At 56.3% G+C, this 57,228-nt stretch carries 54 protein-coding genes (2 of these 54 cut by a window edge); 33 read left to right on the top strand and 21 right to left on the bottom strand.

Features of this window, described 5'->3' with window-relative positions:
* The 11 genes from ELY25_RS17245 to ELY25_RS17195 form a co-directional block, all read left to right on the top strand.
* Positions 1-2,958 carry the 3' portion of an EAL domain-containing protein gene (locus ELY25_RS17245; RefSeq protein WP_126952491.1) on the top strand. Its footprint begins 663 nt before the window's first position, so the window shows 2,958 of its 3,621 coding nt (coding positions 664-3,621); its start codon lies off the left edge, out of view; it ends in the stop codon at positions 2,956-2,958.
* A 327-nt stretch (positions 2,959-3,285) separates the two neighbouring features.
* The gene (locus ELY25_RS17240) at positions 3,286-5,196 is read left to right on the top strand and encodes a methyl-accepting chemotaxis protein (protein WP_126952490.1); all 1,911 of its coding nucleotides are present in this window, start codon (positions 3,286-3,288) and stop codon (positions 5,194-5,196) included.
* 24 nt (positions 5,197-5,220) lie between these two features.
* Positions 5,221-6,762, top strand: a complete 1,542-nt coding sequence (locus ELY25_RS17235; RefSeq protein WP_126952489.1) for a chemotaxis protein CheW — start codon at positions 5,221-5,223, stop codon at positions 6,760-6,762.
* A gap of 13 nt (positions 6,763-6,775) precedes the next feature.
* On the top strand, positions 6,776-7,876 hold the full coding sequence (gene cheB / locus ELY25_RS17230) for a chemotaxis-specific protein-glutamate methyltransferase CheB (protein ID WP_126952488.1): 1,101 nt from the start codon (positions 6,776-6,778) through the stop codon (positions 7,874-7,876).
* Between the two features lie 56 nt (positions 7,877-7,932).
* Complete coding sequence (locus tag ELY25_RS17225) at positions 7,933-8,490, top strand: HEAT repeat domain-containing protein (RefSeq protein WP_126952487.1); 558 nt, start codon at positions 7,933-7,935, stop codon at positions 8,488-8,490.
* The gene (locus tag ELY25_RS17220; RefSeq protein ID WP_126952486.1) at positions 8,487-9,335 is read left to right on the top strand and encodes a CheR family methyltransferase; all 849 of its coding nucleotides are present in this window, start codon (positions 8,487-8,489) and stop codon (positions 9,333-9,335) included. Before ELY25_RS17225 ends, ELY25_RS17220 begins: the two co-directional genes overlap by 4 nt.
* Entirely contained in the window at positions 9,332-9,700 is a 369-nt protein-coding gene (locus tag ELY25_RS17215; protein ID WP_126952485.1) for a response regulator transcription factor, read from the top strand. The genes ELY25_RS17220 and ELY25_RS17215 overlap by 4 nt, the downstream gene beginning before the upstream one ends.
* Positions 9,697-12,090, top strand: coding sequence for a chemotaxis protein CheA (locus ELY25_RS17210; RefSeq protein ID WP_126952484.1), 2,394 nt, complete (start codon positions 9,697-9,699; stop codon positions 12,088-12,090). The genes ELY25_RS17215 and ELY25_RS17210 overlap by 4 nt, the downstream gene beginning before the upstream one ends.
* Positions 12,087-12,326 (top strand): hypothetical protein, encoded by a 240-nt coding sequence (locus tag ELY25_RS17205; protein ID WP_126952483.1) that lies wholly within the window; start codon positions 12,087-12,089, stop codon positions 12,324-12,326. Before ELY25_RS17210 ends, ELY25_RS17205 begins: the two co-directional genes overlap by 4 nt.
* A gap of 11 nt (positions 12,327-12,337) precedes the next feature.
* Positions 12,338-12,712, top strand: coding sequence for a response regulator (locus ELY25_RS17200; RefSeq protein WP_126952482.1), 375 nt, complete (start codon positions 12,338-12,340; stop codon positions 12,710-12,712).
* 8 nt (positions 12,713-12,720) lie between these two features.
* Positions 12,721-13,938: a methyl-accepting chemotaxis protein gene (locus ELY25_RS17195; protein ID WP_126952481.1), complete on the top strand. Its 1,218-nt coding sequence runs from the start codon at positions 12,721-12,723 to the stop codon at positions 13,936-13,938.
* 144 nt (positions 13,939-14,082) lie between these two features.
* Here the strand turns inward: ELY25_RS17195 and ELY25_RS17190 are convergent, their stop codons facing one another.
* A complete protein-coding gene (locus tag ELY25_RS17190; protein WP_126952480.1) occupies positions 14,083-15,108 on the bottom strand; it encodes a PDDEXK nuclease domain-containing protein in 1,026 nt (341 codons plus the stop codon).
* 248 nt (positions 15,109-15,356) lie between these two features.
* Here ELY25_RS17190 and ELY25_RS17185 point away from each other — a divergent pair, with 248 nt between their 5' ends.
* Entirely contained in the window at positions 15,357-16,235 is an 879-nt protein-coding gene (locus ELY25_RS17185) for a pirin family protein (protein ID WP_126952479.1), read from the top strand.
* Here ELY25_RS17185 and ELY25_RS17180 read toward each other — a convergent pair.
* Positions 16,232-16,843, bottom strand: coding sequence for a DNA-3-methyladenine glycosylase family protein (locus ELY25_RS17180; protein ID WP_126952478.1), 612 nt, complete (start codon positions 16,841-16,843; stop codon positions 16,232-16,234). The genes ELY25_RS17185 and ELY25_RS17180 overlap by 4 nt on opposite strands.
* Before the next feature lie 207 nt (positions 16,844-17,050).
* Here ELY25_RS17180 and ELY25_RS17175 point away from each other — a divergent pair, with 207 nt between their 5' ends.
* Both ELY25_RS17175 and ELY25_RS17170 read left to right on the top strand, forming a co-directional pair.
* Positions 17,051-18,253, top strand: a complete 1,203-nt coding sequence (locus ELY25_RS17175) for an MFS transporter (protein ID WP_126952477.1) — start codon at positions 17,051-17,053, stop codon at positions 18,251-18,253.
* A 68-nt stretch (positions 18,254-18,321) separates the two neighbouring features.
* Entirely contained in the window at positions 18,322-18,573 is a 252-nt protein-coding gene (locus tag ELY25_RS17170; protein WP_126952476.1) for a hypothetical protein, read from the top strand.
* A 31-nt stretch (positions 18,574-18,604) separates the two neighbouring features.
* On the opposite strand, the gene ELY25_RS17165 is transcribed toward ELY25_RS17170, so the two are convergent.
* Complete coding sequence (locus tag ELY25_RS17165) at positions 18,605-19,300, bottom strand: extensin-like domain-containing protein (RefSeq protein ID WP_126952475.1); 696 nt, start codon at positions 19,298-19,300, stop codon at positions 18,605-18,607.
* 159 nt (positions 19,301-19,459) lie between these two features.
* On the opposite strand from ELY25_RS17165, the gene gmk reads away from it, so the two are divergent.
* From gmk to ELY25_RS17145, 4 genes are all read left to right on the top strand, one after another.
* Positions 19,460-20,092, top strand: coding sequence for a guanylate kinase (gene gmk / locus ELY25_RS17160; protein WP_126952474.1), 633 nt, complete (start codon positions 19,460-19,462; stop codon positions 20,090-20,092).
* A 90-nt stretch (positions 20,093-20,182) separates the two neighbouring features.
* Positions 20,183-20,443, top strand: a complete 261-nt coding sequence (gene rpoZ, locus ELY25_RS17155; protein WP_087110274.1) for a DNA-directed RNA polymerase subunit omega — start codon at positions 20,183-20,185, stop codon at positions 20,441-20,443.
* A 26-nt stretch (positions 20,444-20,469) separates the two neighbouring features.
* A complete protein-coding gene (locus ELY25_RS17150; protein WP_126952473.1) occupies positions 20,470-22,602 on the top strand; it encodes a RelA/SpoT family protein in 2,133 nt (710 codons plus the stop codon).
* Positions 22,603-22,762: 160 nt separating this feature from the next.
* Entirely contained in the window at positions 22,763-23,152 is a 390-nt protein-coding gene (locus ELY25_RS17145) for a RidA family protein (protein ID WP_126952472.1), read from the top strand.
* Positions 23,153-23,270: 118 nt separating this feature from the next.
* On the opposite strand, the gene ELY25_RS17140 is transcribed toward ELY25_RS17145, so the two are convergent.
* A complete protein-coding gene (locus ELY25_RS17140; protein ID WP_126952471.1) occupies positions 23,271-24,152 on the bottom strand; it encodes an SDR family oxidoreductase in 882 nt (293 codons plus the stop codon).
* Between the two features lie 154 nt (positions 24,153-24,306).
* Between ELY25_RS17140 and ELY25_RS17135 the strand changes: the two genes are divergently transcribed.
* On the top strand, positions 24,307-25,236 hold the full coding sequence (locus ELY25_RS17135) for a hydrogen peroxide-inducible genes activator (RefSeq protein ID WP_126952470.1): 930 nt from the start codon (positions 24,307-24,309) through the stop codon (positions 25,234-25,236).
* Positions 25,233-27,311, top strand: coding sequence for an ATP-dependent DNA helicase RecG (recG, locus tag ELY25_RS17130; protein ID WP_126952469.1), 2,079 nt, complete (start codon positions 25,233-25,235; stop codon positions 27,309-27,311). The genes ELY25_RS17135 and recG overlap by 4 nt, the downstream gene beginning before the upstream one ends.
* Positions 27,312-27,329: 18 nt before the next feature.
* On the opposite strand, the gene yccS is transcribed toward recG, so the two are convergent.
* Positions 27,330-29,516: a YccS family putative transporter gene (gene yccS, locus ELY25_RS17125; protein WP_126952468.1), complete on the bottom strand. Its 2,187-nt coding sequence runs from the start codon at positions 29,514-29,516 to the stop codon at positions 27,330-27,332.
* Between the two features lie 91 nt (positions 29,517-29,607).
* Positions 29,608-30,600 carry an MDR family NADP-dependent oxidoreductase gene (locus tag ELY25_RS17120; RefSeq protein ID WP_126952467.1) on the bottom strand — a complete coding sequence of 331 codons (993 nt, stop codon included), beginning with the start codon at positions 30,598-30,600 and terminating at the stop codon, positions 29,608-29,610.
* Positions 30,601-30,758: 158 nt separating this feature from the next.
* Here ELY25_RS17120 and ELY25_RS17115 point away from each other — a divergent pair, with 158 nt between their 5' ends.
* The 5 genes from ELY25_RS17115 to ELY25_RS17095 all read left to right on the top strand — a co-directional run bounded on the left by ELY25_RS17115 (position 30,759) and on the right by ELY25_RS17095 (position 35,780).
* A complete protein-coding gene (locus tag ELY25_RS17115) occupies positions 30,759-31,577 on the top strand; it encodes a DUF3100 domain-containing protein (protein WP_126952466.1) in 819 nt (272 codons plus the stop codon).
* Positions 31,567-32,061, top strand: coding sequence for a hypothetical protein (locus tag ELY25_RS17110; protein ID WP_126952465.1), 495 nt, complete (start codon positions 31,567-31,569; stop codon positions 32,059-32,061). Before ELY25_RS17115 ends, ELY25_RS17110 begins: the two co-directional genes overlap by 11 nt.
* Before the next feature lie 10 nt (positions 32,062-32,071).
* Positions 32,072-33,232 carry a M20 aminoacylase family protein gene (locus ELY25_RS17105; RefSeq protein ID WP_126952464.1) on the top strand — a complete coding sequence of 387 codons (1,161 nt, stop codon included), beginning with the start codon at positions 32,072-32,074 and terminating at the stop codon, positions 33,230-33,232.
* Between the two features lie 110 nt (positions 33,233-33,342).
* Positions 33,343-34,230 carry an NAD(P)-dependent oxidoreductase gene (locus ELY25_RS17100; protein WP_236995759.1) on the top strand — a complete coding sequence of 296 codons (888 nt, stop codon included), beginning with the start codon at positions 33,343-33,345 and terminating at the stop codon, positions 34,228-34,230.
* On the top strand, positions 34,230-35,780 hold the full coding sequence (locus tag ELY25_RS17095; protein WP_126952463.1) for an aldehyde dehydrogenase family protein: 1,551 nt from the start codon (positions 34,230-34,232) through the stop codon (positions 35,778-35,780). The genes ELY25_RS17100 and ELY25_RS17095 overlap by 1 nt, the downstream gene beginning before the upstream one ends.
* Here the strand turns inward: ELY25_RS17095 and ELY25_RS17090 are convergent.
* From ELY25_RS17090 to ELY25_RS17075, 4 genes are all read right to left on the bottom strand, one after another.
* Entirely contained in the window at positions 35,759-36,697 is a 939-nt protein-coding gene (locus tag ELY25_RS17090) for a LysR family transcriptional regulator (protein WP_126952462.1), read from the bottom strand. The genes ELY25_RS17095 and ELY25_RS17090 overlap by 22 nt on opposite strands.
* 50 nt (positions 36,698-36,747) lie before the next feature.
* Positions 36,748-37,104: a hypothetical protein gene (locus ELY25_RS17085; RefSeq protein WP_126952461.1), complete on the bottom strand. Its 357-nt coding sequence runs from the start codon at positions 37,102-37,104 to the stop codon at positions 36,748-36,750.
* Complete coding sequence (locus tag ELY25_RS17080) at positions 37,104-37,376, bottom strand: HU family DNA-binding protein (protein WP_018918476.1); 273 nt, start codon at positions 37,374-37,376, stop codon at positions 37,104-37,106. The genes ELY25_RS17085 and ELY25_RS17080 overlap by 1 nt, the downstream gene beginning before the upstream one ends.
* Before the next feature lie 106 nt (positions 37,377-37,482).
* The gene (locus ELY25_RS17075; RefSeq protein ID WP_126952460.1) at positions 37,483-38,673 is read right to left on the bottom strand and encodes an NAD(P)/FAD-dependent oxidoreductase; all 1,191 of its coding nucleotides are present in this window, start codon (positions 38,671-38,673) and stop codon (positions 37,483-37,485) included.
* Here ELY25_RS17075 and ELY25_RS17070 point away from each other — a divergent pair.
* From ELY25_RS17070 to ELY25_RS17045, 6 genes are all read left to right on the top strand, one after another.
* Positions 38,672-39,322 (top strand): chorismate--pyruvate lyase family protein, encoded by a 651-nt coding sequence (locus ELY25_RS17070; RefSeq protein WP_126952459.1) that lies wholly within the window; start codon positions 38,672-38,674, stop codon positions 39,320-39,322. The genes ELY25_RS17075 and ELY25_RS17070 overlap by 2 nt on opposite strands.
* A 35-nt stretch (positions 39,323-39,357) precedes the next feature.
* Entirely contained in the window at positions 39,358-40,248 is an 891-nt protein-coding gene (gene ubiA / locus ELY25_RS17065; protein WP_126952458.1) for a 4-hydroxybenzoate octaprenyltransferase, read from the top strand.
* Positions 40,249-40,390: 142 nt separating this feature from the next.
* Complete coding sequence (gene phoB / locus ELY25_RS17060) at positions 40,391-41,080, top strand: phosphate regulon transcriptional regulator PhoB (RefSeq protein ID WP_126952457.1); 690 nt, start codon at positions 40,391-40,393, stop codon at positions 41,078-41,080.
* Positions 41,081-41,082: 2 nt separating this feature from the next.
* Complete coding sequence (phoR, locus tag ELY25_RS17055; protein WP_126952456.1) at positions 41,083-42,375, top strand: phosphate regulon sensor histidine kinase PhoR; 1,293 nt, start codon at positions 41,083-41,085, stop codon at positions 42,373-42,375.
* A 301-nt stretch (positions 42,376-42,676) separates the two neighbouring features.
* On the top strand, positions 42,677-43,045 hold the full coding sequence (locus ELY25_RS17050) for a hypothetical protein (RefSeq protein ID WP_126952455.1): 369 nt from the start codon (positions 42,677-42,679) through the stop codon (positions 43,043-43,045).
* A gap of 536 nt (positions 43,046-43,581) precedes the next feature.
* The gene (locus tag ELY25_RS17045) at positions 43,582-43,908 is read left to right on the top strand and encodes a hypothetical protein (protein WP_126952454.1); all 327 of its coding nucleotides are present in this window, start codon (positions 43,582-43,584) and stop codon (positions 43,906-43,908) included.
* A gap of 95 nt (positions 43,909-44,003) precedes the next feature.
* On the opposite strand, the gene cysZ is transcribed toward ELY25_RS17045, so the two are convergent.
* The 6 genes from cysZ to ELY25_RS17015 form a co-directional block, all read right to left on the bottom strand.
* Positions 44,004-44,744, bottom strand: a complete 741-nt coding sequence (gene cysZ, locus ELY25_RS17040; RefSeq protein ID WP_126952453.1) for a sulfate transporter CysZ — start codon at positions 44,742-44,744, stop codon at positions 44,004-44,006.
* Between the two features lie 75 nt (positions 44,745-44,819).
* Positions 44,820-45,545 (bottom strand): phosphate signaling complex protein PhoU, encoded by a 726-nt coding sequence (gene phoU / locus ELY25_RS17035; RefSeq protein WP_126952452.1) that lies wholly within the window; start codon positions 45,543-45,545, stop codon positions 44,820-44,822.
* Between the two features lie 60 nt (positions 45,546-45,605).
* Complete coding sequence (gene pstB, locus ELY25_RS17030; protein ID WP_126952451.1) at positions 45,606-46,421, bottom strand: phosphate ABC transporter ATP-binding protein PstB; 816 nt, start codon at positions 46,419-46,421, stop codon at positions 45,606-45,608.
* Complete coding sequence (gene pstA, locus ELY25_RS17025; RefSeq protein ID WP_126952450.1) at positions 46,415-47,824, bottom strand: phosphate ABC transporter permease PstA; 1,410 nt, start codon at positions 47,822-47,824, stop codon at positions 46,415-46,417. The genes pstB and pstA overlap by 7 nt, the downstream gene beginning before the upstream one ends.
* Positions 47,824-48,936, bottom strand: a complete 1,113-nt coding sequence (locus ELY25_RS17020; RefSeq protein ID WP_126952449.1) for an ABC transporter permease subunit — start codon at positions 48,934-48,936, stop codon at positions 47,824-47,826. The genes pstA and ELY25_RS17020 overlap by 1 nt, the downstream gene beginning before the upstream one ends.
* Positions 48,937-49,033: 97 nt before the next feature.
* Positions 49,034-49,927 carry a PstS family phosphate ABC transporter substrate-binding protein gene (locus tag ELY25_RS17015; RefSeq protein ID WP_185856182.1) on the bottom strand — a complete coding sequence of 298 codons (894 nt, stop codon included), beginning with the start codon at positions 49,925-49,927 and terminating at the stop codon, positions 49,034-49,036.
* A gap of 141 nt (positions 49,928-50,068) precedes the next feature.
* On the opposite strand from ELY25_RS17015, the gene ELY25_RS17010 reads away from it, so the two are divergent.
* Complete coding sequence (locus tag ELY25_RS17010) at positions 50,069-50,482, top strand: acyl-CoA thioesterase (protein WP_126952447.1); 414 nt, start codon at positions 50,069-50,071, stop codon at positions 50,480-50,482.
* A gap of 84 nt (positions 50,483-50,566) precedes the next feature.
* Here the strand turns inward: ELY25_RS17010 and ELY25_RS17005 are convergent, their stop codons facing one another.
* The 3 genes from ELY25_RS17005 to hexR all read right to left on the bottom strand — a co-directional run bounded on the left by ELY25_RS17005 (position 50,567) and on the right by hexR (position 54,933).
* Positions 50,567-51,655: a TRAP transporter substrate-binding protein gene (locus ELY25_RS17005; protein WP_126952446.1), complete on the bottom strand. Its 1,089-nt coding sequence runs from the start codon at positions 51,653-51,655 to the stop codon at positions 50,567-50,569.
* A 124-nt stretch (positions 51,656-51,779) separates the two neighbouring features.
* Positions 51,780-53,978, bottom strand: a complete 2,199-nt coding sequence (uvrD, locus tag ELY25_RS17000) for a DNA helicase II (RefSeq protein ID WP_126952445.1) — start codon at positions 53,976-53,978, stop codon at positions 51,780-51,782.
* 100 nt (positions 53,979-54,078) lie between these two features.
* Entirely contained in the window at positions 54,079-54,933 is an 855-nt protein-coding gene (hexR, locus tag ELY25_RS16995) for a transcriptional regulator HexR (RefSeq protein ID WP_126952444.1), read from the bottom strand.
* Positions 54,934-55,205: 272 nt separating this feature from the next.
* On the opposite strand from hexR, the gene ELY25_RS16990 reads away from it, so the two are divergent.
* Entirely contained in the window at positions 55,206-55,424 is a 219-nt protein-coding gene (locus ELY25_RS16990) for a PA3496 family putative envelope integrity protein (RefSeq protein WP_126952443.1), read from the top strand.
* A 63-nt stretch (positions 55,425-55,487) separates the two neighbouring features.
* Here ELY25_RS16990 and ELY25_RS16985 read toward each other — a convergent pair whose 3' ends face one another.
* Positions 55,488-56,831, bottom strand: coding sequence for a sodium-dependent transporter (locus ELY25_RS16985; protein ID WP_126952442.1), 1,344 nt, complete (start codon positions 56,829-56,831; stop codon positions 55,488-55,490).
* Between the two features lie 149 nt (positions 56,832-56,980).
* Positions 56,981-57,228, bottom strand: partial view of a DUF72 domain-containing protein gene (locus tag ELY25_RS16980; RefSeq protein ID WP_126952441.1) — the 3' portion only. Its footprint extends 607 nt past the window's final position; only the last 248 of its 855 coding nucleotides appear in the window; its start codon lies beyond the right edge, outside the window; it ends in the stop codon at positions 56,981-56,983.

The following is a 57,228-nucleotide window of genomic DNA, read 5'->3' as shown; positions in this document are numbered from 1 at the left end:
GGCACGCCAAAATGGTGGGATGTCTTGGTCGTCCCCATATTCGGCCTGAAAGGGAATGTTGAATCAATCCTGGCCTTGTCTTGGGATGTAACAGACCTTCAAAGCAGTGCCCAACAGCTTCAGGCGGCTAATCATAACTTTCAGGACCTGCTTGAAAGCCTCAACGACGGCTTTTTTTGTGTCGACAGGGAAGGTCGTTTCCTTCAGTTGAACAACAAGGCCGAGAAACTGCTTGGTTATGAAGCGGATAAGTTGTTGGGGATGGCTTTTGGCGAAGCGTTTCCAGACGCTTTGGCCGGTGATTTCGCGCTAGCCTCCTGCGATGTACTGGAATCTGGCATACCACGACACTTTGAAGCCTACTTTGAGCCCTTGAAGATATGGTGCCGTGTCGATGCCTATCCCAAACCGGAAGGCATCTACGTTTTCTTCAGCGATATTACTGCTCAGGTTGAGACGCTTCAGCAAAGCCAGGCGGCTGAAACGCGGCTGCGGCTGACCCAGAAGGTCGCACGCTTTGCCGATTGGCAGTTTGATTTGGCAACCAATGAGTTGATTCTCTCAGAACAGGCAGCCTCGTTACTTGGCATAGACAGATTGACGGCTAAATCTTCGAAGGATAATTGGCTGCGCCAATTGCATCCTGAAGACCGTCTGGCCCTTGTTGCTGCACTACTGGACCTAAACGAAGGCGAGAAGTTTCTTAACGTGCAAGCACGCGTTCGCGATACCGTTTGCGCCAATACATGGCGTGACTTTCAGTTTCTCGGCGAATTGTTGACATTCCAAGCTTATCCACAGGGCCTGCTGGTAGGATGCATGCAGGATGTGAGCGTACAAAAGCAGCATGAGCGCCGCCTTATCGATGCAGAAACCTACGCAAAGAGCATCATCGACGCAGTGCCGCATCCGTTTTGTGTACTTGATGAGGCTGGCTGCATTCTTTCGGTGAACCAGGCATGGATAAACCACTTTCAGCGTAGTGCTGACTTGCAGTCCTGGACAGGCATTGGCTGTAGTTATTTTGAACTGTGTAACATGGCATCTCAGCGTGGTGATTCCTCAAGCCCTGAGTTCATCGACAGAACTCGGGCATTGCTGAATGGCACCGGCGACCCTTTTACTCTGGAGTACGTGGCCAATCTGGCTGAAGGAAGAAAGATATTTCAGGTCAACGCACTGCCCATGGCGACTGAGCGCAGACAATTCCTTGTCATGCATGAGGACATCAGTCTGCAGCATGAACTGATTGCGAATCTGCAGGCTAGCGAAACCCGCTTTCGAGAAATGGTGGAATACCTGCCATATGTCTATTGGGTTTATGATATCGCCAAGGGTGGGCTCAGTTATGTGAGTCCCGCGCTTGAAAAAATTTGGGACATGGCACCGCAGTGTCTGTATGACGATCTTGAAACCTGGCTTTATCTGGTCCACCCAGACGATAAGGCGCGGGCCTTTCAGTTCCAAGAAAACCTGCTACAGAATTTGGAACCCGCCGAGGTGGAATACCGGGCGATCGACGCCTGTGGTCGAGTTTTCTGGATACGCAACCGGGCATTCCCTTTTTACGATGCTGACGGCAAACCCGAGCGTATCGTTGGAATTGCCGAAGACATTACGGAAGCACGGACATACCAGGATCGGTTGGTCTCATTGGAACAACTTGATACCGCGAGCGGCTTGCCTAATCAGGCCCTGTTTTGCAATCGGTTGAAAGCACAGTGTACCCAGGCGAGCCAGCTGAACCAGGAGTTTCTGCTGTTATTGATCAGCCTGGATCGTCTCAAGTGGGTCCGGCAGTGTCTTGGTCAACAAGCAAAACAGGACCTGATTAAGCAGGTCACTTTGCGACTTCAATCTGCCCTGGATAGCCGCGGGTATTTGGCATGCATTGCCAGTGATGAATTTGCCATTTTACTCAGCCGGGAAGAGGACATTGCGTATTACTCAAGGCTTGTCCAAACGCTGCTGGACGAGTTCAGACAACCTTTCGCTCTGAGCGAAGAGCTGGTCACAATGACAGCCGGAATCGGTGTGGCACGCTTTCCGGTTGACGGGGACAACGAAGAGGCTTTGCTCAGAAGTGCCACGGCAGCAGCCTATGCTGTGCAAAAAGCGGGGTTAACAGGCTATCAATGCTTCATTCCCGGATTGCTGCAGGATGATACCGATGCGTTGCGTTTGGAGACCGAGCTCAGTCGCGCTCTAGAGAAGCAGGAATTCGTTCTTTACTATCAACCGAAGCTTGACCTGAATTCACAACAAATCTGTGGGGCCGAGGCCCTGATTCGTTGGAATCATCCGGTTCATGGGCTCGTCAGCCCGCTGCGCTTTGTGCCTCTACTTGAGCGGTCGGGGCTGATCGTACAGGTCGGGTTATGGTGCATTCATCAGGCGCTGGCTCAGCTTGCCCAGTGGCAGGTGCAGCAATTGGATGGTTTTGTCATGGCCGTCAACCTGTCGCTCAGACAGCTTCAGCCGGGCCTGGTGGGCCAGGTGGAAAGTGCGCTACAGCGCTATGGTGTTGCTGCAGGGTGCCTGGAGCTGGAGCTGACCGAGTCGATCATGCATGAGGCTGACAGGTGTACAGAAATTATTAAGGGGCTCAAGGCGTTGGGGGTGCGAGTTGCCGTGGACGATTTTGGCACAGGCTACTCCACGCTGAGTTCTATCAGGTCATTCGTACCGGATACAGTAAAGATTGATCGTTGTTTCTTACGTGATATGGAAAGTAGTCCATCGGATCTGACCATTGTGCGCAGTGTTATCGAAATGGCGCATTCACTGGACATGACCGTTGTGGCAGAAGGTGTCGAAACGCATGAACAGAAGCAGCTACTTGAACGGCTCCAGTGCGATCAGATTCAGGGATATCTGCTTGGTCCACCTATAGTCTCTGATGCTTTCTATGAAGCCTTTTTACCTCCAGCAATACCCGCGTTTCATACGTTGGAATAGCTCGTACCCGCGGCTCCTTTTCTGGCCGGATAGAAAAAGATCTGACCAATTGTTATGTCTCCTTAACAGCCAGACTTCTTGTCTGGCTGTTTTCTTTTGAGGGGCTTCAGTTTTCCTTGGAGGGGCCCCCTAGGGGGCTTCCTGAGTCGTTATCAGGGTTTGCCTGATGGTTCCTGTTTTCTCTCTTCGCTTAAATAGCCCTGTCGCGGAAGACAGGCGACCTGAAGCGTTTCTGCCTACTAGCTAGTCAAGTCGCTTTGGTGTGAGCACACAGCTCTCAGCTGCATTCCCTTTTTCGTCACACCTAGTCCGTCTTGAGGAAATCTTATGGCCCTGGTGAAGAAACCAATCGCGTCTTCCGCATCATCAGACGCTGTCGTCTCCCGTGTTGTTGCCCGTGACGCTGAAGTCCAGCGCAAGCGTGCCCGTACAATGGCCAAGCAGCAGCAAGCCGCCGAGCGCATCGCTGCGGCTACAACGCAGCTGTCCACCGGCGTGAACGAAGCTGCTTCCGCCGCAGAGGAACTCAAGCGTGCCGCCGATCAGATCGCCAGCGGCGCCGAGGAAGCCTCCGGCGCGGCCCAGCAGTCGCTCAAGGCGTTCGAGATCGTCGGTCGCTCCATTGAGTTGCAGCAACAGGCCGCCGGCGTTGCGCAGGAGAAATCCGATGCAATGCAGAACCTCGCCGCTGTCATCAACACCGACGTGGCTGCCCTGATCGGCAACGTCAGCCTCGCTGCACAGCGCCAGGCCGGCTCCGTAGACCGTGTAGCAGAACTGAAGCAACAAGCCGCTAACATCGGCGAAATTGTCAAGGCCGTTGGTCGCATTGCCGACCAGACCAACCTGCTGGCCCTGAATGCTGCCATTGAAGCTGCGCGTGCTGGCAAGCATGGCAAAGGTTTTGCCGTTGTTGCAGATGAAGTGCGCACCCTCGCTGAAACTTCCGAGAAGAGTGCCAAGCAGATCTCCGACATGGTCGGCAAGATCCAGCACGACGTAGAAAATATTGCCCAAGGCATCGACCAGTCTGCTCAGGCCATTCAAGGCGAAGTAGAGAAGGGCGGCACCATCACCACTCAGCTCGAGCAGATCCGCCTGGATTGCATCGAGATCGTCAAGGGTGCCCAAGAGATCGCCGCTGGTGCCGTACAGAGCAGCACCGCCGCTCAGCAGGCCCTGCGTGGCGCTGATGCCATCGCTTCTGCTGCCGAACAACAGTCGGCAGCCGCCGAGGAATCCGCCAAGACCGTCGAAGAGCAATCCCAGGCCCTAGCCGAGTGCGAACAGGCCGCGCAGAACCTCTCCGAACTGGCTGAAGAGCTGAAATCCTCCAGCGACGTCGCCAAGAGCGCCGAAGAAGTAGCGTCCGCTGCTGAGGAACTGTCTTCCGCCGTGCAGGAGATCAATCGCGCCTCATCGCAGATCACTACCGTGATCGATCAGATCCGCCAGGGCGCCCAGACCCAGGCCGCCGCTACAGAAGAATCATCTGCCGCCGTCAACCAGATCGAAAAAGGTCTGGAAGTCGCTCAGGGTCGTGCCACTTCGAGTTTGGATAAGGCCAATGCAATCAAGGGGCTGATGGACGCCAACAAGGGCAACATCGATTCGCTGGTGCGTGGCGTGACCACCTCGATTGAAGCTACCCGCGACAGCCTTGCGCAGATCAAGGAATTGGAACTGGTCAGCCGCCGTATCGACAAGATCGTTGACGCCATCACCACCGTTTCCATCCAGACCAACATGCTGGCCGTCAACGGCTCGATCGAAGCGGCCCGCGCTGGTGAGTTCGGCAAGGGTTTCGTGGTCGTGGCAACCGACATCCGCAACCTGGCCCATGACTCGGCCGAAAATGCCGATCGCATTAAGGACCTGGTCAAGGCCGTACAGGATCAGATCGGCGTAGTAGGGCGTGACCTGGAAGACATTATCAACGCTGCTCTAGCTGAAGCACAGAAAGCTGTGATCATCACCCGCAACCTTGACAGCATGGCTGGCGACATACAAAGCGTTGAAACCGGCTCAAGCGACATTCTCAAATCTGCCGAGGAAATCGGTGCCGCCATTACTCAGGTGAAGTCCGGTATCGATCAGATCTCCGCTGCCGCACAAGAAGCCGAGAACGCTGCTCAGGAGGCCTCCGCTGCTGCTAAGCAGCAGTCGCAGGGCGCTGAGGAACTCTCCGCTGCCATCGAAGAGATTGCTTCGCTGGCCGACGAGCTGCAAAGCGCCTAAGTCCCTTAAGAGAGGGGATAACCCATGAGCCAAAGCAATCAGAACCAGGACCTCACCGTGACCGGTGAGGGCGAAGACGAAAGCCAGACCAACAGCCGGCAGTTCGTTACCTTCACGGTTGGGTCGGACGTGTTCGCCGTCGAGATGCAGCCAGTGCAGGAGATCATCCGCGTGCCGGAGGTGGTCCGCGTGCCGCTGACCCCGCCGTCGCTCAACGGTTTGGCTAACCTGCGTGGCAACGTACTACCGATCATTTGCCTGCGCAGTCTGTTTAGCCTTGAGCCACGCGAAGCGGATGATGCCACCCGCGCGCTGGTACTGAATCTCGGCCAGCCGCTGGGTTTTGTGGTTGATCGCGTTGCCAGTGTGATCATGGTCGAAGAAGACCAGATTGAACCCGTCAGCAATATACAGGCGACCATTAACACCAACCTGCTCACTGGCCTGCTCAAACAGGTCGGCGGACACGAGCTGGTGATGATTATCGACTTCGCCGCGTTGATCAGCGCCAGCTTCAGCGAAAACAGCTTGCTGCAGCGTGTATCGAGCAACGCCGGCGCCATGTCGCTGGGTGATGTAGACAGCGATGATGAAGCCAGTGATGAGCTTCAACTGGTCAGTTTCACCGTTGCAGAACAGGAATACGGCATTGCCATCGATGATGTGCAGGAGATCGTACAGATCCCTGACCACATCGTCTCGGTGCCCAAGTCAGCATCCCATGTGCGTGGTGTAATGACGCTGCGTCAGCGTTTGCTGCCGTTGGTATCGCTGCGTGAAATGTTCTGTTTACCAGGTCAGGCGACCGACGAGCGCAGCCGCATTCTGGTGGTGAGCCTGGCTGGCATGTCGGTCGGCATCATTCTCGACTCGGTAAACGAAGTACTGCGTGTACCGGCTGCTCAACTCGAGCCGATGCCGCCAATGCTTGCGCGTGATCAGGCGATGGCCGAGCTCACTGGCCTGTGTCGGCTCAACGACGGCAAGCGGCTGGTCTCGGTGGTGTCTGCCGAGCGCCTGCTACAGCACCAGTCAGTGCAGCGCGTTCTCAACGAAACCGACAAGGAGCCTTCCGTGGACGAAGAACTGCTGGACACGGGCGAGACCGACGACGAAGAGCAGCTGGTGGTATTCCGCCTCGGCAACGAGGAGTTCGGCGTGCCGATCGACAGCGTGCAGGAAATCGTTCGTATACCGGAAAACCTGACCCACGTGCCCAAAGCCCCCGAGTTTGTCGAAGGGGTGATGAACCTGCGTGGCGTGGTGCTACCGGTGATTGATCAGCGGCGTCGCTTCGGGCTGCCGAGTATCGAGAGCAATGATCGTCAACGGATCATGGTGTTCGTTATCAACGAGCTGCGCACCGGGTTCATTGTCGATTCAGTCGCCGAAGTACTGAAGATCTCACGCAGCCTGATTGAGCCGGCACCAAGCCTCTCGGTTGAGCAGCAGCGGCTGTTTGGCCGGGTCGCCAACTTGCCCGGGAACAAGCGCATGATTCAGCTCGTCGAGCCGCGTCAGCTGCTCGCCGATGGCGAGCTTGATGCGCTGGCCCGCGTGGCCTGAAGCGAGAACGCACATGATTCGTCTGCTTATTGTCGATGACTCCGCCTTGATGCGCCGCCACCTGCAGCAGCTGTTCGAGGCCGAAGGCGACTTCATCCTCGATACGGCCCGTAATGGACGGGAGGCCATCGAGCGAGCGCGTCAGTTTGATCCGGACGTGATCACACTTGATATCAACATGCCGGAGATGGACGGACTCACCTGCCTGTCCATGCTCATGGTCGAGCAGCCAAGACCGGTGGTGATGTTCTCTTCACTCACCGAGCAGGGCGCCATGGCTTCGCTGGAAGCCCTGGCGCTCGGCGCGGTGGACTTCTTCGCCAAACCGGGCGGCACTATTTCTCTGAACATCGATCAGGTGCGTGAGTGTCTGATCGACAAGGTTCGCGCTGCTGCTGACGCGCGTCTGAAAAAAGCCCGCCGTCCAGCGCTCGAGACGGTGTCTTCCAAGACTGCCGAGGTGGAGCCAGTCGTAGAACCGACTCCCGATCTTGCCGGCGCTGGTAACGGCCTGGTGCTTATTGGCTCTTCCACCGGCGGGCCGCGTACGCTGGAGGGGATCCTCGAACAGTTGCCGGCCAACTACCCCTGGCCGATCGTGGTGGCGCAGCACATGCCAGCCAACTTTACCCGTGCCTTCGCCGAGCGCATGGACCGCATTACCCAGCTAAGGGTGGTAGAGGCCAGCAGACCGATGCCACTGGAGGCAGGCACTGTCTACATCGGCATGGGCAATAGCGATGTGGTAATCGGCAATCGCGTCGGTAAGCCCTACGTCATGCCTAAACCGGAAAACGCGGACTATCTCTGGCACCCATCCGTGAGCCTTCTGGTGAAAACTGCCATGCAACACTTCGCGCCCAGCCAGCTGATTGGCGCCATGCTTACCGGCATGGGCCACGATGGTGCCGAAGAGATGACCGAGCTAAAGCGCTGTGGTGGGCGCACGGTGGCCGAGTCGAAGGATACGGCGGTGGTCTTCGGCATGCCTGCTGAATTGATCCGCCGCGGTGGCGCCAGTGAAATCCAGCCCTGTCACGCCATTGCCACCACGCTCGTACAGTGGTGCGCGCGCAAATCCACTATTACCAAAGGGGTGTCATCGTGGCGCTGATTCGTTCCACCGGCATTGCCTCACTGGCCGTCTCGCAATCAGACGACCTGCAGGCCTTGGCCACACGATTACAACAAGGCACACCCGGCGAGCGCCGGGAGGCCGCGCGTGCGCTGGCGATCCTGCCTCAGACCAGCGCGCTTTTGGCCTGCCAACTGGAAGAAGAAGCTGAACGGTCGGTGCTTGAGGCACTAGTCACTGGTCTGGCCGAACGGGCCGATGAGACCGCCGTCCTGGCCCTGCTTGATTGCCTGCGCAGCGAGGATGCGGCACTGCGTAATGATGCCATCGAAGCTCTGAAGGTTGCGGGTCGCCACCATCCGGTGCTGATCCAGGAAGCCCTGGCTGACAGTGACAGCGACATGCGCATTCTTGCTATCGGCATCCTGGAATCGCTCAAGCATCCAGATGTCGAGCTATGGCTGATTGATCTGATCGAGCATGATCCGCACCTGAATGTCTGCGCGTGCGCAGTGGACCTGCTTTGCGAAGTCGGCACCGAACGCGCTTTTCATGCGCTCGAATTGTGCCGTGTCCGTTTTCCCGATGAGGCCTACCTGGGCTTTGCCATCAGCCTGGCACTTACCCGCCTGCAGGGAGCGGACGGCCTGTGAACACCCAAACCGTCATCAGCAAGGAAGACTTCGCCAAGTTTCGCGAGTTCTTTTATCGCAAGACCGGCATACAGTTCGATGACAACAAGCGTTACTTCGTCGATAAGCGCCTGCTTGAGCGCATTGAGGCTACCGGCTCAGAAACTTTCCGCAACTACTTTGTCAACCTGCGATTTCAGGCGTCAGGAGACGAGTTGCAGCAGTTAGTCAATGCGATGACGGTCAACGAGACTTACTTCTTTCGCGAGGAGTACCAGCTCAAGTGCCTAGTAACCCACATGCTAGACGACCTAGTGCGACGCAAGACCGACCACTCACCAATTCGCATTTGGTCAATGCCATCGTCGTCGGGCGAGGAGCCCTATTCGATTGCCCTTTACCTGCTTGAGTATTGGAAGGGCATTGCTGACTGGGACGTAGAGCTGATTGCCTCGGACATCGATACGTCGATCCTCAGGCGTGCTAGGCAAGGGGTTTACAGTCCGCGCTCGGTGCACAACCTACCGCCTAAATTGCTGGAAAAGTATTTTGCACGGTGCAGTAACGGTGATTACCAGCTATGTGACGACTTGCGCCAGAGCGTGGAGTTCACACGGGTAAACCTGATGAACCCGGCCGACCTGCGTGGTTACCGCGATTTTGATGTGATCTTTTGTCGTAACCTGTTGATCTATTTTGATGATCTCTCGCGCCGCCAAGCAGCTGATACCTTTTTCGATGCCTTGAAACCCGGCGGAATGATCTGCCTGGGCCATTCAGAATCGATGAGCCGTATTTCGTCTTTGTTCAACGTTCGTAAATTTCCTGACGCCATCGTTTACCAGAAGCCGTTGGAGGCCCGATGAAACGCATTTTGATCGTCGATGATGCGGCCACTGTGCGGCTATTCAATCGGCAAATTCTGGAAGCTGCTGGCTATCGTGTCGACGAGGCCGTCAACGGCATCGAGGCGCTGGAGAAGGCCCTGCAGGCACCGTATGACCTGTACTTGGTGGACGTGAACATGCCGATGCAAGACGGCTTCAGCTTTCTGCGCCAGCTGCGGGCACAGGCCATTGCTCAGGCACCAGCAGTAATGATTACCACCGAGGCGGGGGAGCAGGATCGCCGCCAGGCCTGGGCAGCTGGCGCTAATTATTACCTGACGAAACCCATCAAGCCTGATGTGCTGCTGCATCTGGTGCGTCTGCTGACCGGAGGTGCCGCGTGAACGCTCTATTGCAACAATTTCTCCAGGAGAGCCGTGAGGCGCTGGAAAGTATCGGCAGCACGCTGCTAGCGATGGAGCGTGAGCCGGGTGACCATTCGCGGCTGGGCGAGTTGTTCCGCCTGGTGCATACCCTCAAAGGGAACTCGGGGCTGTTCGACTTCCCGGCGCTGACCGCTGTGCTGCATGCTGCCGAAGACGTAATGGACGCGGTGCGCAACGATGCCCTTGGCTTCAGCCAGCCGCTGGCAGATCAGCTACTCGATGCCGCTGATTATGTCAGCGCCTTTCTCGATGCGGTCGAAAGCCAGGGCACGCCAGGAGCAGACTTTCAGGTACCGCCACGGAAACTCGTTGAAGGGCTGCGCAGCTGGCTCGCCACGCCAGCCCTTGAGGGGGCCAATAGCGGGGTTGCACTGGTAAGCACCCAAAATTCCAGGCTGCCTGTCGACCTGCCATCAGCTGTCCGCGATCTATTGATCGATGCGATTAACGCCGAGCGGACGGCGTTCCTGCTGGATTACCAGCCTGCCGCAGACTGTTTTTTCCAGGGCACCGATCCGCTACATCAGGTACGCCAGTTGCCAGACGTGCTCTGGCGACGGATTCGTCCCCTAGAGGCTTGGCTGCCTGCGGCTGAAATCGATGCATACGCCTGCAACTTGCGCTTTGAAATACTGCTTCTTGCCAGTGAAGAGAGTCTGGCCGAGCACTTTCGCTACGTCGCCGATCAGGCCACCTGGTGGCCAATCACCTTGGCTAGCCTGCAATCGGTAGACGAGTCGGTTGATACCGCATCTGGCTCGGATCTCGCCGGGTTCGAGCCTCTGGCACTGGATATTTTGAGCACGCAATACCAGGCACTTTCAGCCTGCAGCCAGGAGCCTTGGCCAAGTGGCCAGCACGTTGCAATCGTAACAACGCTTGAGCGTGTGCTTGCCAGCCAAGATGACGTTACTGCAATGGCGGCTTTTCAGGACTGTCGTGAGCAGTCCAACCGCCAGAACGATGCTAAGCCGTTGCTGAGTTGGCTGTCTGGAGCAATGGAAAAGGCTATCGCTGACGACACACCCTCTACCGGCCCGGTTACAACGCCAGTGCAGGGTGAGCTGGGGGGGCGGCCTATAGCTTGCCAGGCTCTAGCGCTAGGCGTAGCACCAGACCAAGCGGACACCATTACCCCACGCAGGGCCGACGAGACAGCAAGCCAGGCACCGGCAAAGGTGCTTAAGGTCGAACAGGAGAAGATTGACCGTCTGATGAACCTGATCGGTGAGATTGTGGTGGCCAAGAACGGTTTGCCCTATCTCGCCGAGCGAGCGGAGGAGCAATACGGCCAACGCGAACTGGCGCGTGAAATCAAGGCGCAGTACGCAGTAGTCAACCGCATCGCCGAAGATCTGCAGGACGCCATCATGCAAGTCCGGATGATGCCGGTGTCTTTCATTCTGCAGCGCTTCCCACGACTGGTGCGAGACATTACTCGAAAGCTTGATAAAAAGGTCAACCTCATCCTGGAAGGCGAGGACACCGAGGCTGACAAGGCAATGATTGAAGCGCTAGCCGATCCTTTGGTGCATATCGTGCGCAACTCGCTGGATCACGGTCTCGAAGCACCGGCTGAACGGCTTGCTGCTGGCAAGCCGGAAACCGGCACCCTACGCATTCGCGCTAGCCAGAACGCCGACCACGTCGTGATCTCTATTGAAGATGACGGCCGTGGTATCGACCCGCAAAAGATCAAGGTGAAGGTAGCTGCCAAGGGTCTTGTTGAACCCGCCGCCCTGGAAGCAATGAGCGACCAGGAGCTGGTGAATCTGGTATTTCTGCCGGGCTTCTCTACCGCCGAACAGGTATCAGACCTGTCTGGACGCGGCGTGGGCATGGACGTGGTGAGATCGGGCATCGAGAAGGTGGGCGGTCACCTGCGGCTAGCTAGCCAGGTCGGGCAGGGTACGCAACTCAGTCTGAGTCTACCGTTGTCGATGGCCGTTACCCAGGTGATGGTGATCGAATCCGGCGGGCAGCGCTTCGGCATCCCGATGGATCAGGTGATGGAGACGGTGCGTTTGCCGGACAACGCGATCCATACCATCAAGCATCAGCCGACCGCTCAGCTGCGCGGCCGCACTATTCCGCTGAAAGGTCTCAACCAACTGCTGGCGGTGCCGCTAGAACAGGTACGCAACGAAGACGACGAGTACGCCTTGATGGTTCTGCGTAGTCGCAGCGAGCTGGTTGGTTTACTGATCGATGATTTCTACGGTTCGATCGACATCATCCTCAAACCAATGGTTGGCATCCTTGGCGAGCTTTCGGGCTACTCCGGAACGGCAGTGATGGGTGATGGTTCGATTCTGATGATTCTCAACCCTACGGAGCTGTTCGCATGAGTCTGATTTTCAAGGGCAATGTGGCACACCTGGTCGATCAGGTCACGGTCGAGGATGCCGAAACCCTGCTTGAGTGGTTGACCCAACAACCCGTAGGTAAGGTCAACCTGAAAAAACTGGAGCACCTGCATGCCGCCAACCTGCAAGTGCTGATGGCCACATGTCCGAAAGTGACGGCATGGCCTGCCAATCCCGATACCCGCGCGTGGCTTGATGCCGCGTTACAGCAGTCCTGAGGAGCTTTGCTATGAGCAAAAACATCATGATCGTCGATGATTCCGCCACCATGCTGATGAGTCTACGGAGCAGCCTGGAAATGTCTGGCTTCAAAGTCGAGGCCGCCAACGATGGTGTGCAGGCCATAAATAAGCTGCAAGGTGGCTACAAGCCGGACCTGATTATTACCGATATCAACATGCCGAACATGGGCGGGCTGGAGCTGATAGGCAAGGCGCGTGCCTTACCCGGGATGCGCTTCACGCCCATTCTGGCATTGACTACAGAGAGTCAGCAGGCAAAACGCGATGAGGCAAAGCGTAATGGCGCAACAGGCTGGCTGGTAAAACCGATCAACGCTACTGATTTATTGGGCGTGATCAAGCAAGTCTTGCCTGGTGTCTAGGAGACAACATGAAACTTCCCTTCTTCTCGCGCGATATGTTGCCGGCACTGGCTATCGTATTTCTGGGGCTCGCTTCACCAATCTGGACAGCCTGGTTGGCTGGCCTGCCGGCACTTGTCTGCATGGGACTCATAGGACTCCTCTCGTTGGGCCCTGCCTGGTTGGTTTGGCAACGGTTACCCCAGCCAGGGTCAATATGGGCCAGGCTGGCTGGGCCGGAACAGCCCCAGCCGTCTGGGTTAATGGAAAAGGTAAGCAGTCTTGTCTCGGCCGTGCCAGGGCTGAGCCGGGTTGTTCAGCGCAACCTGAGGGAAGTCAGTGAAGAAACGGAGCGGAACGTTCTTGGCGCTATTGAACATCTCAACCATATTCATCGAACGAGCCAAAGCCTGCGTGATGAGATTGAGCAGAGCATACATTGCGTGCAGAACCTCTCGACTGAGGCGCGAGCCCATCAGGCAAGCAACGAACAGACCCTGAGCATGCTTGAGGCATTCGAGCATGAGCGCAAGGAGAGCCTACACGGTGATATTGAGCGCTTGAAGGGGCTTTACAAGAACTTTGAAGCCACCAAACCGTTTATCGAGATGATCAGTGGTATTGCCAGACAGATCAACATGGTAGCACTCAATGCTGCAATCGAGGCAGCGCGCGCGGGGGAGTCGGGGCGGGCCTTCTCTGTCGTAGCGGGTGAAGTGCGTAGTCTTTCTACTCGCACTGCCGAAGCGGCCCATTCTCTCTCACATACCATCGAAACGCTGACGTCACGGTTCGAAGAAGAGTGCCAGGCCGCTCAGGACAGGCAAAACGACATGCAGGTTCGTAATGGTCTGGATCAGGTGAGAACGGAGCTGTCATCGATGGTGAGCTATCTTGTCAGTGCCTCCGATTCCCTGGGGGGGATGGTCGGCAATGTCGAGGGTATTAGCCGGGAAATCAACCAGGACGTGCTTGATGTACTCGCCAGCATGCAGTTCCAGGATCCCCTGCGTCAGCGCCTGACCCAAAGCAGTGAGATGCTCGATACGCTTGGGGAAGTCATGCAAGCCTACGAGCAAGAGATAGTGGCTGGTAAAGGCCATATTGCTGAGCTACCCGACCTGGACCAGCGTATGCAGGTGCATCTGGATAGCTATGTGACCTACTCCCAACGCAAGGGGCACCTGGAGGAAACGGGGCGTGGGCAGGAAGTTAAAGAAGAAGGTCTTAAAATAGAGTTGTTTTAATCGCACTGTTTCGGACTCTCCCGGCCTGTTAGCTCACTAAGCTTCAAGTCGGGGCACTTCTGATAAGCAAATAAAATGTCCTTTATAAAAGATGCGAAAGGCCAGCACGATTTTCTGACTGTCGGCCACTTATTGCCGTGTCCACTATTGAAGCTGCTCAACCGCCTTTGCCCGCTCACGTTCCAGCTCGCGTTTTAGTTCATCCTCGGAGGGCAGATACGGCAGATACTTCGCCGCAAACAGCTGCTTCTGGTCAGCGAGTACCGAGTACTTCACCACGGCTTCGCTTTTTTCACTGCACAGTACCAGCCCGATGGTGGGGTTGTCGTCTGCACCTTTGCGCTGCTCATCGTATAGGCGTACGTAAGTATCCATCTGGCCGATATCCTGATGCTTGAGCTTGCCGAGCTTCAGGTCCACCAACAAAAAACATTTCAGCTTGAAGTTGTAGAACACCAGATCGATGTAGAAATCTTCGTCATCAAAGCGGATGCGCTGCTGGCGTTCGACAAAAGCAAAGCCTTTGCCCAGTTCCAGTAAAAACTGCTGCAGATTGCTGATAATCGTCTGCTCTAGCTGGCTTTCCTGGTAGGTTTTATCCTGCAGGTTGAGGAAATCCAGGATGTAAGGGTCGCGCAGGTAGTCCTTGGCGGTTTCTGCCAGCGGCTGGGTGTTTACTTTTGCTTCCTGTTCTAACAGCGCCTTATCCTGACTGGCTAGCAGGCGCTCGTAGTAGAGGGCGCTAATCTGGCGCTCTAAAGCTCTCGCGCTCCAGCTTTGATTGATCGCTTCTTGCAAATACCAGTCGCGTGCTTGAGCATTTTCCACCCGCACAAGGGTGCGGTAGTGGGTCCAGCTCAATTCGAGACGCACTGCGTCGCGAATTGGAAAGCCTAGGTAAAACTGACGCATATTACGCAAATTTGTGACGTCGAATCCCTTACCCAGCCGTTCGGTTAGCTGTTTCGAAAGCTGCTGTAGCTGCTGCTTGCCGTATTCCGCACGGCTATTGCCTTGCTGCTCATGCTCGATAATCAAGCGGCCTATTTCCCAGTAGCTTTGCACCATGGCTGTGTTGACGGCTTGGCGCACCTGTCCGCGTGCTTGTTCTATCTGCTGGGTAATTGCGCTAACAAGGTCGCTAAAGGCCGCTGGGTTCTGCTCAGTCATAGGCTTAACCTCAGGCGTAATAAAAGATGGCAACTAGGTCGGCCTCAACAATAGCAAATTTTACCTGTGAAAATATAAGCGTAGGCCAGTGCTAAGCTAACAGGTTGAAGAAGGCATGAGCCGTTAAGGGTTAACCGATACGTAGATAAGCACCCATCAATTTCCTAGAACGATCCAAAGAAAACTATTCGCTCCTCATCCTTTGGCTTAGGTTTTAAGCTAACGGTAATTGTTAAGGAGCATATTTTATGTCATTGGACTCATCCCCCCGCTCAGTTCGCCGCGTGATTGCTCAGCATCCAGCGCACCGCGATGATATCGGCGATCTGACGACCCGGCGGCCGCTGCCAGGGCCGGGGCTTGACCAGCTCGATCCGTTTCTGTTTCTGAACCACCACGGCCCGCAGGTTTATCCGGCGAACAACCAAGGCTTGCCGTTTGGACCGCACCCGCACCGTGGCTTTGAAACGGTGACGTTTATTCTGGAAGGCTCGCTTGCTCATGCAGATAGCGCCAAGCACCAGAGCGTGATCCATAAAGGCGGCGTGCAGTGGATGACCGCAGGTAGTGGCATTGTGCATGCGGAAATCTCGCCCCCTGAGTTTCTGCGCGAGGGTGGCCCACTGGAGATTCTGCAGCTGTGGGTCAACCTGCCCGCACGCCTGAAAATGAGCGAGCCGCGTTATGTAGGGTTACAGCAGGAGTCGATCCCTGCCATTTCGCTGCCGGGCGGTGGCGAGTTGAACCTGATCGCCGGGGAGTGGGACGCTAAGCGCGGCCCCATCGAGACGCTGACCAACGTATTCATGTCGACGCTCAAGTTGCCTGCCGGGGCGCGCGAGCAGTTGCCCGTTGCCCCAGGGCGGCAGGTGTTTCTATATATCGTGAATGGCAATGTCAGCGTAAGCGGCGAGCCTGCCAAAGCTCATCACCTTATTGAAGTGGATCGTGATGGTGAAAGCCTGGTAATCGAGGCCACAAGCGACGCTCAGCTGCTGTTTGGCCATGGCGATGTGATCGATGAGCCAGTCTACTCCCACGGGCCTTTTGTGATGAATACCCGTGATGAGATCGTTCAGGCCGTGGAGGATTACCAGGCGGGCAAGTTCGGCGGGCTGAACGCTTAAAGCGGTTCGCCGCGGTAGTAGTGCCACAGAAACAGCGACCCCACGCTGCGCCAGGGTGCCCACTGTTCCACCATCTGGCGCGCTTGTTTGGGCGTGGGTTTATCGCCCATTCTTTTTAGGCGGCCCAGCGCCACGCGTAGCGCCAGGTCATCCGCGGGAAAGATGTCCGGGCGCTTGAGCGAGAACATCAGGTAGATTTCAGCGCTCCAGCGGCCAAAACCGCGAAGCGCGGTGATCGTGGTAATCACTTCCTCATCGCTTAGGTGCTCAAGCCCGTCGGCGCTGAAGGTGCCGGCAAGCTCCGCTTCTGCGAGCCCCTTGGCGTACTCGATTTTGCGCCACGAGAGCCCCGCATCGCGTAGCGCCTGACCTTCGGTGTCAATTACTGCCTTGGCGTGCAGCTCGGGGAGCAGGGTATTCACGCGGCCCATAATCGCGCGGGCCGCTTCGGTGGAAAGCTGCTGGCTGACGATGGTGGAGAAGAACATCGCAAAGCCTTTATCACGCACGCGTGGTGAAGGCGCGCCCACCAGCGGCAGGGCTCGGGCGATATCCGGGTCTGCCTTGGCTAACGCCTGCATGGCGTGTTCGATAGTCTCAGGTGTCATAAACGGCCTTCCTTATGCAGAACATCGATAGGCGTTGGTGTTTATTAAGCCCTCAAACCTGGGCGTGCTTCAATGGGTAGTCCTTTAAAGTGAAATATTCGCCTGCTAATATTTTGCTGAACATATTTATACTTTCGTCTAGTCTTGCGATCATTGTCTGTTAGCCATTAGCAAGAGCAGCACGCCAGACGTGCGTTGGGAGAAAAAATGCAAGAGTCGACCCAGGGGCTGGCGCGCAATCCGCGTCTGGCCGAATTCGCCTTGGCGTTAGGTGGGTTTGGCATCGGCACCAGTGAATTCGTCATCATGGGGCTGATGAACCGCGTCGCGGGCGATCTGGCGGTCAGTGTGCCGCAAGTCGGCTATGCAATCAGTAGCTACGCCCTAGGCGTTGTGGTGGGGGCGCCGCTGATTTCTGCCCTGGCCGCGCGCGTGCCCAAGCGGGCGCTGCTGATCGCTTTGATGCTGGTGTTTGCCTTAGGCAATATTGCCAGCGCCATGGCGCCAGGGTTTTGGTCGTTTGTAGGGCTGCGCTTTATTGCGGGCCTGCCGCATGGAGCTTACTTTGGCGTGGCCGTGTTGGTGGCAGCGGGAGCTGTGCCGGTTGACCAGCGGGCGCGGGCAGTTTCGCGGGTTATGCTGGGCTTGACGACGGCCATTTTAATTGGTGCGCCGTTGGGCACCTGGGCGGGAAATCAGTTTGGCTGGCAGATAGCCTTTACCGGTGTGGGCGGCATTGCCTTGCTGACAGCCGCGTTGATTCGGCTGTGGGTGCCCGTACAACCCTTCGATGCACTGGCTAGCCCGATGCGCGAGCTGTCGGCATTGGTGAAACAGCGTGTACTGATGACGGTTGCCATTGCCTGCGTGGGTTGCGGCGGCATGTTCTCAATTTTCAGCTACGTGATGCCGACATTAACCGAGCAGGCGGGCATGAGTGAGGCATTAGGCCCGCTGGTACTGGTGATTTTCGGCATTGGCTCGATTATCGGCAATCTGGTTGGCGGGCGCATGGCCGACAAAAATTTGATGCGTGCCATTCCGCGCATCCTGATCTGGTGCGCCGTAATTCAGGGCGGGTACTACTTTGCTGCCGACTACGTCTGGTCAGGGCTCTTGTTTGTCGGCCTGGTAGGTACTTGTATGGCGCTTGCCCCGTCACTGCAAACCCGATTAATGGATGTGGCGGGCAACGCTCAGACCATGGCGGCTTCGCTTAACCATGCGGCATTCAACGGCGCTAATGCCCTGGGTGCCTGGCTTGCCGGGCTGGTGATCAGTGCAGGCTTTGATTGGTCGAGCACGGGCCCGGTTGGCACCGGCCTGGCGCTCTGTGGCCTAGTTATTTTCTACTTCGGCAGATGGCTTGAAAAACGCAGCCCAGGCCAGTTATCCGTTCAGGCCAGATAGCGGTAAAGTGGCAAAATTATCTAATCGTTTCTAATGTGTATAGGGTGCAACCCATAAGGAGGTGACCCATGCATACTCAAGTAACGAAAAAATCGCGTATTTTGACCCTTAGTGCCGTCGCGGCGCTGACGATTGGCCTGGCAGGTTGTGGTTCTACCACCGGTGAGCGCGCCACTAGCGGCGCAGGTGTAGGCGCGGCGGTAGGCGCAGGTACTGCTGCGGCAACTGGTGGCAGCATTGGCGGTGGCGCGGTACTGGGTGCCGGTGCTGGCGCGGCTGCGGGCGCGCTGACCGACGAAGACGATATCAATCTGGAATAAATCGTCCGCCAGGCTCAGCTGCGTAGCGTAATCAGCGGCATACCCTAAAGCCGCGCATGCCCATATGAAAGTGATCGGCGTGCGCGGCGTTGTAATCTGGCCCAATTATATTGCCGAAAGTCTGGCAGCCGCCATCCCTCGCCGCGCGTAAAAACTCTCCCGCTTCACCCCTGTCATTCCAATGATTGATCAGCGTAATACGCTGACCGTTCTCGAACCGAAATCCAGTGACATCCAGCGCTTCAGCCGTTGCGTGTTCGCTGCGCCTGGCGTTCTCTCGGTGGTAGATATTACGGCAGGCAAAGCTGCCTACGTGATCCACCTGACGAACCCGGCTGCCCATTATCGCTTCTGCCGCGGGCTGAAGTTCATGACGCTCATACATTACCCAGGCAAGCGCTAGCGGGCAGGTAGCTACAAAACTTTGGTTAAACTGCACGCTGCTGGACTGTATGCGTACGATATTGGTCAGCGGGCAGTTAGCGGTGGGTGAATAGTCGGCAAGCGGGGTGTAACGCAGCTCGCCAGCCGGCACGGTATCCAGGGCGGCCAGGCATGCCTGTCTATCGCCTTCCAGACGTTTGATCTTGAGCTGTGTGACGGGCGTGATGGGGTCGTCAATATAAAGCGGTGCCCAAGGCGCCCATTGGCGCGGGATCTCGATGATGCCTTTCTGAATGGCAACCCCCAGACTAATCAATAACAAAAAAAACAGCGTACTGCGCATTCAACCTCCCTGTGCCTTGACGCAAACGCTACAGTCCACGGGGTGGGTGTGCGATACTGCGCTCCTTTATAAGCTCGTCACTGCTTTATTGCTTGCTTTGCCAACTATCTTTTCGCTACTTTTTCACTCACTATTTTTTGCTAACTAGGGAAGCGCTTCATGTCCCAGGGTACGCTCTTTATTGTTTCCGCGCCGTCGGGTGCTGGCAAAACCAGCTTGGTTCGCGAGCTGATTGAAAGTCTTGATGGCATTCAGGTTTCGGTATCGCATACCACGCGTGCGAGGCGCGAAGGTGAAGTGAATGGCGTCAACTATCATTTCACTGATGTGGCCGGCTTTGAGGCGATGATTGAGCGCGGCGACTTCTTTGAGTATGCCAAAGTCTTCGATAATTACTACGGTACATCGCGGGAAGCAGCGCAAACGCTGCTGGCAGCAGGACAGGATGTGATTCTGGAAATCGACTGGCAGGGCGCACAGCAGGTACGTGAGCAGATGCCGGAGGCGGTATCCATTTTTATCCTGCCACCATCGCGGGCCGAGCTTGAGCGCCGGCTGGCAAGCCGCGGCACCGATGAGCACGCGGTGATTGCAAGACGTATGCGCGATGCGGTCAGCGAGATGTCACACTTTAACGAGTATGATTATCTGGTGATTAATGATGACTTCACCACCGCGCTTGAGGAATTGCAGTCACTGGTGATTAGCCGCCGCCTCACCCAGGCGACCATGAGCAAACGTCATGCCCCGCTGCTTGAAGCGCTCTTGTCACAGGCGCCCGGCGTCGAGTAATCTATCAGGTTCTATCACTATTCTTTTTCGCTGGGTCAGCGGCGTTATCCAACAACGCTGGCCCGGCGTCGTCATTACAGGAAGGCCCCCATGGCTCGCGTAACTGTTGAAGATTGTCTGGAAAATGTCGAAAACCGCTTCAAGCTGGTGATGATTTCCACCCAGCGCGCCCGCCAACTGGCGCGTGGCTCGCGTGATGCCCAACTGGCCTGGGAAAACGACAAGCCCACCGTGATGGCGCTGCGCGAAATTGCCGCTGGCCTGGTCGATCACACGGTACTTGATGAGCCGGTGGAAGCACCCGTTCGCGTGCGTCCTGCTATGGCGCCCAGCGCTCAGATCGACGACTAAGGCTGGCTAGACTAGGGGCGCGGTAAATGTTCACCATTGATGACCTGGCCGATCGACTCGGCGGCTACTTACCCTCGGACGAGATCCAACAGGTCAAACGCGCCTTCTATTACGCTGAGCAGGCCCACGACGGGCAGCGCCGGCGTTCAGGCGAGCCTTATGTCACTCACCCGCTGGCCGTGGCCAATATTCTGGCCAATATGCACATGGACCATCAAAGCCTGATGGCCGCCATGCTGCACGATGTCATTGAAGATACCGGTGTTTCCAAGAAAGCCCTGGCTGCCCAGTTCGGCAAACCGGTGGCAGAGCTTGTAGATGGTGTCTCCAAACTGACTCAGATCACCTTTGAAGATAAAGCCGTCGCCCAGGCGGAAAACTTTCAAAAGATGGTGCTGGCAATGTCGCGGGATATCCGCGTCATTATCGTCAAGCTCGCCGACCGCCTGCATAACATGCGCACACTTGGAGCGTTAAGGCCGGATAAAAAGCGCCGTATTGCCCGAGAAACCCTGGAAATCTACGCGCGTATCGCCGGGCGGCTGGGTATCAATACTATCCGCATCGAGCTTGAAGACCTTTCGTTTCAGGCGATTCACCCTATGCGCTCTGAGCGCATCAAGCGTGCTGTCGCCAGTGCCCGTGGGCATCGGCGAAGTGCGATGCGGGAAATTCAGGCCTCCCTGCAGCAGAGCCTGGATGACGAAATGCTTCAGGGCACGGTGGTCGGGCGCCAGAAGCATCTGCTGTCGATCTACAAGAAGATGCGCGACCAGCGCAAGCCGTTTGCAGAAATCATGGACGTGTTCGGGTTTCGTATCATCACCGAGGACGTGGCCAGCTGCTACCGCATCCTGGGAGTGGTGCACAACCTGTATAAGCCGGTGCCGGGGCGTTTCAAGGATTATATTGCCATCCCCAAGGCCAACGGTTATCAGAGCCTGCACACTACGCTGTTTGGACCGCGCGGCATGCCGATTGAAGTCCAGATCCGTACCCGTGAAATGGAAGCCATGGCCAATAACGGCATTGCGGCTCATTGGCTTTACAAGGCAGGGCAGACGACCCATCCGATTGCTGAAGGCAGTCATGCCCGGGCGCGTGCTTGGGTCAAAGGCCTTCTGGAAATGCAGCGCCACGCGGGCAATTCGCTGGAATTTATCGAACACGTCAAGAATGATCTGTTCCCCGATGATATTTATGTATTTACGCCTAAAGGCGACATCATGGAGCTGCCTCAGGGCGCCACGGTGATCGACTTTGCCTACAGCGTGCATACCGATATCGGCAATAACTGTATTGCCTGCCGGATTGACCGCCATCTGGCACCGCTTTCCACGCGCTTGGAAAGCGGCCAGACGCTTGAGATCATCACCGCCCCCGGTGCACGCCCCAACCTTGCCTGGCTCAGCTTTGTATCCACCGCCAAGGCACGCTCGGCCATTCGCCATGCCTTGAAGCACCAACAGCAGACCGAGGCGATCACGCTAGGGCGAAGGCTTCTTAACAAGGCGCTCGCGCCCTTTGAAACCAGCTTGGAAGAGCTGGATGAGGCGGTGCTAGAGCAGGCGGTCAAGGAGCTGGATGCAGCCTCCCAGGAGGCTTTGTTGGAGTCGCTTGGTTTGGGTAACCGAATGGCACATGTGGTGGCCAGGCGGTTGGTGGAGGTTGCCCACGGCGGCCGCCACGATACCAATACTACGGTTGATAGCGGCAAAGCCGTGATGATCAGTGGCAGTGAGGGCATGGTGATTAACTTCGCAAGGTGCTGCCATCCGCTACCTGGCGACCCGGTGCTTGGCCATCTTTCCATGGGTAAGGGGTTGGTAGTGCATCGCGCCGACTGCAGAAACCTTGTCGAGCACAAGAACGATCCGGAAAAGCTCTTCACGCTGGAGTGGTCTGACACTATTGATGAAGATTTTCCGGTTGCGCTACGCATTGAAATTGAAAGCCGCCGCGGCCTCGTGGCTGAGCTTGCGGGGCTGGTTACCGATGCCGATGCCAATATTGAGCGTATCGGCATTGAGGAGCGTGATGAGCGCCTCTCGACGGTGAATCTTACGCTGTCTGTGAAAGGCCGCGTGCATCTTGCACGTATCATCAAGCGCATCCGTAACTTGCCTAATGTGGGCAAAATTACACGTATGACCAATTAAAACCATCAAGCACCTTGGCCGACCACCCTCAGGCATCGGCCACGTTGTGCTATTGCAGCCGTTAATAACGTAACAGCCAGAATCATTTACTTATAAGCGGGCGGGATCATTAACGCTAAACAACGATGACGGCTAAACAATTAGAGGAGCGACAGATCGCATGAGTAACAAAGCTGTAATCAATACTGACAAGGCCCCAGCTGCTATTGGCCCTTACTCACAAGCTATCAAGGCGGGCAATACAGTCTATCTTTCCGGCCAGATTCCGCTTGATCCGGCGACTATGGAGATAGTGTCTGAGGATTTCGAAGCTCAGGCGCGTCAGGTTTTTACCAACCTGAAAGCAGTATGTGAAGAAGCGGCAGGATCCCTGAGCGATATCGTCAAACTCAACCTGTACCTCGTCGACCTGGATAACTTCGCCATCGTTAACAAGGTGATGGAAGAATTCTTCTCCTCGCCGTTTCCTGCTCGCGCAGCGGTAGGGGTGAAAGCCCTGCCTAAAGGCAGCCAGGTGGAAGCCGAAGCTGTCATGGTCATTGGCGACTAAGAGGCTGATCGCTTCGCTATTGGCAGCTAATAGGCCATAAAAAAACACCGGCCCGGCGCGGGTTGCGCCATTAAGGCCGGTGTTTGCTTGTAGATAATCTAAGGTGATAAACGCGTTTTTATGCTTTCTGAACTTCCAGAAAGCCACCTTCTTTGAGTATTTGCGCGTAGCCTTCGCGATAGCTTGGGTAACTAAACTCATAACCGGTTTCAACAATGCGCTTATTGTTACAGCGCTTGCTGGCTCGGCGGCGCAGTGGCGACTGCATGGTGTCGGTGGATTCCACCTTGAGCTGCTTGGCGATCCAGGCCATCACATTGTGCAGGGTAACCGGTTCGCAGTCGCTTCCCAGATAAAGGTCGGCAATGGGTTGACCGTTTTCCTGGCAGCGCATCAAATGCGCCAGAATACCGGTGCAGTCGTCCCGGTGGATGCGGTTGGAGTAAATGACCGGCGTGACGGCAGCCAGGCGGCCTTCAGCCACCTGATGGATCAAGCGGTCACGGCCAGGGCCATAGATGCCTGAAAAACGCACCACGGTACCCGGCAGCGGATGATTAAGCAGCGTTTGCTCGGCTTCATACATCAGCTTGCCCGAAAAGCTTGTCGGGCCAATGGGGCTTTCCTCGTTGACCTCTTCGCCTTCCTGCTGGCCATATACGCTGGTGGACGATACGAAGAACACCCGGCGCGGCGGCTTGTCATGCTGCTCCATCACGCTCAATACGTGTTTCAAGCCACCCGGGTAAGCGCTTTGATAGGCGCTTTCTTCAAAGCGGTCGGCGCTTACGCTATAAATCACGTAGTCCGCCTGGGGGAGGGCAGAGGCCCCAGCGTCTTCAAGCTCATTAAGGTCCAGTTTTAATGGCTTGATGCCAGTGTCTTTAAGGGCAGCGATGTTGCGCCGTACGCCAACGACCCGGTGCCCTTCGGCAATCAGCTCGCGCCCTAAGGTAATGCCGATATCTCCACAACCGATAATCAGTACCGTTAGCTTCACCTTATCCACTCCTTTTGATAAATATTCCCTATTAGATACAAAGTCCCTGCAAGATGTGACAAGGTCAGCAGGGGTTTGCCTGTCCCTTTCCGTCCCGCTGAGGGTCATGATATTAGTCACGAGCTGCTACGAGAGGATGCCCACTGGCGCCGTTATGACTTTAACAGAACTTCGCTACATCGTAACCCTTGCCCAAGAACGCCATTTTGGCCGTGCGGCAGAACGTTGCCACGTTTCACAACCCACTCTGTCGGTGGCGGTGAAAAAACTGGAGGACGAGCTTGAAATACCGCTATTTGAGCGCTCCAAGTCGACCATCCAGGTAACCCCACTTGGCGAGAAGATAATCGCCCAAGCCCAGCGTGTACTGGAACAGAGCCGGCTAATCTATGAAATGGCAAGCGCTGGCAAGGATCAGCTCTCCAACACGTTGCGTATAGGAGCCATTTATACCATTGGGCCTTATCTTTTCCCCCATCTTATTCCGGCGCTTGCCGATATCGCACCGCAAATGCCACTGTATATCGAAGAAGGTATGACCGGAACGTTACGTGCTAAGCTGAAAAATGGTGAGCTGGACGTCATTATCGTGGCGCTGCCGTTTACCGACACCGATATCGTGACCAAGCCTATTTACGAAGAGCAATTTGAAGTACTCATGCCTGCGAATCACCACTGGGTCGAGCGTGACGCGATCCGCAAAGAGGACCTGCTGGAGGAGCGCTTGCTGCTGCTGGGCGAAGGTCACTGCTTTCGAGACCAGATTCTTGAGGCGTGCCCGGCGATTACTCAGAAGCTTAACAGCCCGAATAACACGCTTATTGCCGAAGGCGGGTCGCTTGAAACCATTCGACACATGGTGGCTTCGAAGCTGGGAATTACCGTCTTGCCCCAGTCTGCTTTAGGTACCGACCAATATGAAAACGCCATGCTAGAGAGCCGTCCATTTGTTGACCCCGCGCCTTCACGCACGGTCGCAATTGCCTGGCGGGCAAGCTTTCCCCGGCCTAAAGCGATTGACGCTCTGGTGGATGCGATCAGCCGCTGCAAGCAGCCGGACCAAACGGATAAAGCGCGCTCATGAGCGATCTTACCAGCCCCGTAACAGCGCTTAAGGGCGTAGGTGAAGCCCTGGCGCTTAAACTTTCGCGGCTGGGCATTGAGCATATCAGTGACCTGCTTTTCCATTTGCCCTTGCGCTACCAGGACCGCACCCGATTAACGCCTATTGGCCTGCTGCGGGCAGGGCAGGAAGCCGTTATCGAGGGTGAGGTCACCGCCTCGGATGTGGTCAAGGGGCGGCGTCGAAGTTTGTTGGTACGCTTGCGTGATGGCAGCGGTATCTTAAGCCTGCGCTTTTTTCACTTTTCGCCTGCTCAGCAGCAGCAACTGCGCCCAGGCACTTCGGTGCGCGCTTTTGGCGAAGCGCGGGCGGGCGCCACGGGGCTGGAGATTTATCACCCTGAATACCGGCTAAACGGCGCCGGAGAAACACCGGTCGATGAGTACTTCACTCCCATTTACCCGACCACTGAAGGGCTGAATCAAACGCGCCTGCGAGCACTGACACAGCAGGCGCTGGAGCTTTTGGATAGCGCGCCCGAAGCGCTGCCTGATGTGATACCTGAGCCGCTTCGTCAGCGCTTTCACCTGCCGGGGCTCCACGCCTGCCTGCACCTGCTGCATCAGCCACCGCCCGATGTGGATATCGACAAGCTGACTTTGGGCCAGCACCCCGCTACGCGCCGCTTGGCATTGGAGGAGCTATTAGCCCATCAGCTCAGCCTGCGCGAAGTGCGCCTGCGCATCCAGGCCGATGGTGCGCCGGAACTTCCCTCCGGACGCAACCTGCAGGCGCGCTTTCTAGCCCAGCTACCCTTTGCCTTGACCGGTGCCCAGCGGCGGGTGCTGGAGGAGATAGCCCTGGACCTCAGCCGGCCTGCGCCCATGCTGCGCCTGGTACAGGGCGATGTGGGCTCGGGTAAGACCGTAGTGGCCGCCATGGCGGCACTGGCCGCACTTGCTGGCAATTGCCAAGCCGCGATTATGGCGCCTACCGAAATTCTCGCCGAGCAGCACTACCGTTCGTTTAAAAGCTGGTTTGAGCCGCTGGGCATCGAAGTCGCCTGGCTGGCAGGCAAGCTGAAGGGCAAAGCCCGCCTGGATGCCAAGGCGGCGATTGCTGACGGCCGGGCGCGCATGGTGGTCGGCACCCACGCCCTGTTTCAGGGCGATGTTCACTTTCAGTGCCTGGGGCTGGCGATTATTGACGAACAGCATCGCTTCGGCGTTCATCAGCGGCTAGCGCTGCGCGAAAAGGGCGAAGCGGGCGGGCTGACGCCTCACCAGCTGATCATGACCGCCACGCCCATTCCGCGCACACTGGCCATGAGCGCCTATGCGGATCTAGACGTGTCAGTAATTGATGAGCTGCCCCCGGGGCGGACGCCGGTAAAAACCGTGGTGGTGTCTGACGAACGCCGCCCCGAGGTGGTGGAACGTATCCGCCGGGCATGTGGCGATGGCCGCCAGGCCTATTGGGTGTGTACGTTGATCGAAGAGTCCGAAGTACTGCAGTGCCAGGCGGCGGAAGTGACTAGCCAGGAGTTGACCGAAGCGCTACCGGAGCTGGCCATCGGCCTGGTGCATGGGCGCATGAAGCCCAGCGAAAAGACTGAGGTAATGACGGCTTTTAAAGAAGGCGAGCTGGATCTGCTGGTGGCTACCACGGTCATTGAGGTGGGAGTGGATGTACCCAACGCCAGCCTGATGATCATCGAGAACCCAGAGCGCCTGGGACTTTCCCAGCTTCATCAGCTGCGCGGGCGCGTCGGACGTGGCGGGACGGAAAGTTTCTGCGTGCTGCTTTATCACCCACCGCTTTCCAAAAGCTCCCGTGAGCGCTTGAGCGTCATGCGTGAAACCACCGATGGCTTTCGCATTGCCGAAAAGGATTTGGAAATCCGTGGCCCCGGCGAGGTGCTGGGCACCCGTCAGACCGGCTTGGCACAGATGAAAATTGCCAATCTTGAGCGTGATGCCGACTTGCTGGAGCGTGTGACCTCCTTGGCCTCCGAGCTGCAGCACGCCCCTCAGGTGACCGCTGTGCTGGTGCGCCGCTGGCTGGGCGAAGCTGCCGGGCGTTACGGGCAGGTGTAAAGCCTCACCAGATACTCCTCAGCCCTTAGCCGGGCTGATAAGCCGGTTGGCCGCTTCACCCAGTGGCGCCAGCTGCTCGCCAATCAGACGTAGCTGACTCTGAATTGGGCGGTAAACCACCATCGCCTGCTCGTCGGCAGTGGCCCCGTCCTGCTCATCCAGCTGGGCTACCAGCTCGTTTGCCTGCTCGGTTAGCGCCTCGGTTAGCTGGCGCTTATCGAGCTGTTCCGCCAGATGCTCCAGCATTTCGCTCATGCGTTTCGCAACGGGCACCAGCGCTGTGTCGCCTTCATCTTCGGCCAGTTGATGGCGGTGGGCGCCCAAGGCGGAGAGATGGCTCAGCAAGGTATTGGAGAGCACCAGAAAGCGCAGACCGTCATCCGCATCCTGCTTACGGTAGTGCCCAGGCTCATGGAGCATATTGGTAAGCAGCGTGGAAAGCGCGGCATCGGCATTGTGAGCGTTGCGGCGTGCCAAGCGGTAGGCCAGACCATCCTGCTTGCCTTCCTGGTACTGGCGGACAATTTCATCCAGGTAGCGGCGATGGCTGGTGAGCACCTTGGCCGCCTCACGGTAGAGCCTGCGCCCTTGCCAATCTGGGAAGATGAAAAACACCGCCAGCCCGGCAATCAGCGAACCCAGTAGCGTATCAAACAGCCGCGGCCAGATCAGGTTAAAACCGTCGCCTACCTGGTTGAAGCTGCACAGTACTAGCAGCGTGATCGAGGCGGTGGCGATGATGTAGTGCTTTTCCCGGTTGGCAAAAAAGGTCACGCCTGCAGCCACGGCAATCATGCTCTGCACGCTTGGCTGGGGAAACAGGCTGATGGAGGCCCAGCCGACAACCAAGCCCAACACCGTGCCCATAATCCGCTGGGAAAGAAAACGCCGGGTGGTGGCAAAGTTGGGTCGACAGACAAACAGCGTGGTCAGCAAAATCCAGAAGCCTTGTTCAGGGTCCAGCCACTGAAGTAGCCCATAGCCTACCAATAGCGCCGATGATAGACGTATGGCATGGCGAAAGGTCGGCGAGCCTAGCGTCAGGTTAAGCCGGACCCGGCTCCAGGCCTCCTTCAGGCTCGAAGGCGAGCGATCAAACAGGGTGCTATCGCGGCGATCATCGGCCATGTCGGGGTTGTGGGCACTGGCAATCTGGCCCTCCAGTGTGGCTAGGTTATCCGCCAGCGCATTGAGCGGGCGCATCAGCGGGCGCCATTCAGGCTTGCCCCGTTCACTCAGGTTATCAATCGAGGCACGCAGATCGGCCAGGGCTTCTTCGCTCTGGCGGTGATCAAATGGCCGGTTGAGCAGCAGCGACTTGGCCAACTGGCGGCAGGCACGGCCCTGCTGGTCCAGGAGCCGTTGGCAGCGAAATAGGACATCGTGGTGGAAAAAGGCTTCGGTAAGCGCGCTGTAAGGGTAATGGGTCGAACTTGCTCGCTCGTGAATATCCTGGGCAATAAAATAGATGCGTAAATAACGGTTAAGCTTGCGGTTGCCGCGCTGGCCTTCCAGGCGGCGAAAGATCATTTCCTTGGCTTGGTTAAGCGCGTCCACCACCTTACCGTTCTGACGCGCCAGGGCCACGCGCCGGGCCTCAACGTCAACGCCCCGCACCGGTTCAAACAGCGCCGATTTCAAGATCAGAAACTCGCCTAGCGCCTTGTATAGCCGTGCCATGCTCTGCTTGAGCGGCTGGCGCGAAAACAGCGCACACCAGAGCACTGAAATAAGCCCGTACCAGGCCGCGCCGGCAATCAGCTGCAGTTGGCGAACCGACACTTCATGATCAACACCCCCGTGCTGCTCGATATTGATCATCGAGTAGATCGAGAGAATCAGCGTCCCTGACGCAATCGTCGCATAGCGCTGGCCGATGGCCCCGAGCATGATCAGGGTGAAGGTGGAAACCGCAAGGCCCACGGCAAACAGCCATGGCCAAGGGAACAGCCACTGAACCACAAAGGAGGCGAGGGTGAAGCATAAGAGTGTGACACTCAGCGCCTGCAGGCGACCCTGCCAGCTGTCATCAGTTTCAGAAAGAGCGCAGGCAATAATGCCCAGAAATAGCGGTATGACCAGTGCAATATTGCCTGAGTAGGCGCTGAACAGCAGCGCACCGCTGAACGCCAGAAAAACGCGCAGGCTATAAGCAAACTTGTCCAGGGTCCAAAGACGCCGTAGCGGCAGTGAAAAAGTGGGCATAGAGACTCTTATTGTGGGTCGTTGTTAGACTTTAGTATACCTATTATGGGCAGCCCGTTGCTATGGCTCAGATGGTATCTTGGGGTGCCATTTAAGTTATTTCTACGACACGCTTACCCAGGTTATCTCCGTGAAGCAGACCAATTAGCGCCGGACCAATGCTGTCCAAGCCACCTGATAGGGTATCTAGCGACCAGTTTATGCCACCCTGAGCTACGAGAGGGGCCATAAATTCTTGAAAATCGGCCCAATAACGGAGGTAGTGAGGTACGACAAAAGGGTGTACTGAGATATTTTTCTGGCGTAATTGAGCAAAATTCTCAGGACTTTGGCGGGGCCGGTCAGATTGGTACTGGCTTACCAAGCCGCATAGCACGATACGTCCATTAACTCTCATTGCTTCGATTGCAGCTTTGAAAGCAGGACCGCCCACGTTTTCAAAATTAAGTGTAATACCTGAGGAAGCGGCATTATTTAGCTGCTTGGTATAGTCAGCGTGGCGGTGATCAAGCACCGCTTGAAAACCTTGATGACGCAGCCAGTCACGCTTGTCGGCTCGCCCGGCCGTCACGATGACGCGGGCTCCCGAGCGTTTAGCCAGCTGTGCTGCAATGGACCCCACGGCTCCCGCCGCTGCACTAACCAGCACGGTGTCTTCCTCCGTTGGCTGACCAATCAGTTGCATACCTACCCAGGCCGTAAACCCTGTCATACCCAAAGGGTGCAAAAAAGCAGTTGGGTCGCTCCCCGCCGGGATCCTCATTAGGCCTTTTCCATCAGAGGCAATGATCTCCTGCATGGGAAGATGCCCCACGACCAACTCGCCCGGCTTGAAAGCGGGGGTATTGCTGGCAATAACCTCGGCCAGTGTCCAACCCGAGAGCAGGCTGCCAGCAATCCAGCGTTCTATATAATCGTAGCCTTCAGGTTGCATGCGGGTGCGCATATAGGGATCAACGCTGACATAGCGGGGCTTTAGTAGCAGAGTAGGTCTATCAGGTAGCGCAATATTAATGATACGAAAATGTTCAGGTTGCAGTTTTCCTTCAGGGAGGGAGTGCAATATCAAGCCACGGGTGAACATAACAATGTTTCTCACGCTGAAAATAAATGTATTGGTTGTGACGCATGCGCCTACTCAGAAAAAGGTGGTGTACTAAAAAACAGATCACAAAAGCCCTATGATTAGAACAGCAACCTTTCGATACTCGAAATGACTCTAACAAAAACAGGATCATTTCCATGGATCTAAAACTACTGCTGAGCTGGCGTCTTCACCTGACGGTGATCGTGACGTCGATGTTGGCCGAATGGGTCGGTATCGTACGGATACCCCTAGGGCCGGGAACCCTTCTTCTCCTACCGCTGCTTTATGCTTTTATAATTGGCGTGCTGCTTAATCCTCATCTTTTTTCAGGCATGGGCAAGCTGATTCCCAAACCGGTCAGCCACGCATCAGGACCTATTATTCTGATTGCTATCCTGCCTTTTATTGCCAAGTTTGGCTCCACTATTGGCCCCGCCATCGAACAGATCATTGCGGCCGGACCCGCGCTGCTGCTTCAAGAGCTGGGTAATCTTGGCACCATGCTCATAGCGCTGCCCTTTGCGGTTCTGGTGCTCAAGATGGGCCGTGAAGCCATCGGCGCTACCTACTCCATCGCCCGAGAGCCCAATATTGCGATTATCTCCGACCGCTATGGACTTAGAAGCCCTGAAGGCATCGGCATCATGGGGGTTTACGTTGTCGGCACGATGTTCGGCACCCTCTATTTTGCGCTGATGGCAGGCTATATCGCATCGCTCGATATTCTTGATATCCGAGCGTTGGCAATGGCCTGCGGAGTGGGCAGCGGCAGTATGGTGGCTGCTTGTTCAGCTGCGTTGGTGGAAGCAGTGCCTGCATCGAAAGACGAACTATTGGCGTTTGCCGGAGCCAGCAACCTGCTGACCTATGCGACGGGTCTTTATATTTCGTTGTTTATCGCCCTGCCAATTACTGAGTGGATGTATAAGCGTCTGAAAGGCAATACGCCTGCGGAGGTTCGTCATGAAAGCTAGTCAAACAGCGGTAGATCATTTCGACGCCGAAGCGTTAAAGGAGTTGCGCCCAGAAAATCAGTTGGGCAAGACAGCGCTGGTACTGGCCGCTGTATGTATTTCTGCGTGGTTCAGCAACGTGGTAAACGGCGCGCCACTGCTGGATGCGCTCCCCGGTATGCTAATCCTTTACGCCATGGTGATGGTTGGGTTGGGCATTGGTCGTGTTTTCCCTTTCTATTTGCCAAGCGTTGCCTGGGTCTCACTAATAAGCATTGTGATGACGCTGCCGGTTTTTCCTGGCAATGAATGGATTCTTGAACAGCTGGCACAGGTTAACTTCCTGGCAGTGGTAACACCGGTACTGGCTTATGCAGGGCTGGCACTTACCGGGCGTGAGTTCGCTATGTTCAAACAGACCGGCTGGAAGCTGGTACTGGTCGCGTTGCTGGTCTTCACCGGCACCTTCATCGGCTCGGCGGTTGTGGCCCACATACTGCTTTAAGGAGAGAACCATGAGCGCACCGATCAGCCTGCCCGATACTGCTCTACTCGAGGAGTGGCGCCACGACTTTCACCAGCATCCAGAAACCGCATTTGAGGAGCATCGCACTAGCGCTCGGATCGCTTCACTGCTCAGGGAGTGGGGGCTTGAAGTAACCACGGGGCTAGCCGGTACAGGTGTTGTTGCGGTGCTGGATGGACGCCTGGGGCAAGGCAGAAGCATTGGTCTGCGGGCCGATATCGATGCCCTGGATATTCGTGAAGAGACTCAGCTTGGTTACGCTTCCAAGACACCAGGCAAGATGCACGCCTGTGGCCATGATGGCCATACGACCATGCTGCTGGGCGCAGCCTGGGCACTGAAGCAGCAGCCGGACTTCAAGGGCCGTGTGGTATTTATCTTTCAGCCAGCGGAGGAGAACGAAGGTGGCGGACGGGTCATGGTGGAAGATGGCCTGTTTGAGCGCTTCCCCATGGATGCCGTTTACGGCCTGCACAACTGGCCGGGCATGCCGGTAGGTGAGGCGGCGGTACACGATACGGCGGTGATGGCGGCATTTGATATCTTCACGCTGACGTTGACGGGTAAGGGCTGCCACGCGGCCATGCCGCACTTGGGCATCGATACGGTGCTGGCGAGTTGCCAACTGGTTAGCCAGCTGCAGGGGTTGATAAGCCGCGAAACGCCACCGGACACGCCGGCGGTCCTTAGCGTTACCAGTATTCACGGTGGCGACACGTTTAACGTCATTCCTGAACAGGTGGAACTGCGTGGTACGCTGCGCTGCTTTGATATGACGCTTAAAGAGCACTTGGAAACGCGCTTTAAACAGGCAATTTCCAGCCTGGCGGATTTTCATGGCGTGCAGGCTACGCTTGATTACCAGCGCTGTTACCCTGCCACCATCAATACGCCGGAACATGCCGAGCAGTGCGCCACAGTGCTGGAAAACCTGCTGGGTAGTGATAACGTGCGCCGTAACCCGCCGCCCAGTATGGCATCTGAAGATTTCTCATTTCTTCTCGCTGAGCGGCCCGGCGCCTATATCTGGATGGGTAATGGTGAGCAATCCGCATCTCTGCATAACCCACACTACGACTTCAATGATGCCTTGTTGCCATTAGGCACCCGCTATTGGGTGGAACTTGTTGGCGCGCTGCTCAAGCGTTAACGCGAAGCCTTAACCAACCACTACTTATCGCTCTCTAACGATGCCTTCACGGGTAGGGGGAGCGTACATGCAAAAAAGCGTTCTCCACCGAGAGCTTAAGGAGTTTTATCGTGTCTTTAACCATTACCGTAATTGGCCTGGGGCAAATGGGCGGCAATATGGCGCTTACTCTTAAAGCCGCCGGATTCGCGGTTACCGGGAGCGATGTCTTTGAACAGGCGCGAGCGCGTCTGGCTGCCGACGGGCTGGCGGTGGCCGCACCCAATGCATTACCGGCAAGCGATGTTTATCTGCTTTCACTGCCTACATCGGCGCATGTGCGCGAGGTTCTAGAGCACTCGCCCGGTATATTTAAACTGGCGCCCAAGGGTAGTGTGATTGTGGATACTTCAACCAGCGACCCGGCAGTGAGTCGTGAGCTGGCCAAAAAGGCCTTGGCGGCTGGCTTAGAGTGGCTGGATGCCCCAGTAAGCGGAGGCCCCAAAGGCGCTGCCAGCGGCAAGCTTGGCATGTTGCTGGGAGGGGAGACAGCCACCATTGAGCGGGTAATGCCCATGTTGGAAGCCATGTCCGCCAAGCGTACCCACGTAGGTGGGCCGGGAAGCGGCCATGTGGTCAAGCTAGCCAACAACTACCTATGCGCGGCGCATCTTCTCACTACCGCTGAAGCGGTTGCCATGGCGGCCAAGGCAGGCGTCGAGCCTGCTGCCTGCCTGGCCGGTCTTAACAGCGGTTCTGGGCGTAGCGCAGTCAGTGAAGTGAACTTTCCCGAGTGGGTGTTGAGCGAACGGTTTGATTCAGGGTTTACCACGGGCCTGATGCGCAAGGATCTTCGTCTGGCACGTGATGCTGCCGAACAGCTTGGCATTCCGCTACCTCTGCTCCAGACCGTCGTAGATGCCTGGCATGCCAACGCCGACCAGCCAACCGATAGCGATGACTTTAACCATATCACCACGCCCGTCCTAGCGCGTGCCACGCATGGAGACACCTTGTAATGAAGAACCTTAACCAACACGCCTGTGAACAGTTAACGATGTTACTGGAAGGTTTTGGAATGACGGGTGCCACGCCATTAAGTAACTGGGTCGATGGGCAATTAATAGAGGGTAGCGGTGACGATATTGTTCTGACCAACCCGGCGACCGGTGACACCTTGGTTAGCTATCGCGATGCGGGCGGCGTATTGATTGAGCGCGCAACCGCCGCGGCGCAACGGGGGCAGCGTCAGTGGATAACATTAACGGCAAGCGAGCGAGGGCGCCGCATGAACGCGGCACTGCGCGCCCTGGATGGGCATGAAGAGGCGCTTGCCCAACTGGAAAGCCTAGTAGCTGGCAAGCCAATCCGAGACTGCCGTGCGGAAGTGGGCAAGGTACGTGAAATGTTTGAATACTACGCAGGCTGGTGTGATAAGCAGCATGGCGAAGTAATTCCAGTTCCTACATCACATCTTAACTATGTGCGCTACCTTCCTTACGGCGTGGTAGGACAAATTACCCCATGGAACGCGCCCATGTTTACCTGTGCCTGGCAGCTTGCTCCGGCTATTGCGGCGGGTAATGGCGTTGTGCTGAAACCCTCGGAGTTAACGCCCTTTACTTCCGTGGTTATTGCCAAGCTGTTGGAAAGTGGTGGCTTGCCACAAGGGTTGATCAACATTGTCAATGGGCTAGGCAAAACCACCGGTGCAGCACTCACCGGCCACCCAACGATCAGCAAGCTGGTATTTGTTGGCTCTCCCCAAAGCGGGCGCATGATTGCAGAAGCGGGGGCTCGGCGCTTGGTGCCCAGTGTTTTAGAGCTGGGCGGAAAGTCGGCCAATATCGTGTTTGCCGATGCGCGCCTGGATGATGCCGTAGCGGGTGCTCAAGCCGCTATTTTTGCTGCTGCCGGGCAGAGCTGCGTGGCAGGGTCGCGGTTATTGATTGAGCGTTCGGTTTTTGACGAGGTGACGTCTCGATTGGCCAGAGCCGCTGAACAGATACAGGTAGGGCTGCCCAGTGACGAGGCTACACGTATGGGACCGTTACAGAATAATCGTCAGTTTGAACAGGTGACGCGGATGATTGATACCGCCGTTGCGGCGGGAGCTCGGGTATTAACCGGCGGTAAACGTCCGGAAGGCTTGCCTGAAGAGGCCAAGGGCTATTTTATCGCCCCAACAGTTCTGGTCGATGTGACACCGGATATGGAGATTGCCCAGCATGAGGTGTTTGGCCCGGTATTAATTGCGATGGCTTTCGACGATGAGGCGCAGGCCGTTCAATTGGCCAACGACACTCGATTTGGGCTGGCCGGTGCCGTATGGAGCCAGGATGTAGCAAGGGCGCATCGGGTGGCTGGGCAGCTGCGAGCTGGCACGGTATGGATTAATAGCTATAAGGCGATTAGCGTCATGTCGCCGTTTGGTGGCTTTGGCGACAGTGGCTTTGGCCGTTCCAGCGGGCTTGAAGGTTTGCGTGAATATAGCGTGCCGCAAAGTATCTGGGTAGAGACGGCGCCAGAGGCGAGTGTTGCCTTTGGCTATGGTAACGGCGTGGGTTGATTGCTCATTGGGTCGCGAAAAGCCTGCATCCAGCGCTGCAAGTGGCGCAATAGCAGTATGCTGGCCTTAGGCTGCTGGCGGCCCACTCGTGTGACCATATGGGCTTGAGAGCGCTGAAAAAGCGGATCATCAATGGGCCGGGCAATTAAGGTGCCGATTTCAAGATCGTGGGCCACGGCAAAGGCAGGCAGCAGAGTAATACCCATGCCGCTGCGTACATACTGGGCCAGGATAACCATGGAGTTGGTATTCATGGCCAGTTGCGGCGCAATATGTGCCTGTTGAAACGCTTGGTCGACCATTTGACGTACGCCATGGGTGGGATCCCACATAGCCATGGGCTCTGCGCCAAGCTGGGTGAGCGATAAGGGAGTGGTTTGGGTTGCCAAAGGGTGCCCGGGGGGCAGAATGGCCATCAGTGGCTGAGGGCTTGAAGCCCAAAAACGCAGTTGCGGGTGGGTTCGTTCGTGAAACATCAGGCCAATATGACTATGGTCTTCAACGACCGCCTCAATAATGCCGGAGGTGCCCGCAATATGAATATCGAGCTGTATGCCTTTATAGCGTTGCTTGAATTCATGTAGCGGAGAGGCAACCAGGTCGCTAACAAACCCTTCACCAACGGTCAGTGAGATAGTGCCGGTTTCAAGGCGCTGGTACGCCTCAAGAGAAGTGATAAAGCTTTCATCCAGCGCGCCGCGCCGTGCACAGTACTCAAGCAACATTTCGCCCACCGGGGTGGGCGAAATGCCGTCACGCTGACGTTCCATCAACGTCGCGCCCAAGGCTTCTTCCAGCAAAGCGATTTGTCGGCTAACCGCCGAGGGTGCAATGTCTAGCCGTGCCGCTGCACGCCGTATCGATCCAGACTCCAGGGTAACGCGAAAGTAAACCAAGCGTTGATGAGGTATATCCATCGTGGCTTTTATACCCTTTTTATGAGTTACCCTGGGCCGATAGTTAAACGCTACAGATACTTCAACAGCTTTTGCAGCTTATTCATATCGGCGGAGTCACCTACCAGGCGAACCTCGCCATTGACCATTCCATCGAGAAACGCCTGCTGCGTTGGTTTTCTGAGAATACGTAACGCGGTGTCTTGATCGCGAAAACGTAGCTCAAGATCCAGATCAACCGGTAAACCGGCAGCTGAGGTGATGCCTTTCGGCGTCATTCGATAGTAACGGGCAATTTTTAGGTCTTCTGTGGCAATGCCCCAGTCGAGACTGCGCATTCGTTCTAACTGTTCACGAAAGCGCGGCTTGCGGCGCAGAGCGCGCTTGAGCATAAGGCTCAACAGCCACAGCGCAAGCTTTAGCTTCATTAGGAAACGGCATCCTTAAGCGCTTTACCTGGCTTGAAAGCTACGTTCTTGCTGGCCGGAATCTGCAGAGGCGCACCCGTTTGCGGGTTCTTGCCGGTACGTGCTGCACGCTCACGTACGGTAAAGGTGCCAAAACCAATCAGTGCTACATCTTCGCCTTTGGCCACGCTGTTGGTAATTTCATCCAGAATTACATTCAGAACTTGGCCTGCCTTGTCCTTAGACAGGTCTGCACTTTCAGCGATAGCGGCAGCGAGTTCAGGTTTGCGCATAAGGAATTCCCCTAGTGAAATATTAAGCGTAATGCATAACAGTGTTATTAAATGCGTCACCCAGGCTGAGTTGGCTTATCCAGCCTAGTCGTGAACGCGGTGAAAATCAGCCTAGCAGTGCAGGTGATGCTCTGGAAAGCTCCACTTTCCGTCTCACGCAGCCCCCTGTCAACGCAAAACCGACTAAATTCCCGTGTTTATCTTCCGCAAGGGCACTCATATCGCTGCCTTCACCCTCGATTCGCCAGCGTTCAACGCTAACGGCCGGTGGATAGGCCACTACCGGCAGCAGCGGAGTCTTGACGATAATCGGCCAGGCCCCGAAGCTGACCTGCGTCGGTGTGCCGGCAAGTGTGGCGGCCAGCGCCTTGGCGCTAGCCTGCAGCGGCTGCACGTACATGGCGTTGACCCCTGCCACGCAGGCCGCATCGCCAAGCGCATGGATATGTGGGTCCGAAGTGCGCAGGTAGCGATCAACCGTAATGCCGTGGCGGGATACGGCAAGCCCGGCGGCGTCAGCCAGTGCGATGCGGGGTGCCAGGCCGGTGGCCAGCAGCACCAGGTCTACATCAAGGGTGGCGTGATTGCCCAGCGTGAGCCGAACGGGGCTGTCGCTGCCTGCGCTGATGTCGGCAAGCGTACGCCCCAGGGCAAGCTGGATACCGGCATCCTGAAAGGCGCAGCCCAGGGCGGTGCCGAGCGGTTCGGGTAGAAGCCGTGCCAGCGGCGTGGTTTCCGGTGCTATCAGCGTTACCTGGTGTCCGCCAACATGCAGATCGTTGGCAAACTCGCAGCCTACCAGGCCCGCTCCGATAACGGCCACGCGGGCAGGGCGTTCGTCAAGCGCTGCTCGAAAGCGGCGGTATTCGTCCAGGTTATTGACGGTAAAAAAGCGCCGGGAGACGCTATCGGGTATTGCAAATGGCGCCTGAGGGGCGGCGCCAGTCGCCAGCACCAAGGTGTCGTAGCCAAGGGCTTGGCCATCACTCAAGCGGATGGTCCGCACCTCGGGTGTCAACTGCTCAACATGAGTATGCGTTATTACCCGGGCATCCAGCTCATCGGCAAGCGCGGCGGTGGTGCGTTGAACCAACCGCTCGGGCGGCATGTGCTTGGTAAGCCCGGTCGAGAGCAGAGGCTTGCTGTAGTCGTCGCCACTATCAAGGCTGATCAGAGTGATCGCGCGGCGGTCATTCAGGCGGCGCAGCGCGCGGGCAAGCCCGACGCCCGCCATTCCGGTGCCGATAATGACCAGCCCGGCGTGGTCAGTGGCATCAAGCGTGTGTGATACGGGCATGCCATCCTCAAATAGTCGATGCAATAAAAGCCTGTCTGACCACCATGTTACACTAGCCGCTCCGTTTTTTGCCCGGGAGTATCCGGTGGTGACTTACTCTTTTCGGCCTGCTTACACTTTTCCTGTCTGGCAGCCCGTGGCGGCGGTACGTCCGGCCATGAGCGCGCCCTGGTGGCAGTGGGTGGCCTCCACCGATTCGCTGACGGCCCGTCTGATAAAAGCGGGAGGCGAGCGGCCGTTTCGCGTTCGCCTGCTGCACCAAGGTGTGGGCATGCCCTGGAAAGATGAAGCCCAGGCGCTGAATATTGGGCACCGCCGCTATGCTTGGCTGCGCGAGGTGGCTCTTTGCGTGGACGAGTCGCCCTGGGTGGTCGCGCGTTCGGTTGCGCCGTTAACGCAGCTGCAGGGCCAGCATCTGGATCGTTTGGGTGAACGCTCGTTAGGCAGTTGGTTGTTTCAGCAGCCTGATCTGGTGCGTGGCCCACTTGAGGCGAGTGCCTGTGCACCCCGCTTTGCGTATCCGGCGTGCAACAACGCGCAGAGCCTTTGGGGACGACGCTCGGTGTTTCAGCATGGTGGGCTTTCACTGCTGGTACAGGAGTACTTTTTAACCAACATGGCAGATGATCTTCGCCTGCCTTCGCGTTAGGCTTGCTCGGCATCTCTTCTTTTCGTGAGGTAAGCATGGATCGTTCTTTGTTGCGGCCAACCGGATGGGCGCGGGTCGCCGACTTCTTGCAACTGATGCGTCTGGACCGACCAATTGGTACCTGGCTTTTAATGTGGCCGACCCTATGGGCGCTGTGGATCGCCGCTGAAGGCGTGCCGGGCCGAAACGTATTGCTGATTTTCGTGGCAGGCGTTTACGTCATGCGTGCGGCGGGTTGCGTGGTCAATGATTATGCCGATCGGCACTTTGATGGCCATGTAAAGCGTACTAAAAGCCGCCCGCTAGCTACCGGGCGTATCAGTGAAACCGAAGCACAGCTACTGTTTATCGGATTAGTCGCCGTTGCCTTTATCCTGGTACTGCTAACAAACTGGTTTACGGTGTTGTTATCGTTGGGCGGTGTCGTGCTGGCGTTTATTTATCCGTTCATGAAACGCTATACGCACTTCCCGCAGGTGGTATTGGGCGCGGCATTTTCCTGGGCTATTCCCATGGCCTTTGGTGCGGTGCTTGGTTATGTCCCGCTTGATGCGTGGATTCTGTTTCTCGCCAACGTGCTGTGGACCGTGGCTTACGATACCCAGTACGCCATGGTTGACCGCGATGACGACCTGAAAATTGGCATTAAATCGACTGCAGTGCTGTTTGGTAGTGCCGATCGTTTGATCATTGGCTTGCTGCAGCTGGCAACGCTTGGCCTACTGGCCTGGGTGGGCCTGCGCGTGGAACTGGGCGGCTTCTTCTGGCTGGGGCTTGCTGGCATGGCGGCTACTTTTATCCATCAGCAACGGCTAATTCGCCACCGTGAGCGCGACCCATGCTTTCAAGCCTTTTTAAATAACCATTGGTCAGGCCTGCTGATCTTTGCCGGTATTGGGCTAAGCTGGTGGCCGGTTACTGGATAGTCAAACCAGGGCGAGGGAAAAGGCTTAGTGATAGGGCTTAGTGATATAGTAGCGTTTGTCATGGAAGTGTCATCAAGCCATGGTGTTATTGTCACAGATATGTCATGGAATTACCTTTCATTGAACACCGTGAGGCCCTGGAATGACCGCCAAGACCGTTTTGATTGTCGATGACGAAGCGCCTATCCGCGAAATGATCGCTGTAGCGCTGGAAATGGCTGACTATCGCGTGCTTGAAGCGGATAATGCCCAGGATGCCCACGCCATGGTAGTCGACCATCAGCCCGACTTACTGCTGCTTGACTGGATGATGCCGGGCACCAGTGGTATTGAGCTTGCCAGGCGACTAAAACGTGAAGAGGCGACTGCCGAACTGCCCATCATCATGCTGACGGCAAAGGGCGAGGAAGATAACAAGATCCAAGGGCTTGAATCGGGTGCGGATGACTATATTACCAAGCCCTTTTCTCCTCGTGAGCTGGTCGCGCGCCTGAAAGCGGTACTGCGCCGCGCCACGCCGCGTGGGGTTGAAGATCCGATCGAGATCAACGGCCTATTGCTTGACCCGGTCAGCCATCGAGTCAGTGCCCACGGCAAAGCCCTGGAAATGGGTCCTACGGAATACCGCCTGCTGCAGTTTTTCATGACTCATCAGGAACGCGCTTATACCCGCAGCCAGTTACTGGATCAGGTATGGGGCGGCAATGTTTATGTTGAGGAGCGCACGGTGGATGTACATATCCGTCGGCTGCGTAAAGCGTTGGGTGAAGTGCATCAGAACCTTATCCAGACGGTACGGGGTACCGGTTATCGTTTCTCTGCCAGGGTCTAACCATGCGCCTGTGGAGTCGTGAACTGTGGCGTATCGCCTGGTTAGCGACTATTGGGGTTTGCCTGGGCTGGCTATTAGGTTCGGCAGGGCTGGGGCTGGCGGCGGGGTTGAGCGTATGTCTGTTTCATCATTTACGCCAGCTGCGTGCGCTGTTTCAGTGGTTAACTCTTAATCCAAACGATGAGCCGCCAGCCGCCAGTGGTATGTGGGGTGAACTGCTGGATCGCCTTTATCGGTACCAAAAAAGCCAGCGTATTACCCAAGGCCGTTTACGGGCTACGTTAGCGCGTATTCAAGAGTCTTCCGAAGCCATGCGTGACAGCGTCGTGATGCTTGACCGCCACGGTGACCTTGAATGGTGGAACAGTGCGGCCACCGATATGCTGGGGCTGCAGACAGCCCATGATCGTGGCCAGCATATCACCAACTTATTGCGCGACCCGGGCTTTATCAGTTACTTCAATGCTCGCGACTATAGTGAGCCGCTCACGCTGCCCTCGCCCATCGACGAGCGCAGCATCCTGCAATACCAGATTACCCTCTATGGCGATGACGAACGCCTGGTAATGGCCCGGGATATCACCCGTCTACACCGCCTTGAACAGATGCGACGTGATTTCGTAGCCAATGTGTCCCATGAGCTACGTACGCCGCTTACCGTGCTTTCGGGCTATCTGGAAACTTATGGTGACCTGGCCGACCAACTGCCACCCCGGTTGGGACGTGGCATTGAGCAGATGCAGGATCAGACGCAGCGAATGCAGAATCTGGTCAATGATCTACTGCTGCTATCTCGGCTGGAAATTGACCAGGGTGGCCAGGACCATCAGCCGCTATCGGTTGAGCAACTGTTGAACAGCGTACGTCAAGATGCGCTGGCTCTATCACATGGTAAGCATGCTGTGCATGTGGTTATCGAAAGCGATGCTCGGCTACTGGGCAGTGAACAGGAAATACGTAGTGCTATTTCCAATCTGGCGTTCAATGCCGTGCGCTACACCCCTGCGGGCAGTCAAATTACCCTGCGCTGGGCCACCATGATCGATGGCGGCGCCTGCATTGAGATAGAGGATGACGGCGACGGTATCGATCCTGTACATATCCCGCGCCTGACCGAGCGTTTTTATCGCGTCGACAAGGGGCGCAGTACCACGACCGGCGGTACAGGACTGGGGCTTGCGATCGTCAAACATGTATTACTGCGTCATGAGGCACAGCTTCAGGTTGAATCCCATCCCGAAGAAGGCGCCCTATTCCGCTGCGTCTTTCCCGCCACACGGTTAATCAAAGATTGAAAGCAGAGCCTGCACAACAACTGTTGTACAAGTGTGTCACACTGTCAGTTAATTATGGTCAATGGCTGCTCATGTGTCATTTATAGTCACCCATTGGTGGCTTAAACTGCCGTTCTATCATTCTTTTTGGTGCCAATAATTAATTTTAAATATTTGTTTTTTAATAAATATTCATAGTTATAGCATTTTCTGGCATTGCATCTGCAATATATTAAACAAGGAAGACTACCGCAGGAAATGGTAAGCCAGGATGGCACTTCCTTAAATTAAGCGGTATCAACAGCGATCTAGGAGACGGAACATGATGTCCAAGGAACTACTCAAGAAAGCTGGCATTTTAGGTGTAACGTTTGGTCTTATGGCAAGCCCTTTTGCTTTTGCTCAAGAGCCAGCTAATCCAAGCGGCAATATTTCTCCCGACCAAGAGCCAATGGAAACACAATCTACGGGCGCTGGTACAGATTCAGCCACTTATGATCAAAATGAATTGATTCATGAAGAAGGCGATGCAGCAACCGATTTACAAGGCTCCATGAACTCAACAAGTTCATCTGCATCAGACAATGAAGCAATGGGTTCCGGCCCGACCGGTGAAACCTCAGGCGGTGACACATCATTTGAGTCTGATGACCTGCCCAAGGAAAACAGTTCAGTAACTACTGATCAGTAAATATTAGTTTAGACTAATTTATTAAAGATTTGAGCTTAAGGATTGAGCGAATTTGGGGCACGGATGTCCTATAGTATGGATGCTCAACGATTCAAGGAATGAATCAAACGACAGTCACAACGTTAGTCAGGGTAAATTCCAAGGTTGGAGTCCCGCAAAAGGATAGGAAGCTAGCGTTAGATATTGTCCAGAGTATGACTGATCAAGACCCTGCTTCGGTGGGGTCTGATTTTTTTGTGGGTACAAAATCCCCCCAAGCTTGGCGAGAATAATTTACTAATGAGCTATTTTGGCTCATAAGAAATGGCACATGTGTCATTATTACACAAAATATTAGCGCGCTATCAATATGGATTACAATATTTAGTATCCTTATATTTAGTTATAACATGCTGATTTTAATTGGTATTTATTGTTTTATTAGTAGTTGGCACTGAGCATGCAATACTAAGGTCGAAGGCAGTAGCCGCGTAAATTTGCTTTTGAAAAGTCATTGGTCATCTCAAGCGGCGCCGATATTTTTAGGAGATAGAATTATGTTATTCAAAGACATGGTAAAAAAAGCAGGTGTTTTAGGTGTTTCTTTTGGCTTGATCGCAAGCCCGCTAGCCTTCGCGCATGACTCAATCGAGCTAAACAAAGATCGTGCAGTGGGTAGCGACGTAATCGATAAGCCGCATTCCAGCGCTACATCCAGCGCCCGCTATTCTGCCAGTGAGCTTAACCATGGCGAGCGTGATCGTATGAACACCAACTACACGCCGACCAGCCATCAAGATCAGGATGGTAACCGTCGCCAGAACACTAATTCGTATCAGACCTCTGATCTGACGCGTGATGAAGGTGACGGCACTGATTGGTAAGTGTTGATAGCACAAGCGTACTTCCCAGCGTAAAAAGGCCCCGCACATGCGGGGCCTTTGCATTTTATAGCGTTAGCTTAGTTTAAGACGCTAGGTCATGAATGGCTTTGATGGGTGAGCTCGCGCGCTGTGCGGTAATGTTGGTCCCACATCAATACGGCGCCGGCTACTGCCCCTGGAATCAAAAAAAGATTGGCGAGCGGTATCCAGGTAATCAGAGTTACCAAGCCACCGTAGCTTAGGCTTTGCCACCAGCGTTTGGATAACCGCTGACGCATGTCTTTAAACGCCACCTTATTGTTGTCCATGGGGTAATCAAGATAAGTAATGGCCATTACCCAGGCGGAAAACAGCCCCCATAGCAGGGGAGCAAAAAGGTTAAGCCCTGGAATCCAGCTGACGATAAAGAGCGCAATGGCACGAGGGGCTATATAAGCTAACTTGATCAGTTCCCGACCTACGGCATCTATAGCAGTCTTGGAGAGCCCGCGATCATCCAGTGGGATGCGGCCGGTTGCCTGAATTTCCACCTTGGCGGCCAGGAATCCATAAAAAGGGGCGGCAAGCAGGTGAGTAATCAGCGTGAACGTAAAAAAGATCACGGCCAACAGGCTGATCATGAAGAGCGGCCAGATTAGCCAGGAGAGCCAGTCAAGCCAGGCGGGTACTAAACCTATCCAATGATCGAGCCAGCCGGAAAAACGGTTGATGACGACGCTTAGCATCGTGGCGTAAACGATGACATTGACGAGGATGGGAAGAAAAATATACCGCCGCAACCCCTTTCGATACACCAGGCGCGTGCCCTGGCCAAGCGCTGTCATGGCATTCAACATAGCACAATTTCCTCATAAACAGACGTCCAGGCTGGTATCAGCCCAGACGTATTGCAAGAGGAAATGCCTTATGGGTCAAGGCTTTTTCAGCACCTTTTGATCCACGGTGCCCGGGTCGCTATGTCGGATATCCAGGCCTTTCACCAGGTAGACCACGTACTCCGCCAGGTTATTGGCGTGGTCGCCCACCCGCTCCAGTGCGCGCAGTACCCACATGATGCTGAGTACCGAGCTGATGGCGCGTGAGTCTTCCATCATGAAGGTCATCAACGAGCGCATGGCACTGCCATACTCGTCATCCACCAGCTCATCTTCATGGACAACCTGCATGGCAAGTTCGGTATCAAAGCGGGCAAATGCGGTCAGCGAATCGCGCAACATCTTGCGCACGTGCTCACTGATATGGCGAACCTCAATCAGGCCGCGCACCGCGCTGGTGTTTTCGCTCAACAGCAGGGCGTTACGGGCAATTTTGCTGGCTTCATCGCCGATACGCTCAAGGTCTGAAGTGGCGCGGATGACCGCCAGCACCAAGCGCAGGTCGGAAGCGGCAGGCTGGCGGCGCGCCAGCACACGCGTACACTCTTCATCGATCTGCAGCTGTAGTTCATTCACCTGACGATCATTATCGCGCACTTTCTCGGCCAGACGGGTATCCCCTTCAAGCAAGGCATGCACGGCGTCCTGAACCTGTTTTTCCACCAGGCCACCCATGGCCATCAGGTGGGTTTTAAGCTCCTCCAGTTCCTGGTTGAACTGGCGCGAGATATGCTGGCTGTGAGTGTTGCTCGTAATATCCATTGAGCGCTCCTGATGTTGGGTTAGTTAGGCCTGGGCAACTGCTTTACGTACTTATATTAGCTAGGTCATACGGCCGGTGATGTAGTTTTCGGTGCGTTGCAAATGCGGGTTGGTGAATACCTGGTCGGTAGGGCCATATTCAACAAGCTCTCCATCCTGCAAGAAGGCGGTGTAATCCGACACCCGCGCCGCCTGTTGCATGTTGTGAGTCACCAGAACCAGGGTTAGCTGCGATTTAAGATTGCGAATCAGCTCTTCGATTTTCAGAGTTGAAATGGGATCCAGTGCCGATGCCGGTTCATCGAGCAGCAGTACATCAGGCTGAACGGCGAGCGTTCGGGCAATGACCAGACGCTGCTGTTGCCCGCCCGATAGCTGCCAGGCAGAACGGTGCAGGCGATCTTTCACTTCATCCCATAAGGCCGCCGAGGTCAGCGCCCACTCAATGATGTCGTCACGCTGTCGCTTGGGCAGGCGTTGCTGCAAGCGCAGACCAAACGCCACGTTTTCATAGATCGACATAGGAAAAGGATTGGGCGTTTGAAACACCATCCCGACCCGGCGGCGAAGCTCGGTCACGTTTGTCTGGGGTGCGTAGATATCCTGCCCCTCAAGCTCGATATGCCCGCTGTGCTTAACGCTCTCATTAAGATCGTGCAGCCGGTTTATGGCACGCAGCAGGGTCGATTTTCCGCAGCCTGAAGGGCCGATAAAGGCGGTTACCCGATGGCGCGGCACGCTCAGCGTAAGCTCACGCAACGCCGGTTTCCCCGCATAGGCGAGGTTGAATCGGTCGATACTCAGGGCGCAGTGCTCGGGCGAAAAGTGCGTCACTGGCGCCTGTGAGGCAGGGGCTGAATCAAATGACGCTAGCATTCGTTTCCTCGTTGGCGCCTGAAATAATGACGCAGAAATATGGCAGTTAGATTAAGCACCAGCACAATCAGGACTAAAAGAAGTGCCGTGGCGTACACTAATGGCATCGCAGCCTGAACATCCTCGCCGTGAAAGGCGGTATCAAACAGATGATAGCCAAGGTGCATGAACTTGCGCTCTAGGTGCAGGTAGGGAAATTCCCCATCGACCGGCATCTGGGGAGCAAGTTTGGCAACGCCTACCAGCATGAGTGGGGCTACTTCACCTGCAGCGCGGGCAACGGCGAGAATGACCCCGGTCAGCATGGCAGGTACGGTCATGGGCAGCACCACACGGGTAAGCATTTCCAGGCGTGTTGCCCCCAGCGCCATGGCACCTTCTCGCTGGGCGTCGGGAATCCGTGCAAGCCCCTCTTCGGTGGCCACAATCACCACAGGGAGGGTTAGCAGCGCAAGCGTCAACGAAGCCCACAGCAGGCCGCCCGTACCAAAGGTGGGTGAAGGCAAGGTAGCGCTAAAGAACCAGGTATCCAGCGTCCCACCAATGCCGTAGACAAACACGCCGAGTCCGAACACGCCGTAGACAATCGAGGGCACGCCCGCCAGATTGCGCACGCCAATGCGTACCAACCGAGTGAGGCGGTTCTGATGGGCAATTTCATTAAGATAAATAGCCGCCAGTACGCCAAAGGGCGTTACGATCACTGACATTAGGATTACCATTAACACTGTGCCAAAGATAGCAGGCCAGACGCCGCCGCTGGTGTTGGCCGCACGTGGCCCTTCGCTTAAAAACTGCCAGACACTGCTGCCCCAGAGGCGTGTTTTCTGCCCCCACGACATGGCGTTGGGTGCCAGTGCGCGGCTGGTCGTGCTTAACGGCTGGCTCAGCGCCTGACCATCGGCTGTTGTCAGCAGCAGCTGCCCTGTCGGGCGCTGGTCGGCAGGCAATGCCAAGGCCGCGGCTAAGTAGTCCCAGGCGGCCTGCCCCATCATCCGTTGCCCGTCAGCTTCCAGACTCTCCAGTCGGCCTATAAAGTCGCCCCAAGGGGCACGCTCCAGGCGGATGAGATCAGCGGGCGTGGTACGCGCAATAATGTTGTCCACGTCGACCCAGCGCCAGCTGGCGCCATCGATATCGCGGTTGCCCGTAAAATAGAGACGCTCATTGCCGATCTTTTGGGGGAGTGGGGTTTCGCGGATCGCCTGACCCGCCACCACGTCACCAGAGCGCAGGGTGATCTCTTCGAGGGAGGCAGGCCAGAAGTGCCCCAGCCCGCGTACCAGTAACAGGGTGAGCAGGGCCGTTAACATGAGTAGCGACAAGGCGACGCTGGCGGCACATAGCCAGGGCCAGAGCCTGTCCAGCAGACGCCTGTGAGCGACTGTGATAAAGCGGCTCATCAGCGATGCCCTGCTTTATGGTAACGGCGGCGCATACGCAAGCGAACCATCTCTGCCAGAGTGTTGACCAGGAACGTAAAGATAAACAGCACCAATGCTGCGAGTATCAGATAGTGGTAGGTAAGCCCGTCAGGAGATGCTTCAGGTAGCTCGATGGCAATGGCGGCAGCCATAGAGCGCATACCTTCAAAGGGGCTTGCGCTAAACAGCGCGGTATTGCCGCTGGCCATCAATACAATCATGGTTTCACCTACGGCACGCCCAGCGCCAATCATCACCGCAGAAAAAATGCCGGGCCCGGCCGCCGGCAGAGCGACTCTCCAGAGTGCCTGCCAACGGCTGGCGCCTAGCGCCTGAGCCCCTTCCATCAATGCTGTCGGTACATCGGCAAGCGCATCTTCCGCAAGCGCATAGATGCTGGGTATAACGGCAAACCCCATAGCGATGCCGACAATAAGCGCATTGCGCGTGGCGTAATCCAGCCCCCAGTGCTGTTCCAGCAGGCGGCGCAAATCCCCACCAAGGAACAGCTCTTCCATGTGGGGTGTCAGCCACAGCGCTAACAGCACCATGCAGGCAAGCCACGGCAGAAGCCATAAACCGGCCCAGGAGAGCGGCATCTGCTGACGCCAACGTGCCGCCAGCAGATGCCAGAGTACGCCAGCCAGACCTGCACTTAGTGGTAACCACACCAGCAGCACCAGCGTACTGGCCAGGTTGCGTTCAACCCAAGGTGCCAGCACCAGGCCTGCAATAAACCCCACCACCACGCCAGGAATTGCTTCCATCATCTCAAGGGCTGGTTTGATGCGGCTACGCAGGCGCGCCGACATGAACAGGGCCGAATACATGGCGGCCCCCAACGCAATCGGCAGGGCAAACAGCATGGCAGCAAGGGCGGCTTTTAATGTGCCCCAGGCCAGCGGAGAGAGTTTGGCGAAAGCCAAGGTCTCGTCCCGAGCCAGTAGCGGCAGGGTCTCCCAGAATAGAAATACGCCAATCGCTAGAATGGCCAGCAAAACGCCAATGCCTCCAGCGGTAATCAGGCCAGTAGCTATACGGTTTTTAAGCTGGCGTAGCGGCTGGTGAGCAGACGCGCGAGGTGGGATCATAGCGACATCATAGAAGGGTCACGGGCGTGGCAAATACCGACTGCATGAACATTCTCCTTACTTTACGTCATTTTTATGACAGTTAGATGATAGTGGCCTACCAGGTGCGCTGGGTTTTTAAATCACTTTCAGGAAGCGGTACAAAACCGGCGGCGCGGGCAATCTGTTGACCTTCTTCAGACAGAATGAGCGTCAGCAACGCCTGATCGGCAGGCGGCAGCGACTTGCCAGGGGGTAGATTAACGTACAGATAAAGATCGCGGGAAAAGGGATACTCGTTACGCTGAATCGTCTGCTCTGTGGGGGCGATCTCAGCCCCGTTCTGCGTGATCAGGCGCAGGGCGTGGACCATCGGCGACAAATGGTTGTAGCCCGCATACCCCATAGCATTGGGTGACTCGCCAACGGCTGCCACCACCGCAGATGAGCCGGGGTGCTCGCTGATATCAGGTCGGAAATCGCCCCCACATAGCACTTCGGCCTGAAAAAGCCCGTGGGTTCCGGAAGCCAGATTACGCCCATGCAGAGCAATATGCCCATAGGGCCAGTCGTGAGTTGCGGGCAGTTCATTCCAGCGCTGGATAGGCGCTTTTGCCCCGCATGCCTGCCTGGTGGAGAAGATGGCGTCGGCCTGCTGGCGGGTAATGGCCTGCAGAGGGTTATGGCGATGCACCACTAGAACAAGCGCATCCTTGGCCACTCTAAGTGCCAGCGGCGGATAGCCGTAGCGGTCTGTAAACGCCTGACGTTCCTGCTCGTTCATGGGGCGCGACATGGGGCCCAGGCGCGTGGTGCCAGCGGTCAGTGCCGGTGGCACGCTGGCAGAACCGGTAGCCTGAAACTGCACGTTGATGCCCGGATAGCGGTTGGTCAGCGCTTCTGCCCAGCGCAACGTAAGCCCGGCCATGGTGTCCGAACCAATGGCACTCAAGGTGCCGCTGACCGGTTGTTGTTGCCCCCAGGTCGCTGATGCGCATAGCATTAGCGCCATAACGAGAGTAAAACGCAGGCGATATGTCTTGTCCCTCAGTAAGCCTATACGCTTCAAACGTCAGTCCTCTTGTGATTAACTAGCGCCTTTATATTGCGATGCAGCAATACCACAACAATAACCTTCTTAAGCGACCGACTTATGACACTTCTGGAAACCGATTTGGACGATGTACCGGCACCTCAGGGTCAGCTCACCCTAAAACTACTGGCTTCACGACAGGATACCAACCTTTACGGCGATATTCCGGGTGGGTGGCTGGTCAATCATATGGATCAGGCCGCAGAACTGGCCGCTGGGCGTGAGGCCGGTGGGCGAACAGCGACTGTTGCCATTGAGTCAATGGATTTCTTGAGTCCGGTGCGCGTGGGCTCGATGGTGAGTGTCTATACCCAGGTGCAGGAGATCGGCCGCAGCTCGATCAAAATTATCGTGGAGGTATGGGTACGCCCACCCCATGCCCGGAGCCTCGAAGAGCGCCAGAAAGTGACCGAAGCGCGATTCGTGAGAGTAGCGCTGGATGACAATGGCCGCATTCGCGCCGTTCACGATTGATGCTGCGCGCTATCCCGACAAGCAGCAGGGGCGCCTAGGCGCCCCTGCTGCTTGGGTCATCGTTTACCGTTCGTTCTATGCCGATTAACCGCCTGCCTGCTCGCGACCTTTAAAGTACGCATACTCGCCGATATCGCTGAACGGACGCATCACCTTCTGGAAAGCTGAGTAGGATTCATAAACGCGGCGGGAGTCTTCATCGTTCTCCACCTGGCGCTGAATCACTTCCTGCGACGACTCATAAAGCGCCTGAATCACGTCTTCGGGAAGCTCGCGCAACTGAACGCCGTGCTCATCTACCAGAGTTTCAAGCGCCTGAGCATTGCGATAGGCGAACTCGGTGAACATGGCTAGGTTGGAGGCACGCGCTGCTTCGCGGATGACGTTCTGAAGATCTTCCGGCAGGGAGTTCCAGGCGTCCAGGTTGATCATCGTTTCGACGGCGGCAGTCGGCTCGTTCCACACCGTGGTGTAGTAGTAGTCGGCCACCTGATGCAAGCCAAACGCCATGTCGTTGTAGGGGCCTACCCAGTCGGCGGCATCCAGGACGCCGGTTTGCAGTGAGGTGAAAATCTCCGAACCCGGCAAGTTGATGGTGCTGACCCCGATGCCGTTCATGGCTTCACCGGCAAGGCCCGGCAAGCGCAGTTTCAAACCCTGCATATCGGCAAGCGAATTGATCTCTTTCTTGAACCAGCCTGCCATCTGCGGGCCGGTATTACCCACGGCAAACGGCTTGAGATTATGCTTGGCGTAGATCTCGTCCCACAGTTCCTGGCCACCGCCGTGATAAAGCCATGCGTTCATCTCGGTGGTAGTCATGCCAAAAGGAACGGCGGTGAAGAACTGTGCAGCAGCCACTTTGCCACGCCAGTAGTAAGGCGTGGAGTGACCCATTTCAGCGGTGCCGGCGGCAACGGCGTCAAAGACTTCCAGGGCAGGTACCAGCTCGCCGGCGCCGTGAACCCGGATCTGCATACGACCGTTCGAGAGCTGCTCGACGCGACGCGCAAAGTCGTTGGCGCCGGTACCCAGCGCCGGGAAGTTTTTCGGCCAGGACGTGACCATGTCCCAAGTATAGGTTTCTTGCGCGTGGGCGCTACTGACGAAAGGCGCGGCGGCGACACCGGCGGCACCCAGGCCGGCGGTTTTTAAAAATTGACGGCGTTGCATGGCGGGCATAACTCCGAAAAAGTATGTTTTTTGTGTAATTGCACGTGAGCGCAAGTGTCCGCCCGTCAGTATGCGCTAATCATGTTTTATTGGGCAAGCTACCGCCCACTGGCACAAGCCCGCGCTACAGCGGCGTCAGCTTGGCAAATCCCAGCACCAGCCACTTGACGCCTTCGCCTTCAAAACTCACCTGTACGCGCGCGCGGACACCCTCGCCTTCGGCATTGAGAATCACCCCTTCACCAAACACCGGGTGATTCACGCGCTGGCCGACGTGCAGGGTGGGTAGATCGCCATCGCTCTCGACGCTTTGCTGGGCGAAGCTTGTTCGCGCCGCCGTCACTGGGCGTGAGATATGCCCGCGCAGGCGCACCTCTTCAAGCAGGTGCGGCGGCAGCTCGCGCAGAAAGCGCGACGGCCGGGGAAAGACTTCCTTGCCGTGCAGGCGACGGGTTTCAGCGTGGGTCAGGTAGAGCTTCTGCATGGCGCGGGTCACGCCCACGTAGCAAAGCCGGCGCTCCTCTTCGAGCCGCCCCGGCTCTTCAATCGACATCTTGTGCGGGAACAGGCCCTCTTCCACGCCAGCGATAAACACCACCGGAAACTCCAGACCCTTGGCCGAGTGAAGCGTCATCAGCTGCACGCTGTCCTCGAACTCCTCGGCTTCATGGTCGCCTGCGTTGAGCGCCGCTTCAGAAAGAAAGGCCTCCAGTGCGGTCATGCCTTCGCCCGCCTCCGGGGTTTCAAAGGCGTCGCCCTGGGTAAAGGCGCGTGCGGCGGTGACCAGTTCTTCCAGGTTTTCGACCCGTGCCTGGCCCTTCTCGCCGCGCTCGCTCTTGTGGTGCTCGATCAGCCCGGTGTGCTCGGTGACATGATCGATGATCTCGTAAAGCGTCAAGCCTGCGGAGTCGTTGTCGAGCTGCTCGATCAGGTTGGCGAAGTTCTGCACAGCGTTACCCGCGCGGCCTTTCAGCGTGCCATCGCCCAACGCATCGTGCAGCGCCTGCCACAGCGAGATGCTCTCAAGCCGGGCGCGGTGGCGCAGGATTTCTACGGTGCGCGTGCCGATGCCGCGGGTGGGCACGTTGATGACTCGCTCAAGAGAGGCGTCGTCGTCGCGGTTGAGCAACAGGCGCAGGTAGGCCAGGGCGTTCTTGATTTCCAGACGCTCGTAAAAGCGGTGCCCGCCGTAAATACGGTAGGGCATACCCTGACGAATCAAGGTTTCCTCAAGCAGCCGTGATTGGGCGTTGGAGCGGTAAAGAATCGCGATATCGCGTCGGTTGAAGCCCTCGTCGACCTTCTCCTTGATGGTATCGACGATATAGCGCGCCTCTTCCAGGTCGTTAAACCCAGCGTAGATCGAAATCGGTTCGCCTTCGATACCGTCGGTCCACAGGTTCTTGCCCAGCCGCTCGCTGTTGTGGCTGATCAAGGCGTTGGCCGCGTCCAGAATGGCGCTGGTCGAGCGGTAGTTCTGCTCCAGGCGCACGGTGTGGGTCTGCGGAAACTCCTCTTCAAAACGGCGGATGTTCTCGACCTTGGCGCCCCGCCAGCCGTAAATCGACTGGTCATCATCGCCCACCGCCGTCATGGGCGTTTGCATGCCCGTGAGCAGCTTCAGCCAGGCGTACTGCAGGGTATTGGTATCCTGAAACTCATCCACCAGCACGTGGCCGAAGCGCTCGCGGTAGTGGTTCAGAAGCGGCGGGTTGTCGCGCAGCAGCTCCAGGCTTCTGAGCAGCAGCTCGCCGAAATCCACCAGACCGCCACGTTCACACGTTAGCTGGTAGCGCTCGTAAAGTTCGACCATTTGCGCCATGTAGCCATCGCCATCCACGTTGACCTGGTGAGGGCGCAAGCCCTCCTCCTTGCAGCCGCCGATAAAACCCTGCACCTGACGCGGCGGGTAGCGCTCATCGTCAATCGAGTAGTCTTTCAGCAGCCGCTTGATCAGCCGGAGCTGGTCATCGGAGTCAATGATCTGGAAGTTCTGCGGAAGCCTCGCGTCCTGCCAGTGGGTGCGCAGCAAGCGGTGGGCAATCGAGTGAAAGGTGCCCACCCAGACGTTGCGCAGCGAAAGACCCAACAGCGCTTCAAGGCGCGTGCGCATTTCACGGGCGGCTTTATTGGTGAAGGTGACCGCCAGTAGTGCATAGGGCGACAGGCCTTCGGCGTGCATTAGCCAAGCAATGCGGTGTACCAGTACCCGGGTCTTGCCGGAACCGGCACCGGCCAGCACGAGAAGGTTACCCTGCGGGGCACTGACGGCCTCGCGCTGGGCGGTGTTGAGCTGATCGAGTATCGCCGTGACGTCGTCCATAAAAGCCGCTGCCGGATCGGAAATGGGCGCTTAGTCTAACACAGCAAGTACACTGGCTGTGTATACAGTCGTTAGCTGTGGAATCCGGGTCGTTGCCAAATCAGTTTTCTTCAGGGTAGCGCAGCGTATTGAGACTTTTCTTCACGGCTTTAAGTTGCTCTGCCAGTTTGGGGCCCCGTGTTTTAGCGACGCCCACGGCCAATACGTCGATTAATACGAGGTGGGCTATGCGCGAGCTGAGCGGCGTATAGATTTCGGTATCTTCGTGAACGTCGATATACAGCGGCAGGCTGACTTCTTCGGCCAAGGGGGAGCCGCTGGGACACAGGCCAATGACCGTGGCACCCGCTTCACGGGCCAGGCGTACGCTGGCTACCAACGCCTTGGTGCGCCCGGTTTGTGAGATTGCCACGACCACATCGCCCTCTTTCAGGGTTACCGCCGACATGTTCTGCATATGCGGGTCAGCGTAGGCAGAGGTGGAAATCTGCAGGCGGAAGAACTTGTGCTGGGCATCAAACGCCACCGCGCCTGAGGCACCAAAGCCGTAGAACTCGACCCGGTTGGCCATGGTCAGTGCGTTGACCGCCCGGCCCAGGGCGTCGTTATCCAGCCGGTCACGTACGGAAAGCAGCGTACCGACGGTGGAGTCGAAGATACTGTGGGAGAATTCAGCAACGGAGTCGCTATCGTTCATCGAGAATTGCGCGAACTGGCTCCCAGAGGCGAGCATCTGCGCCAACTGCAGCTTGAAATCCTGGAAGCCATTGCAACCCAGGGCACGACAGAAGCGCACCACGGTGGGTTCGCTGACTTTGGCTTCCGTCGCCAGGTCAACGATCCGCATATGAATGACCTCATCGGGGTTGCGCAGCACAAACCGCGCTACCTTTTGTTCGGAGCGGCGAAAGTGCTCCATGCGGCGTCTCATTTCATCGAACAGGGCGCGACTCACGTTGAGCTCCTCGGTTATTCAATGCGCCTGCTTTACAGAGGCGCGTTGCCGTCTACCACGGCGTTTTCCTCAGTATGCCTGAGGGACGACAAAAATGAACAATGAAACGCAACCTGCTTCATACGTTTAAAGCGCGTTTAAGCATTTGTTCACGTTTTGTCATCATTTTGTCAAGTAGGTTATAGTAAGAAGTGAAGTGCCGCACTGCATCATTCAACAGTCGTCACGGATGCAGGTGGACGAAGGCATATTCACCTGGAGGCACGTCGATCATGAGAAACGTCGAACGAATCACCTCAGTTAAAAGCGAGCTGCTGGATATCTTCATGAGCATGGAAGTGGATGAACATGCTCAGCGTCAACGTAGCGCCGCTCAACGCAACTTGCGCGCACGTCGGGGAATTGAGTTACACCGGGAATTTCAGAAGTTGTATCGGGATATCGCCCCCTTGCCAGACGATGACGAACGGCAAGAGAGCGAACTGCACTAGCTTGATAAGTCTTGCGTGACCTACAGGCAGGCTGCCCTGCCGCTTGGCAGGGCCAAGATGGGCCTAGATAAGACCGGTCAGGAAAACGACGATTACGCCAAGCGGTGCCACGAATTTGGCAAGCAGGTTCCACAGGGTGAAGTCGTAGATATCCAACCGCAGCTCCTTGCGCGCTTCTTCTTTATCCAGACAGAGCGAGAAGAAGATGATCGCGCCCAGGCCCGTCAGCGGCAGCAAAATCTTGCTGGTGAAGGTGTCCAGGAAGTCAAAGATGTTAAGGCCGAAGAACAGCACTTCGGACCATACGTTAAACGACAGCAATGCCGCCACGCCCAGCACCCATACGGCAATAGCGCTGACCAGCGTCGCGCCAATCCGGCTTAAGGACGTGCGCTCTTCCACGGTTTCAACCACCGGTTCCAGCAGCGAAATAGCGGATGTCAGCGCCGCAAACGTCAGCAGTAAAAAGAACATCAAGCCCAGAATCGTACCGCCTGCCATATTGCCAAAGGCAAGGGGCAGGGTAATGAAGATCAAGCCTGGGCCTTCACTTGCACTTAGCCCGTTGGCGAATACAATCGGGAAGATCGCAAGGCCAGCCAGCAGGGCAATCGCCGTATCCAGAATGATAACGGTACGCGCGGTGCTGATTAGATTGACGTCTTCACCCAGGTAAGAGCCATACGCCATCATGATGCCCATCCCCAAGGAGAGGGTAAAGAAGGCCTGGCCCATGGCGGCAAGTACCACTCCTCCGTCCAGCGCACCCCAGTCAGGGCTGAACATGAAGCTCAGTGCTTCACCGAAGTGGCCACTTGCCACGCCGTAGCCAACCAGAACCAGAAGCAGCACCACCAGCGCTGGCATCAGGATACGTGAAGCCGCTTCAAGCCCCTTCGTGACGCCACGTGCCACGATGCCAATCACCAGCAGCATGAAAGCGGTATGCCAGATGAGCAGCGCTTTGGGGTTACCCAGTAGATCGCTGAAGATAGCGCCTACCGTATCGGCATCCTGACCGTCGAATGTGCCAATCACCGAGCCCAGCGTATAGTTCAACGACCAGCCGCCAATCACACTATAAAAGGAAAGAATCAGAAAGGCGGCCAAGACGCCGCTGATACCAATCGATGCCCACGCGCGCGAGCGACCGTGGCTGCTGGCCAGCTCTGCCATGGTATTGATCGGGTTTTTCTGCCCGCGGCGGCCAATCATCCACTCCGCCACCAGAATCGGCAGGCCAACCAGCGTTACACACGCCAGATAGACCAGTACGAAAGCAGCTCCACCGCTTTCGCCCGTCATATACGAAAAGCGCCAGATATTTCCCAAGCCTACTGCCGATCCCGCAGCAGCCAGCACAAAGCCCATCTTCGATGACCATTGTGCATGTGCAAGCTTTGCCATACATCACCTACAAGTTAGTTAGATTGTAATAAGTCGCTATGCGCCCCATTTACGCATGTTCGATAAGTACATACCTCGCGCTTATCGAAAGTATGCGCAATTTATCTGATCAGGCGGGCCCGTGCCAGTTAGGTTGAATTAACATTAGGTTAAAACAACTGGTTTTGCGTCTCTCCAGGAAAGGCACTAAGCGGTGGCAGACAGGTGAGTTCGCCAAGCGCATTGTATAACTGGCGCGCCATGTCTGGGGATTCTCGATTATCAGCAGTATGCACAAATAAGAAAGGGGTTTTCCCCTGACTTATCCACAGGTCCAGGCGAGCTTTCCAGGGGGCGAAATAGTGGATATTAATCGTTTTGTCAATATGCCCAATAAAGCGGATGACCGGAAAATCAC

This window comes from Vreelandella populi, from assembly GCF_003989825.1.
GTDB lineage: Bacteria > Pseudomonadota > Gammaproteobacteria > Pseudomonadales > Halomonadaceae > Vreelandella > Vreelandella populi.
This window is presented reverse-complemented; position numbering and strand designations above follow the sequence as displayed.

What these genes read in the sequence shown, in the direction of transcription:
- ELY25_RS17240 (WP_126952490.1), top strand. Translation starts at nt 3,286, where the DNA reads ATGGCCCTGGTGAAGAAACCAATCGCGTCTTCCGCATCATCAGACGCT.
- ELY25_RS17235 (WP_126952489.1), top strand. Translation starts at nt 5,221, where the DNA reads ATGAGCCAAAGCAATCAGAACCAGGACCTCACCGTGACCGGTGAGGGC.
- cheB (WP_126952488.1), top strand. Translation starts at nt 6,776, where the DNA reads ATGATTCGTCTGCTTATTGTCGATGACTCCGCCTTGATGCGCCGCCAC.
- ELY25_RS17215 (WP_126952485.1), top strand. Translation starts at nt 9,332, where the DNA reads ATGAAACGCATTTTGATCGTCGATGATGCGGCCACTGTGCGGCTATTC.
- ELY25_RS17205 (WP_126952483.1), top strand. Translation starts at nt 12,087, where the DNA reads ATGAGTCTGATTTTCAAGGGCAATGTGGCACACCTGGTCGATCAGGTC.
- ELY25_RS17200 (WP_126952482.1), top strand. Translation starts at nt 12,338, where the DNA reads ATGAGCAAAAACATCATGATCGTCGATGATTCCGCCACCATGCTGATG.
- ELY25_RS17195 (WP_126952481.1), top strand. Translation starts at nt 12,721, where the DNA reads ATGAAACTTCCCTTCTTCTCGCGCGATATGTTGCCGGCACTGGCTATC.
- ELY25_RS17190 (WP_126952480.1), bottom strand. Translation starts at nt 15,108, where the DNA reads ATGACTGAGCAGAACCCAGCGGCCTTTAGCGACCTTGTTAGCGCAATT.
- ELY25_RS17185 (WP_126952479.1), top strand. Translation starts at nt 15,357, where the DNA reads ATGTCATTGGACTCATCCCCCCGCTCAGTTCGCCGCGTGATTGCTCAG.
- ELY25_RS17180 (WP_126952478.1), bottom strand. Translation starts at nt 16,843, where the DNA reads ATGACACCTGAGACTATCGAACACGCCATGCAGGCGTTAGCCAAGGCA.
- ELY25_RS17175 (WP_126952477.1), top strand. Translation starts at nt 17,051, where the DNA reads ATGCAAGAGTCGACCCAGGGGCTGGCGCGCAATCCGCGTCTGGCCGAA.
- ELY25_RS17170 (WP_126952476.1), top strand. Translation starts at nt 18,322, where the DNA reads ATGCATACTCAAGTAACGAAAAAATCGCGTATTTTGACCCTTAGTGCC.
- ELY25_RS17165 (WP_126952475.1), bottom strand. Translation starts at nt 19,300, where the DNA reads ATGCGCAGTACGCTGTTTTTTTTGTTATTGATTAGTCTGGGGGTTGCC.
- gmk (WP_126952474.1), top strand. Translation starts at nt 19,460, where the DNA reads ATGTCCCAGGGTACGCTCTTTATTGTTTCCGCGCCGTCGGGTGCTGGC.
- rpoZ (WP_087110274.1), top strand. Translation starts at nt 20,183, where the DNA reads ATGGCTCGCGTAACTGTTGAAGATTGTCTGGAAAATGTCGAAAACCGC.
- ELY25_RS17150 (WP_126952473.1), top strand. Translation starts at nt 20,470, where the DNA reads ATGTTCACCATTGATGACCTGGCCGATCGACTCGGCGGCTACTTACCC.
- ELY25_RS17145 (WP_126952472.1), top strand. Translation starts at nt 22,763, where the DNA reads ATGAGTAACAAAGCTGTAATCAATACTGACAAGGCCCCAGCTGCTATT.
- ELY25_RS17135 (WP_126952470.1), top strand. Translation starts at nt 24,307, where the DNA reads ATGACTTTAACAGAACTTCGCTACATCGTAACCCTTGCCCAAGAACGC.
- recG (WP_126952469.1), top strand. Translation starts at nt 25,233, where the DNA reads ATGAGCGATCTTACCAGCCCCGTAACAGCGCTTAAGGGCGTAGGTGAA.
- yccS (WP_126952468.1), bottom strand. Translation starts at nt 29,516, where the DNA reads ATGCCCACTTTTTCACTGCCGCTACGGCGTCTTTGGACCCTGGACAAG.
- ELY25_RS17120 (WP_126952467.1), bottom strand. Translation starts at nt 30,600, where the DNA reads ATGTTCACCCGTGGCTTGATATTGCACTCCCTCCCTGAAGGAAAACTG.
- ELY25_RS17115 (WP_126952466.1), top strand. Translation starts at nt 30,759, where the DNA reads ATGGATCTAAAACTACTGCTGAGCTGGCGTCTTCACCTGACGGTGATC.
- ELY25_RS17110 (WP_126952465.1), top strand. Translation starts at nt 31,567, where the DNA reads ATGAAAGCTAGTCAAACAGCGGTAGATCATTTCGACGCCGAAGCGTTA.
- ELY25_RS17105 (WP_126952464.1), top strand. Translation starts at nt 32,072, where the DNA reads ATGAGCGCACCGATCAGCCTGCCCGATACTGCTCTACTCGAGGAGTGG.
- ELY25_RS17095 (WP_126952463.1), top strand. Translation starts at nt 34,230, where the DNA reads ATGAAGAACCTTAACCAACACGCCTGTGAACAGTTAACGATGTTACTG.
- ELY25_RS17090 (WP_126952462.1), bottom strand. Translation starts at nt 36,697, where the DNA reads ATGGATATACCTCATCAACGCTTGGTTTACTTTCGCGTTACCCTGGAG.
- ELY25_RS17085 (WP_126952461.1), bottom strand. Translation starts at nt 37,104, where the DNA reads ATGAAGCTAAAGCTTGCGCTGTGGCTGTTGAGCCTTATGCTCAAGCGC.
- ELY25_RS17080 (WP_018918476.1), bottom strand. Translation starts at nt 37,376, where the DNA reads ATGCGCAAACCTGAACTCGCTGCCGCTATCGCTGAAAGTGCAGACCTG.
- ELY25_RS17070 (WP_126952459.1), top strand. Translation starts at nt 38,672, where the DNA reads ATGCCATCCTCAAATAGTCGATGCAATAAAAGCCTGTCTGACCACCAT.
- ELY25_RS17075 (WP_126952460.1), bottom strand. Translation starts at nt 38,673, where the DNA reads ATGCCCGTATCACACACGCTTGATGCCACTGACCACGCCGGGCTGGTC.
- ubiA (WP_126952458.1), top strand. Translation starts at nt 39,358, where the DNA reads ATGGATCGTTCTTTGTTGCGGCCAACCGGATGGGCGCGGGTCGCCGAC.
- phoB (WP_126952457.1), top strand. Translation starts at nt 40,391, where the DNA reads ATGACCGCCAAGACCGTTTTGATTGTCGATGACGAAGCGCCTATCCGC.
- phoR (WP_126952456.1), top strand. Translation starts at nt 41,083, where the DNA reads ATGCGCCTGTGGAGTCGTGAACTGTGGCGTATCGCCTGGTTAGCGACT.
- ELY25_RS17050 (WP_126952455.1), top strand. Translation starts at nt 42,677, where the DNA reads ATGATGTCCAAGGAACTACTCAAGAAAGCTGGCATTTTAGGTGTAACG.
- ELY25_RS17045 (WP_126952454.1), top strand. Translation starts at nt 43,582, where the DNA reads ATGTTATTCAAAGACATGGTAAAAAAAGCAGGTGTTTTAGGTGTTTCT.
- cysZ (WP_126952453.1), bottom strand. Translation starts at nt 44,744, where the DNA reads ATGTTGAATGCCATGACAGCGCTTGGCCAGGGCACGCGCCTGGTGTAT.
- phoU (WP_126952452.1), bottom strand. Translation starts at nt 45,545, where the DNA reads ATGGATATTACGAGCAACACTCACAGCCAGCATATCTCGCGCCAGTTC.
- pstB (WP_126952451.1), bottom strand. Translation starts at nt 46,421, where the DNA reads ATGCTAGCGTCATTTGATTCAGCCCCTGCCTCACAGGCGCCAGTGACG.
- pstA (WP_126952450.1), bottom strand. Translation starts at nt 47,824, where the DNA reads ATGAGCCGCTTTATCACAGTCGCTCACAGGCGTCTGCTGGACAGGCTC.
- ELY25_RS17020 (WP_126952449.1), bottom strand. Translation starts at nt 48,936, where the DNA reads ATGATCCCACCTCGCGCGTCTGCTCACCAGCCGCTACGCCAGCTTAAA.
- ELY25_RS17015 (WP_185856182.1), bottom strand. Translation starts at nt 49,927, where the DNA reads ATGGCGCTAATGCTATGCGCATCAGCGACCTGGGGGCAACAACAACCG.
- ELY25_RS17010 (WP_126952447.1), top strand. Translation starts at nt 50,069, where the DNA reads ATGACACTTCTGGAAACCGATTTGGACGATGTACCGGCACCTCAGGGT.
- ELY25_RS17005 (WP_126952446.1), bottom strand. Translation starts at nt 51,655, where the DNA reads ATGCAACGCCGTCAATTTTTAAAAACCGCCGGCCTGGGTGCCGCCGGT.
- uvrD (WP_126952445.1), bottom strand. Translation starts at nt 53,978, where the DNA reads ATGGACGACGTCACGGCGATACTCGATCAGCTCAACACCGCCCAGCGC.
- ELY25_RS16990 (WP_126952443.1), top strand. Translation starts at nt 55,206, where the DNA reads ATGAGAAACGTCGAACGAATCACCTCAGTTAAAAGCGAGCTGCTGGAT.
- ELY25_RS16985 (WP_126952442.1), bottom strand. Translation starts at nt 56,831, where the DNA reads ATGGCAAAGCTTGCACATGCACAATGGTCATCGAAGATGGGCTTTGTG.